The following is a 57,671-nucleotide window of genomic DNA, read 5'->3' as shown; positions in this document are numbered from 1 at the left end:
CATCCAGGTGCTTGCCGAACTGACGGGCCATGGCCAGATCGAGAAAGCCGTCGGCCCGCTTGTGGCTGCGCAGGAACTGGTAATAGGCGAGCAGCTTCACCAGGGACTCCTCATCGGGCAGCACGGTGGCGGGCGCCTGTTCGCGCAGCAATTCGCTCGCCCCCTGCAACGCGGCCCGATCCACCACCTCCGCCTGCCGATAGAGATAGCCGCAGCCGGTGGCGAGCCACTCCAGGGAGCAGTTGGCGGCCATGGCGATCTGGTTTGCCTTGGCAAAGCCGGGCTCGGCACCCTTGAGGTATTTGCGGATCAGCGCCTCGCCCAGGCCCACCTTGCGGGCGAAGGCGCTCACGCTCATCTCCCCCATCAATATCCGCAACCGCGTGGCAAACCCAGCGTCCATATGCCCTCCATCAGAACCAAAGTACGAATTGCACGGGGCGCCAATATTGCCTTAGCCGGGAGCAGGGGCCAAGATAGGCCCAGCATTTATTCCAAGGAGTGAGTTATGACCGTATCCCGCCTGCCTCTGCACCCCCAGGGTCCGGAGTTCTCCCGCCTCATCATGGGTTACTGGCGCCTGATGGAGTGGCAGCTCAGCCCGACGGCCCTGCTGGATCTCATCAAGTACCACCTGGACCTTGGCGTCACCACCATAGACCACGCCGACATCTATGGCGGCTATCAGTGCGAGGAGGCCTTCGGCCGAGCCCTGCGCCTGGAGCCCGCCCTGCGCAGCCGCATGGAACTGGTCAGCAAGTGCGGCATCGCCCTGACCGCCAAGCCCGAGCACGCCCTCAATCACTACAACACCAGCAAGGGGCACATCATCGCCAGCGCCGAGGCCTCCTTGCAAAAGCTCGGCACCGATCACCTGGATCTGCTGCTGATCCACCGCCCGGATCCCCTGATGGATGCCGACGAGGTGGCCGAAGCCTTCATCGCCCTCCGCCAGGCAGGCAAGATCAGGCATGCCGGCGTCTCCAACTTCACCGCGCGCCAATTCGAGCTGTTGCAGTCGCGCCTGCCCTTCCCCCTGGTCACCAACCAGCTGGAGATCTCTCCCCTCAATCAGGATCTCACCCTGGATGGCACCCTGGATCAGTGCCAGCAGCTGCGTATCAGGCCCATGGCCTGGTCTTGCCTCGGCGGTGGCAGCCTGTTCCATGATGCCCGCCACGAGGGGCTTCGCCATGAGCTGGCGCGGATCCGTGAAGAGGTGGGGGCCCAGACCCTGGAGCAGGTGGTCTACGCCTGGGTCATGATGCTGCCGAGCCAGCCGCTGCCCATCATAGGCTCGGGCAAGCGCGAGCGGATCGCCAGCGCCGTCGCCTCCGAGCAGGTGCAGCTCAATCGCCAGCAGTGGTTTCGCATCCGCAAGGCGGCCCTGGGCTACGACGTGCCCTGAGTCCGGCCCAATGGGCCCGCTGGCACAAACAGAAACGGCATGGGAGAACCCATGCCGTTTTGCGTTAGCGAGGCCCCTTAACGATGACGCTGGGGGCGACCACGGGGTGCATCTGTCTTGGGCTTGGCCTGATTGACCGTGATGGTGCGGCCACCAATCTCGGTGCCGTGCAGCTCGGCGATCGCCCTCTCGGCGTCGCCATTGACCGGCATTTCAATAAAACCGAATCCCTTGGACTGACCTGTGTCGCGGTCGATGATGATATCGACCTTGTCCACCTGTCCAAACTGGCTGAATACGGTTGTCAGTTCGTCGGCCGTCATCCGGTACGACAGATTACCTACGTAAATCTTCATGCCATCCACTCTCGAGTCAGGGTGCCTTCACTATGCAATCACCGGCGCCGCAGCAAGGGCACAACCACCACGCCGGATTGACCCGGGCATCATGCCAGGGGCCTCCTCGCCTCACAGCCCAAGCCATTGATCTCTTGGACAAGTCAGGCGACAAGTTCAATGCGAATAACTGGCAGTATCTGAGCTTGCCCCCGGCTTGTCTAGAAATTAATCAGCTCGTGGTGGTACCAATTGCGTCAGCAATGCCCCCAGGGCGCGCCGACTGTGCCAGGCCCGTTTAAAGCCGAAGCGGTAGACGCCCGGGCTCACTTCATGGACGGGTTCCTCCCCCAGCCCCAGCAGCTCGACCACCTGAGTCAGCTCATCCTGGCCCAGGGCGAGGTCCAGGCTGAACTCGAGCCACTCTCCGTTGTGGCCGACCCGCCGCTCGCGGCCCACCTCCACCAGGGCGGACCGAGGCAGCGCCCTGACGCTGTCCTGCTGGCCGTTGACGAGATAGAGATGGTCACTGTCCCAGGCGAGCTCCGCCATGCGCCAGGGCTGCCAGTGGCGTGGCACCAGCATCATCAGCAGCACTATGCCGCCAAAAATGACGCCGACCCAGGGCAGGAGCCCCATCTGGGGATACCCTTGCCAGAGCGACGCCCCGACCGCCACCAGACTCAGCACCAGCAGAGTGCCCATGGCGACATAGAAGCGCCCGGCCGGCGGTTGCAGCCAGTAGACTCCCTCTTTGCCGACCAGCTCACTCGCTTTCATCATCCTCTTCCCCTGTTCAGATACCATTGAGGGGCGCATTGTGGCAACAAGGCGGCGCCGGGCGCAAGGGCAAGCCAGGTGCTGGTCTCGCCCCCCGCTCTGTTGCTATGCTGGTGGCGCTCAAAAGACACCCTTTATCCCTGTTCGAGGCACATCATGCTTATCGCCACCCTGCTCTTGCTCGGCGCCACCGCGCAACCCGAGGCCATCGGCGGTTACGCCGGCGGCTGCCTGAAGAATGGCATGGCCCTGCCCCTGAGCGGCCCTGGCTATCAGGTGATCCGCAGCAAGCGACTGCGCTACTACGGTCACCCCGACCTCATCGACTATCTCAAGGGGTTGGCAAGCCGCACCCGGATGGCCGGGCTGCCGGATCTCTACATCGCCGATCTCGCCATGAGCCGTGGCGGCCCCTTCCGCTCGGGACACCGCAGCCACCAGACCGGGCTCGACGCCGACATCTGGTTTCGCATGGCCAACCAGCCCATCCAGCGCTGGGAGCAGGATGCCCCCAAGGAGTGGGCCCTCATCGACGAGCCCAGCTATCGGGTGCTGCCGGGGCGATTCGGCCCCCAGCAGCTGACCCTGCTGCGCCTCGCCGCCCAGCCGGCGGAGGTGACCCGCATCTTCATCAACCCTGCCCTCAAGGCGGAGGTGTGCAAACGCAGCCCGGACGAGCCCTGGGTCGGCAAGCTCAGGCCCTGGGTCGGCCACTTCAGCCACTTCCATGTGCGGCTGCGCTGCCCGGCCGGCAGCCCTGACTGTCAGCCCCAGGCCCCCATACCACCGGGCAATGGCTGCGGCGCCGAACTCGCCTCCTGGCTCAAGGACAAGCCGCAGTTGCCCAGGGTCTCCGTCACCTATCGCAACCTGCCCCCGCTGCCTCGCCGTTGTGAGGGCTGAGCACAAGGGGTATGGTGTGCGGGCAAATATTGAAAATTCACTGGAGAACAACGAGATGGCAACGAGTATCTGGCGCCCCTTCACCCGGACCTGCCTGCTGGCTTCCCTGCTGCTGACCCTGACCGGCTGCGGCATGAACACGATCCCTACCCTGGACGAGCAGGTCAAGGCGAGCTGGGGCCAGGTGGAGAACCAGTATCAGCGCCGCGCCGATCTGGTCCCCAACCTGGTTGCCACCGTCAAGGGCTATGCCAGCCACGAGCAGGAGACCCTCAAGGCGGTCACCGATGCCAGGGCCCGAGTCGGCAGCCTGCAGGTGAGCGATCCCGCCCAGCTCAAGCAGTTCGAGGCGGCCCAGAACCAGCTCAGCAGCGCCCTCTCCCGCCTCATGGTGGTGGTGGAACGCTACCCGGATCTGAAAGCGGATCAGCAGTTTCTCACCCTGCAGGCCCAGCTAGAGGGCACGGAGAACCGCATTTCGGTGGCTCGCCGTGACTACATAGAGGCGGTGCGCCAGTTCAATACCGAGCTGCGCACCTTCCCAGGGGTCATCTGGGCCAAGCTGCTCTACTCGGATCTCGAGCCCAAGCCGAGCTTCAGCGCCAAACCCGGTGCCGACGAGGCGCCCAAGGTCGAATTTTGATGCCTCTACTCATTCGGCCCTGGCTGTTGCTGCTGGGGCTGCTCTGCTCCTTTTCCCTGCTGGCCGCCCCCCAGTTTCCGGCCCTGAGCGGGCGCGTGGTCGATGAGGCGCACCTGCTGAGCCCGGAGCAGGCCAGTCGTCTCACCCGCACGCTCGCGACCTTCGAACAAGGGAGCGGCGTCCAGCTGGTGGTCGTCTCCCTCACCAGCCTGGAGGGAGAGACCATAGAGGAGTACGGCTACCAGCTCGGCCGTCACTGGGGCATTGGCCAGCAGGGCAAGAACAATGGCGTGCTGCTGATCATCTCCCCCGAGGATCGCAAGGTGCGCATCGAGGTGGGCTACGGCCTGGAGGGGGTGCTGCCCGACGCCATCGCCGCCAACATCATCCAGACCCGGATCCTGCCCGAATTTCGTCGGGGTGACATGGCCGCCGGTATTCTGGGCGGCAGCCAGGCCATCATGCAGGCCCTGGCCGGCGAGTATCAGGCCAAGGCTCCTCCCAAGAAGGACAAGGTCAACGGCCTGCTCATCTTCATCATCATGGTGATTGCCATGATAGTGCTGCACAACCTGCGCGGTGGCGGAGGGGGCGGTGGCGGCCGGGGCCGCAGAGGCGCCATCTATACCGCCGGCGGATTCGGTGCCGGACGCTCGGGTGGCGGTTTTGGCGGCGGCAGCTTCGGCGGCGGTGGTGGCAGCTTCGGTGGCGGCGGCGCCTCCGGTGGCTGGTGATCCCGATACCTATTGAGATAAAGAGATGATATCAAAACAGTTTTTCCACACTCTCCAGGCCAGGGTCAAGCAGGCCGAGCAGGCCACTGACGCCGAACTGGTGACGGTACTGGCCCCGGCCAGCGACAGCTATCGCTACATCCCCACCCTGTGGGCGGCCCTGCTCGCCATGCTCACCCCCCTGCTGGTGTTCGAGCTGGGCTTCTGGCTCGGCTGGTACGAGATCCTGCTGACCCAGTGGGCGGTCTGGCTCGCCCTGACCCTGCTGTTTCACTGGACCCCCATCAAGATGCTGCTCATACCCAAAAAGGTGCGTCGCCACCGGGCGGCCCTGATGGCACGGCTGCAGTTTGTCGAGCAGGGACTGCACCGCACCCACGACCGGCTGGGGGTGCTGATCTTCGTCTCGGTGGCGGAGCACTATGTGGAGATCCTGGTCGATGACGGGGTCGCCCGGCACATAGAGAACGCCCAGTGGCAGGCGATCATCGACGACTTCACCGCCCGGATCCGCAAGGGTGAGGTGGAGCCCGGCTTCATCGAGTGCGTGACCCGCACCGGCGCCATCCTGGCCGATGCCTTCCCCCCCACCCATGACAAGAACGAGTTGCCCGACAGCCTGATCATGCTGGACACGCCATGAGGCGATAAAAGCGCCAGAGTCGGCACAAAAGCTGCGCAAACGGAAAAAGATATGAAAAACAAGGGGAAAAAAGGTTGACCCGTCACCGGCTTTCCCCTAAATTACGCCCCGTTCCAGCGCAACAGCGCAGTGAACACAGTGTTGGCTGAACACGTTAAATAACAGACCAAAATTTGGTGAGGTGTCCGAATGGCTGCCCACCGACGAAGTCGGCAAGATGCGCGCGCAGCGTGCTCCGAAAGCCACTTCAAGAAGTAAAAATTTGGTGAGGTGTCCGAGTGGCTGAAGGAGCACGCCTGGAAAGTGTGTATACGGCAACGTATCGAGGGTTCGAATCCCTCCCTCACCGCCAAATATAACCCGTTGAATTTCAACGGGTTTTTTCATTTCTAGACTTACGTGATTTTTTTCCTGGATCAACTGGGTGGAACAATCATGTATCTGAGTAAAAATGCCTCCGGCACCTACTACACTCGTCTCCCGCTGCCTAAGTCATTACGTGACCGTGGCTTGCCCTTCGCTATCCGTACTTCCCTTTGCACCAAAGATAGGCAGCTCGCTGTAGATCGAAACCTGGCTGTGGCAGCTCGCACTCGCGCACTGATCGCGGCTACCCCTGCCGATACGGCTCCCCGCAGTTTCTATCGCTGGATCCGCGCCGATCTAGACGCGTTCAAGGCAGCGGGGTTCATCCTGCCGCCTCAAACACCTTCCACACCTCGTGAACCTTCTGTTGATGGCTCAGCTTGCCCCAGCAGTGGGATCACGCTCACCCACGCACTGGCGAGATTCATCGAGACTAAAACCAGTGAGGGGATCCAGCATAAGTCGGTGGGCCAGCTCCAACTTCGGATCAACGCCTTCGTCACCTGGGCCAAAGGGGTCAAAGTCGATGAGGTGACGCCCGCGCTAGCACAGGAGTATCGCAACGGCTTGCTGCGTAAGGCCGACATCAGTTTCAAAACCAAGACCGATTATTTGGCTGCCCTGAAACAGTTCTTCCGTTGGTGCGTGGCACTGGACTATTGCAGTCGTAACCCATTCGATGGGCTGACGGCAGGTAAAAAGCCGAACAAACGGGCGGATGAGGAACGAGTGCGTTGGTATCGCCCTCAACTGGCTCAGCTGTTTGCCAGCCTGCGCAGCAAACAATCCCAGAAAGGTAAAAAGTTGAAAATCCAGGACTGGTGGGTACCGCTCTTGTGCCTGTACGCAGGGCTGCGTCCCTCTGAGGCCTGTCAACTCAAAACTCAGAACATCAAACAGGTTGAGGGGATTTGGTGTTTGATGGTCGATGCGGGAGAGGCGGATCAGCAGCTCAAAACCGTCAATGCGTACCGTACCGTGCCACTGCACAGTGCGTTGATCGGACATCAATTCCTGGACTATGTGGAGAGTCGTCGCAGTCAAGGGAAGGTATTTTTGTTCGATGACCAACCATCAGGCAAAGACGACGACTGGGCGCATAACATCACCTGTCGCTTCCAACGCCACCTCAATGAGGCTGGCATCGTAGGTCAGGGCCGTCCCACGCTTTACGGGCTGCGGCATACCTTCATCGATGAGTTACAGCAGGCGGATGTCGCTGAGCATGTTGTAGCCGAACTTGCGGGACACAGTAAAAACGGCCTGACGTTTGGCCGCTATGGCAAACGTGTGAACATTAGGCTGCTGAATGAGAAAATCCAATCCCTTCCTACCGACCTGATACCCCACCACCTGCTGTCAGGGGGAAAATCACCGTAAAGATGACGCATATTTTTTGGGTAACAGGGCTGTCTCCCCCCCATGAAAAAACCAATATGAGAGCATTTCTCGGCGGTTTAATGGGGCGGGTATGGCCCTATCTTCATGATTTATAATGATTTTAAGCACATTGGAAAATATTTAAAAAACCTAATAAAAACATGTTGACATTTCTTTTTCTTTGTGTGTTATTTTCATTGACGAGTGGTCCTCAATCGTTGTAGTATGCTGATAAAGCTGCTAACAAGGACATAACAACGACAGTAAACACGAAGGATCGAAACGAAATGAATATGGCGTAGAACACACCGACACGTTTATCTCGTTCAAACAAGGGTTATCACCCCTTCAGATTTAAAAAATACCGCCAATATCACAGCTATCTTCGATACGCTGAACGGGTTGTTATTACCCAAATTCGGGTGAAGTGAATAACACATGGTATTTGCTTGATGCAATGTTGAGTAAAAATCTGACGGGAACATTTGATTATATCGATTAAATGACATCAGCTATCGCTAATGTATACTTGGCATTTGACAAATTAACAGGATTTTGAGGTGAAACTTATCTGTTTATAGCGTCACAGAGTAATTTATATCGCTGTTTTTAGGTGCACTATTACCCTCTCGGTATCGATGCGTGAGCATCACGTTTTGCTATTGCTGTTTTTGTAATTGAAGGAGTATTTATAACTGTAATGAGGGTAATTATGAACAAACAAACCAATAAAAGGACCGTTCAAAAACAAAAAACTAAACACAACACTGTGCGTTCAGTCATTGTTGATGAGCATTCACTGGCGTCAGCCATTCGTCAGCACCTGGAAATCAAAAAATACCAGTATGCGCAGACAACCTATGACATTTCGAAGCGTAAAGCAGAACAGTTGATAAAATGGATTGGTGATAAACCGCTGACGTCATATCGTGCGAGTGACATTGAACTGCTCGTAGTGAAATTTTGCAACAAAAAATATAAAGGAAATACCATTAACCAATATTTGGATATATTGAGACAAGTGTTTGCCCGAGCTGTCAGCGATGGTGTTATTCATACCAGTCCAATGGATGGCATTAAAAAATGCAAATTTGAGGTGGACGAACCCGATCCATTTTATCAATACGAAATTAAGGCATTTCTTGCCCTGAAAAGCACCCATTTGCTGGAGGTGTCACTCATCCAACTCGGTATCTCTACGGGTCTGCGCATCAGTGAGTTAATGGCGGTCAGTGCGGAGGCGGTCAATCTCGACAAGAAGACCTTATTGGTTGACCTTGCGTTGGTTGATGGGCAGTACAAAACGCCCAAAACCAGGGGATCTATTCGCACGATAGAGCTGTCAGAACAGGCTGTTGGATCTCTCAAAACCTTGATGAGGCTAGCGGAGCATCGTAAGGCTAAGAAGATTACGGTCACGAGGTCGGACAATCGCACTCAGATGAGTGAACAACGCACCCTGCTGGCTTACTACAGCGCCAAAAGGCGCAGTTATGCCTCGGTTGATGAGTTCCGTGAGCGGTTTTTCAGGCCGTTCTGTCAGGCTGCTGGGGTGCGTTATCGGGGGCCATCTCAATTTCGGCACACCTATGCAAGCCAACTGCTCTCGGCGGGGATCAGCATCGAGTGGATAGCCCGTCAGATGGGGCACACCGGTACAGAAATGGTGGTACGCCATTATGGCAAGTGGTTGATGGAGGACGCCCCTGATTATAGGGGTAGGGCTGACACGGTATTTAATGCCTGTATGGCTGGTCAGCAGGCTCAAGTTACTGTGCCGAGCTGTAATCAAAAAACTGAAGATAAAAACACAGAAAGCGAATTCGATGTCGACGCATTACTGGCAACTCCTGCTGTCATGCAGAGATTGATGAGTGTTTTAATGCAGCGAATTTCTGTGGCGCAGTAAATCACTGTCTACATCACGCATTCAGCATTAATTTAAAACTAAATCGCACCTTTAATAAAGGGATCCACGTCGTGGGTGGGGAAATCCTGCCCACTATCTAAAGAAGGCGTTATTCAAGCGCTCTGGGAGATGACCGAATGGCTACACAGGCAACGGAAAAGGAATATGAAAGACTGGCAAAAAATCATTATGAAATCCTAAAGGAAAAGGGCCTTAATATCACAGCAAAAAACATTGCGGATGAATTGTTGGCTCGCGCTTCAGAATGCAGTCCTGGCTATTGGCGAAAACTGCGCTGTGCACTGGTATATCATCAACAATTGTTGAATTTTCCCGACGCGGCCGAGCGAATTCAGGCCCTGAGTAGGCCAGATATACCGGTTAAGGCAAAACAAAAAAGAGTTAAAAAGGTCGATAATGATGATCTCGTTGCACTGATTCAGTATTTTAAGGCGCGTAATGACAGCGCTATGTTGGCGGCCATATTGTTGTTTATGCGCGCGGGGATAAGACCTGCTGAACTAGCCACCATAACTGCGCAGGGTAATCGGCTCACCGTTATCGGAGCCAAAAAAAGCCATGATGGCAAACGTGGTGCAGATAGGGTCTTACAGTTTGACACGCTTTCGCCAGAGAAATTGCAACTCATGGTGACCGAGGCAAAGAAAGCAAAAATTGGCTCATTGCAGGACAAGCTGCGTGCGGCGGGCAAAAACCTCTGGCCGGCGCGAAAATCGCTGCCGACCTTTTACAGCTGGCGCCATCAGATGGGCTCTGAGCTCAAAGCGTCTGGGCTCGACCGGCAGCGCATTGCCTACATCATGGGTCATCAGGCAACGTCTTCTGTGGACAAATACGGCAATCGTAAATCCGCTAATGGTAACGTGTTACCCACTTGCCCAGCGGATGCTGACCTGAGCCATATCAGGACAACGCACGCCGAGCTTTCTGTGGATAACAAAACTTATCGCCAGGAAGCTACACCCACAACAGTGGCTGAGCCTTCGCCGAGCGCAGATTCAACTGCCCCTACAACGCCGAGAGGCATGGCGGCATTCATCAATCGGCATCGCGATGCCGATGACGATTTATCCCGATAAGGGAGCGGCTACAGGGGGACTGCCTTGCTGCTATCACAGCATGGCAAATCCCCCTGGGGCGCAACCGTAAGAACGCCTTCGTCGCAACCGTAAGAACGCAGAGCCAACACAGTGTAAGAACGCGGGGTAAAACATTCTTACGAACGTAAGAATGTGGGTGTGGTGAGAGTAGCGAACCCGGAACCCCCGTAGGTTGCGCAGCGACCGGAGTGGGGTGGAGAACCCATTTTTATGGAGGGTATGAAGCGATTAATATGGCATGACAAAGGAGCCGAATATAGGGGTCAAGGTGGAGTCTGACGAGGCACGAGGAGGAACTACCTTGATGCCTATATATCGGTGACGGTCATCCATATTGATGGCGAAATACCAGACATAAAAAATGTTTAGATGATTATTTGTTATTACACAAAACGCAGCCATAACATCGCTTGGTGCTGATCAATCGAGGGCGTTTACATCACAACCAGTATCTAACCAGCAGAATTTATGACAGCCGAAAAGGCACCATATTGTTTAACAACATAGAGGAAATAGATGAAAATTCTAAACGAAATTTTGGCAATCATTTCAGAACACCCGCGCACCGGATCTAGCAGGGTGCTGGCTGCTGCGTTGGCATCGGCATGTAACACTCAATACACAGTGTCATTGCTCGATGTGTCTGTGAGGCTCGATGAAAGTGGCAGGCGGCTGGTTGAGCGCCTTGCTCGGATCACTCTGGAAGCCGATTATTCGAACGATGCACAGGATCGGGCGCTCCAACGCCTTCGGGCGCTCGGGCTCATTTGCTGATCGAGGACAGACGACCAATGCCACCATTGTTGGTGGCATTTTTATACCTGATTATCCATGCCCTTCATACTGATAGCGCAATATCAGACATAAAAACACTGTATCTGCAACAACACGGGGTAGTTAATTATACATATACGCATGATTAGCTTATGCATATATGTAAACGATGAGACATATCAACATAGTACTAAGTCACCACAATAATATAGGTATGTTTATGAATAATGAAAAACATTATAATTTCAGTCCTGCTGCTGGATTAATTTCCAGCCAGCAACGCCCTAATTGGGTGGTGGATAATCTGATTGAAAAAGGCGAACAGTGGATTATTAATGGCTCGCCCAAAACGGGTAAATCGTTGCTTGCAACGCAGTTGGGCTTGGCTGTAGCCAGCGGTAGTGTATTTTTAAATTGGGAAATTAAAAGGCCAGCTCTCGTATTGTATATGGATTTTGAGGTCAATGACAGATTGTTTTGGCAGCGGTACTACACCATGTCGGCACAGACCAACTTGGGAGATGCAAAAAACATTAAAACATTCTTGCGGTGCGGCGATTATAAATCGACTGATGTATTAGATCCTATGGCATCACAGGCAATAATAGATATTGTCAACGACATTCAACCGGATTTGATCATCTGGGATGTCCTCGCTCGGATGCATAATGCAGAGGAAAACAACAATGGCGAAATGGGTCAGGTGATGCGAGCCATTCGAAAAATCAGCGGCTCAGCTGCACACATCATCGTTCATCACGCAAGAAAGGCTTCGCCTAATGCAGGTGGGGTTAAGGCTGGCGTAATGAGCATGCGGGGAGCTTCTTCGATTCATGGTGAGGCCGATGGTGTCATCTCACTGGGGACGCGAGAGGGTCAGGGCGCTCGCTACAACCTGACGTTCAGTGCGAGGGCTGTTGAAACACCTGACGAAATACTCCTTAATCGTATTGGGCTGACATTAGTCAGTGCCATCGGGGAGGAGCGCGACAGGCTGATGGATGGGCTGCTGGAGGCACTGGAAGGCCAGGAGGCGATTTCTGCCACCACATTGACCGAGAGGTTTTGCCAGTATTTCTCTGTAAAAGAACGGCAGGCAAAAAATTACATAAAAAAATGTGTCGATAATGGTTGGGTGACAAGGGTGGCGACATCTGAACGGACTGAATATGTATTAACAGATGGCATTGCTATCACACATTTAGCAGATTCATCCACATCCGCCAATTAATTGGATGCAATGGTGCAATGAACTACATATATATAAGTATTGCATGTGATATATTGCACCCCCTTAACAATCCCCCGGCTCGATGAGGATAAATCTACTCTTATCCTCATCGGTTGACATCTCGAAAATAAGTAGGTATGAAAGCATCAAGTATTAATTTTAAAAAAATCTAACCCCCCCGTTTGTTTTCAAATAAAAAAGGAATTTTTTCATGAAAACAAAAAAACGGTTTTATTATTTTACTGGCTGGGATTGAACTTCACGCTGCCTCTTTTTCAGTGCACTCTCCTCCTTATCGCCATTTGTAAAAATGCGTCTCATCGGAAGCCGTCTTTACTTTCATAAATTCCACATAGAACTGCGTTCTATGTGAATATATGATCCAGAGTTTAGCAATGCAGGCCGGTCAATAAGAACTCATCTCAGTGTATTAACGGTCAACTCTGAGCTCGTTAGGAGAGACCCGTCGGCCAAGTGGTACGGGTGCATTCAAGATACGAGAAAATTGTACTTATAAGCACCCCAGTTTTTCGGGGGGGGGGATTGCCGGTCAATAACTGTGCAACAAACACCCAAAATGAGCAAAAAAAAACCAAGAGCAAAATTTGTACAATTATTTTTTCAATAAAAAACTCCTTTAAAATCAATGGCATGATCCATTTTTTTGGCTTGACAGAGGCAATCTCTCGGTTTACCGTGGGCACATCTCTTAGATACCCAATGGCGACTCATGATGGATCAACTATGCGATAGGATTTTGAAATGGCGGGAGAAATTTAAAAATTTCAATATCTCTATTTATACTAATTTTTCGTGGGGCTGGTGATCGGGTTCTGCTCCCGAGTATTCAAATAGGATGATTGTTATATCATCACAACAGCAACCGTTTGCCAATTTCCCCCACTGGACTAATCATGATAATTTTAACTAAAAAGCGGCGTTGTTTCCCAAATCGATGCAGCTTGAATGGAACTAACTGAGGACTTGGTGATCTGATCACCACCATCCTTTTCAAGTCTGTATCATGGGCACGTAGCTTCACTCCATCACCAACTGGCTTAAATACAACAAGTCTTTGATTAATCGTGGTTCACTCACCTTCTGGGTTGATGCCGATCTGGCCATCTGTTGCTCCTGGTGTGAACTGCCTTGTTGCGATAGGGAGAACGTGCAGGCTGCACCGTTTGACGGGACGGGTGGCAGCATTTGAGTCATGTTGTCGCAGCGTACCCAGAGCCAAGGCAAGGCGCAATCGGTGAATGCGTGATGGGCGCAGATAGGGGGCAGGTTAAGGCGGACATGCTGTCTGGGATTGCCACCTCGGCGCAGCAGTGCGCCAGCAGCTGGTCGCCCGTCATGGGGCGCCCGAGCAGATACCCCTGTAGGGTGTCGCAACCGAGCAGGGTCAGCAGGGCGCGCTGTCCCTCGGTTTCTACCCCTTCGGCCACGATGCGCATCTCTAGGGCTTGGCCCAGGGCGATGATGGCATCGATGATGGTGGCATCGCCCCCCTGTGGCGCCAGCGTGGTGACGAAGCCCCTGTCTATCTTGAGCTCGTTGGCGGGAAAGCGCTCGAGGTAGAGCAGGCTGGAGTAGCCGGTGCCGAAGTCGTCGATGGAGATGCCAAGCCCGAGCTCGGCCAGGCGGTTGAGGATGGCCAGGCTCTCCTCGGCGTTCTCCATGGCGGTGGTTTCGGTGATTTCCAGAGTCAGGTGACGGGCCTCCAGCCGATGGCGGGCGAGGGCGGATTCCACCTCTTCCAGCAGGCCGGGGCTGGCCAGCTGTATGGTGGAGAGATTGACGGCCACGCTCCAGTCCGGGTGTCCCGCGTCACGCCAGCGGCTCATCTGGCGGCACGCCTCATCGATGACCCAGTTGCCGATGGGGATGATGAGTCGGCTCTTCTCCGCCAGGGGCAGGAAGCAGGCCGGCGAGATGGCCCCCTGCTGCGGGTGTTGCCAGCGCAGCAGGGCCTCGGCACCGACCACCTCGCCGCTACGGGCAGCGTATTTGGGCTGGTAGTGCAGGGCGAGCTCCCCCCGCTCCAGGGCGTGTTGCAGCTCCTGTTGCAGCAGGAACTGCTGGTGGGCGTTGGCGTTCATGGGGCTGTCAAAGTAGTTGTAGTGGTTGCGCCCCCGCTCCTTGGCGTAGTACATGGCGGCGTCGGCGTTGAGGGTCAGCTCGTGCAGGCTGGTGCCGTCCTGGGGATAGACCGCAATGCCGATGCTGGCGGTGATGTGCAGGCTGTGGTGTTCACACTGATAGGGCTGTGCCAGCGTGGCCAGCAGACGCTCGGCGAAGGCTGTGGTCTGGCCGATGTCCCCCGGCGCCAGGGCCAGCACGAACTCATCCCCCCCGAAGCGCGAGGCGGTATCATTGGGGCCAAGCAGAGCAGTGATCCGCTCCGCCACTTCGACCAGCAGCAGATCCCCGGTGTGGTGGCCGTAGGCATCGTTGATGATCTTGAAGCCGTCGAGATCGAGAAACAGCAGGGAGAAGCTGCGCTGGCTGTGCTGACACTCCTGAATGCGCTGCTCCAGGCGGTCGGCGAACAGCAACCGGTTGGGCAGCCGGGTCAGGCTGTCGTGCAACGCCAGTTTCAGCAGCTCGTTGTGGGCCTGCTGGAGGGAGGTCGAGAGGCGCGCTGCGTGGGCATCCAGCATGGAGAGCACCAGGGCGATGGCGAATACCGCCAGGGTCACGATGATGACCACGGTCGCCAGCCACTGGGTATCGAGCCCGGTGTAGAGGGCACCGCACAGACTCCTCTTCGGAAACTGGGCCGCCGCCATGCCGGTGTAGTGCATGCCAATGATGGCGCTGCCCATGACGAGGGAGGCGCAAGCCTTGCTGAAGAAGGCGTGCGGGCTGCTGTTGCGCAGCCTGAACGCAATCCAGAGGGCGGCCCCCGAGGCGAGCACGGCGATGAGGATGGAGAGGACGAAGAGCCCCCTCTGGTAGTGAATGCCGGGCATTATCTGCATGGCCGCCATGCCGATGTAGTGCATGGTGGCGATCCCGGCACCCATCAGCACGGCCCCGAACAGGATCCGTCCCCAGGGGAGCTGGGGGCGGCTCACCAGCCAGAGGGCGAAGGCCGACGAGCCGATGGCCGCGACCAGGGAGAGACCGGTGAGGGGGAGATCGTAGCCGAGCGCGATGGGCAGGTTGAAGGCGAGCATGCCGATGAAGTGCATGGACCAGATACCGAACCCCATGGCAAAGGCACCCCCCGTGAGCCAGAGGGCGGCGCCCCATCCCTGGCTTTGGCTCACCCGGCTCGTCATGTTCAGCGCCGTGTAGGAGGCGAGCACCGCCAGCAGGATGGAGAAGAACACCAGGTCGTTGCTGTAATAACTGTCGAGCATGGGGTGGGTCGCGGTCACTTGATTCATTCTGGGATGGATAACGGCCTGAGCCATGGCCTGGCTGGAGAGAAAAATCGGGCTGAGGATTGTACACAAGATGTGTCACAAACTGTACAGAGATACGCACCAAAATTAGCCCAGGATCAGAGTAAAAACACTGAATTTACCCCTTGATGGCAATTTCCTCCGCCCCTTGTCCGAAGGCGGGTTCCAAATTTTCCCGCGTGAAAAGCAGGGGTAAAGATGAATGTGAAGTTCCCGCTCAGTGACACTCGCTAGCCCACTGCCAGCTTGGCGACCTCTTTCCACATGAAGGAAGGCATTGGTGTCATCAGGCGTCATTTAATGTTCAAAAATGATACGCGAAGGGCGTTGTTCCCAAATCGATGCAGCGTGAATGGAACTAACTGAGGACGCAGTGATCTGATCACTACCATTCCCTTCAAGTCTGCATCATGGGCGCGTCGCTTCACTCCATCACTAACTGGCCTCAATACAACAAATCTTTGATTAAGCGTGGCTCGCTCACCTTCTGGGTTGATGCCGAGGTCATGAACAACTGGTTCCACCACGACCATCACGGACGACGGTGCCGCAGCCAGCTCTACACCGACCAGACCATCTCAACCTTCCTGATGCTCAAGGGGATTTTTAACCTCACGCTTCGCGCAACTCAGGGGCTACTCGACTCCTTGTTCGAGTTGATGAATGTGCCGCTGTGCGCACCGGACTATAGCTGCGTAAGCAAGCGGGCCCGCACGGTAACGGTGGCCTATCGGCAGCCGGCCAAGGGGCGTATCACCGACCTGGTCATCGACTCGACCGGTCTGAAGGTATTTGGTGAAGGCGAGTGGAAGGTCAGAAAACACGGCGCCGAGAAACGGCGAGTGTGGCGCAAGCTGCATCTGGCGGTGGACCCGGCAACCCACGATATCGTGGCAGCAGAAGTGTCACTGGAGAATGTCCATGATGCCGAGGTGCTGCCAACCTTACTCAATCCACTGCGGCGTAAGCTGGGCCGGGTTTATGCGGATGGCGCCTACGACAGCAAAGCCAGCCATCAGCTTATCTCGTACAAAGGGGCGACAGCCTGTATCCCACCTCGCAAGAACGCTGGCCTATGGGAAAAGGGACATCCAAGAAATGAGGCTGTGCAGGTAATGCGCAAGGAAGGGCTGGCGCACTGGAAGAAGATATCGGGGTATCACCGTCGCTCGCTGGCGGAAACAGCGATGTATCGGTTCAAACAGTTGCTGGCGGGGAAAATCAGTCTGCGAACATACAACGGTCAGGTAGGGGAAGTGATGGCGTATGTTGGAGCAATAAACAAACTGAACAGCCTTGGTCTGCCCGTCAGACAGCCCTGAGTGTAGCGGTCACTTGGGGCTGGGGAAGCTGTGCTCTTACAACTGATTTGGGCAACAGCGCCCTAAAAAGCCTTTCATCGGCCCATTCATCTACCACCTAAACGGCTATATCACCGAGCCCGGATCTGCACTCCCATTTATCGATGAAAGATCCTATAACCAACCCATTTTGCTGGCTAAACATTTCAACCAACTGCGACGTGACAGCGTCGAGGCTGGTTTTAATGCTGGCTCTGGTAGCGCCGACGTTCGACACTGCCTGATCACCCAATTTATCCTGCTGGGTCATCCCGATCTGCCGCATCTCGAGTTTATCCCGCAGCCCCCCCGGGAGCAGTGCTATACGCAGCCAGAGGATGGGCATAGATGCCAGAGGCGACTAAGGGCTCGAACATACACCTATCAGGTCAGCGGCTATATCATCGACTCTAGCTATCCACAGCCATTCACTGAGCTGATTCGATTGGATACCCCCCTGTTATCGGGCAAGGACTTTTTCCAGATGACCCAGCATCTGCGTAACCACCTGCTGGGTGCAATCCCAAGCCATCCTCATATGAACCCCAGCCTGTTAGTGACCGAGTTCAATTTGCTCCACGATCCGGTTTACGACCTCAGCGATGCGTTTCACTCCACTGTCGCACGGTGTTCGGATGGAATGCTGCGGGATAACGGGATTTGTGTCGCGAGCAGTTAGTCTAGGGAAGGTGCGAACAAGTGGATCGCACTTTCACCACGAGCTCTTTGTCCGCATTTGAAATGCCCATCACTCCAAAAACCTAACTTTTTGTCGCAAGTATTCGGCTATTAAGCGCCATTTAGCCTCATTTTCGAGGCTTATCTCGATTTTTGGGCACAGCTATCCCCCCCATGCCCGTATCATCTGGTCCACGCGAAACAGATTTACCAGCGTAAACAACATCGCCAGTTGGTTGTCGTTCTTGCGCAGCCCCTTGAACCGCGCCTTCACAAAGCCAAACTGACGTTTGATGATCCGAAACGGGTGCTCCACTTTGGCGCGGATGCTGGATTTGAGCCTCTCAAAGGCAATCACAGCCTTGTTTTTTCGCGGATGCTTGTTGAGCTCCTTGAGCCTGCCTGGTCGCATCGCAATCGCAATCGCCCATTGGTGCCCTTACATCCGCCAGCTCTTCACGATTTTCCGCACCCCTGATATCGCTGCGTCAGCGAACACAAATGCCTCCTCGCCATGGAGCAGATTTCCCACTTGATTGAGGTCATGCTCATTGGCTGCCGTGGTCTCCAGACTGTGCGTCAGGCTACTCTTGGCATCGACACCGATATGAGCCTTCATGTATGGAGATGGTATTCACCTGACAGTTGTCCACAAAAGGGAGTGGTCATACGGCTTCAAACCGGATAACAAAACGGTACCCCTACCGTGTTATCCGGAGTCACCGTATGACCACCAACGAGAAAGTAGCACGTCGTAAACTCAGCCTGCTAGAGCTCGCCAAAGAGCTCAATAACGTCAGCAAAGCCTGCAAGCTCATCGGCTACAGCCGCCAGCAGTTCTACGAGATTCGCCGTAACTACCAGACCTATGGCGCCGAGGGCTTGCTCGACAAACTCCCCGGCTGTAAAGGCGCTCATCCCAACCGGGTCGCTCCCGAGATTGAGCAAGCCATCCTCGATTGCTCTCTCACCAGACCAACCCATGGCCCGCTGCGGGTCGCGCAAGAACTGGCTCTGCAAGGCATCAACGTCAGTGCGGGCGGTGTGCGTGGCGTGTGGCAACGTCACGACTTGCTCTCCAAGCATGACCGCTTGTTGCGCCTCGAGAAAACCCACAGGGAACAGACGATTGAGCTCAATGACGAGCAGATCCGCCTGCTCGAGCGCTTCAGCCCCGAGTTTCGCGAACGCCAAATTGAGGTTCACTACACCGGGGAACTGGTGGCGGTCGACACCTTCTTCGTCGGCGCACTCAAGGGGGTGGGCAAGGTGTATCTGCAAACCGTACTGGACTGCTACAGCCGCCATGCCTGGGGACGGCTCTACACCAGCAAGCTGCCGGTGACCTCGGTTCATGTGCTCAATGAAACGGTATTGCCGTTCTTCGAAGCCCATGAGGCGCGGGTCTATACCATCCTGTCGGACAACAGGCGCGAGTTCTGTGGGCGCCCTGACCATCATCCCTACGAGCTGTTCCTGCAACTGGAGGGGATTGAGCACCGGACCACCAAGGTACGCAGGCCGCAGAGCAATGGCTTTATCGAGCGGTTGCACCGCACACTGCTGGATGAGCACTTCCGTATCAAGGGGAGGACGACCTGGTATGAGTCGGTAGAACAGATGCAGACAGACCTGGATAGCTACCTGGAACACTACAACACCGAGCGGCCACATCAGGGCAGGATGATGGAGGGTCAGACCCCCTACAGCATGTTCAAAAAGGGTCTGAAATTGATACCGAAGGAAGTGCGCACTAGGGAGGGTGCGAATAAGCACCCTCTACAACGAAACAGAAAAATTTAGTTCATTAAATTCAAATGCTTACAAGGGCGCATTTTTATGTTTGGTGACTTATTCGCACCTTCCCTCGGCATCAGCAAGGGAAGCAAAACCGTTATCACGCCAGCAAAGTAGCGGCAGTTGACGGAATAAAACACCTCGAGCACTTGGGCTGGTCTGGGCGTCATGGCGGGCCTTTTCTTGCTCCATTCGCTGCTGCACCATCGCCTGATGTTTCTTGGGCACACCAGTTAGAATGAAATCCTCAACCTCTTGAGTCATCTCCCCATGGATCAATACAGTTGATCCGCTTTGAGTTGGGCGAATTTCGATCTTGTCCTGTAGCTCTGCCGATACGGGGGTTTGCGGCATCACTGGCAACGGTACACTCATGGACGGCTGGCTGGGGGCGGTTCCACCACTGCCATCGCTTTCATCGTTAAAAAGGCTGTTGTTCCCCGCTGGCTGTGACTGGAGTGCCAAAGCGGCATCCATCGGATCAAAGCCCATGTTATTGACCAGATTATCCTGGATGCTGTGCAGCGCTTCACCAAAGCTGCGTGCAGTGATGTGTGCATAGGCCTGATTGAGTTCGGGGTGCTTGCGAGCTTTGGCATATGGCATCCGCAATACTCGCCCGAGTAACTGCTCTACATCTTTAGCGCTGCGCGACTCTTGCATACTGGAGTCAGCTACGAAGGAATGAGCACGCCCGAGCGTGAAGCCAAGATCCAAGCTCGCAAGGAAGAAGAAGAAATCAGGAAAGAGTTTCGGAGAGTTGCTGTTGTTGCTGTTTATGGTAGCGTTTAATTTTAAGCTTTGGAAAATCAACAAGAAGGCATAGCGAATGATCCCCTCTGGCAAACCAAGCCGACTGTCGCCGAGGCTAATCCCTCTTGTGGTTTTTTTGATCGGCCTGTGCTCCACCGTAGTGCTTTACCAACTCATCGTCGAGTCCGTCTATCAACGACAACAGGTCTACTTCGACTTCCGCGCCCGGGAGGCTGCTGAGCGCATCGAGAACCGCATGGCCACCTACCAGCAGGTCCTGCGGGGCACGGCCGGGTTCTTTGATGTGCATGATGATGTCGGACGTGAAGATTTCCGAAGGTATTCCGATCGCCAGGCTCTGGACCAGTACCTGCCTGGCATCCAAGGCGTGGGCTTCGCCAGGGCCATCCGGCCTGCCGATCTGCAAACCCACATCGATCAGGTCCGCGCCGAAGGCTTTCCCTCTTACACGGTGCAACCAGCAGGCCAACGAGACCTGTATTCCTCGATCGTGTATCTGGAGCCGTTTTCGGGACGCAACCTGCGTGCCTTCGGCTTCGACATGTATTCAGAACCCGTGCGGCGCGAGGCCATGCAGCGCTCGGTAGATACGGGTGCCATCGCGCTTTCGGGGCGTGTGCGTCTCCAGCAGGAAACGGGGGTTCAGGAGCAGTCGGGGTTCCTGATCTACCAGGCGATCTACGCTACTGACCAGCCAGCGGCAACCGTAGCAGAGCGCCGGGAACAACTGCGCGGCTGGGTCTATGCACCGTTTCGCATGACAGACTTCCTGCATGGTCTCCTCGGAGAGCAGGAGCGTGACCTGATCATCGACATCTTCGACGGCGAAGAGATGGTTGAAGCGACACGAACTCACTTTGGCAGTTCAGGGCGTACCGATATCCGTCCAGGGTTTGAATCGGTGCATCGGCTGCGCATGATGGGACAAACCTGGACCGTTCGCGTTCATGGCAGCACGAGCCTTCTGCAACGGGTGGACAGAAGGCTACCGATCGTGATCGCGGTAACCGGTGTCTTGCTCAGTGCCATGCTGGCTGGGCTGATGTTTTTGCTGGTGTCGGGTCGGTCCCGGGCAGAAGCGGCGGCCCGCGCGATGACAGAAGACCTGTCTCTGGAGAGGTCTCGATTGAGCGCCATTCTTGAAGGCACCCGGGTCGGCACCTGGGAGTGGAATGTCCAGAGCGGTGAAACCGTCTTCAATGAGGAATGGGCGAGGATCGTTGGATACAAGCTCCAAGAGCTTGAGCCGATCTCCATCGTCACCTGGGTAAAGCTCACGCATCCGGAAGATCTGCAAAAGTCAGAACAGCTGCTCAAGCAGCACTTTGCGGGGGAGTTACCGTTCTACGAGTGTGAGGCCAGAATGCGCCACAAGGATGGGCACTGGATCTGGGTGCTGGACCGCGGGAAGGTGGGGAAATGGGATCGGGATGGCAAGCCTCTCATCATGTACGGTACCCATCAGGACATCAGCCGGTCCAGACAGGAGCTGGATACCTATCACCATCGAGCGCATCATGACGTATTGACCGATCTACCCAACCGGGTCTTACTCGGTGACCGCATACAGCAGGCGCTTGCATTGGCAGAGCGCGAGAACACGCATCTGGCTGTGCTGTTCATGGATCTGGATGGGTTCAAGTCGGTCAACGACACCCATGGCCACGAAGCGGGGGATGTAGTGCTAAAGACCGTGGCCCGCCGTCTCCTGTGTTGCATCCGTGCCTCCGACACGCTCGCCAGGGTGGGAGGCGATGAGTACGTGGCCTTGCTGCAACACGTCAGCGACGAACAGGAGGCGCTCAAAAAGGCCAGCCTGTTCATCTCGGAGGTCCGCCGACCAATCCCCTTGCCTGCGGGTGGCGAAGCACGAATTTCCATTAGTGTCGGTATCGCGCTCTACCCTCAGCATGGAACGACCATCGAGGTGCTCAGCGAGCATGCCGATCAGGCGATGTATCAGGTCAAGAAAGGCTCCAAGAATGGAGCCTTGGTGCATCAGGATAGCGGCTCGGTGTAGCTCTGCGTTCCCGTAGCGTTTAAACGCACCCTGATCGACAACTCCAGATCTTGTGTTGCCGGCGACAGCGTCCACGCATGAAGTTGGTCCATCACGACCGATCAGGCATTGACCGCCGATTGCTTCGAGCAACTGGCCCCACAGATGACCGCCAAGGGCTGGAAAGGGAAGCCGCAGAATTCGGGAAGAATCGTACGCTAAGCCGACTTGGCTTAAGTGCGTTTCCTGTTCCACTGCTCCCTATTCGGGATTTGGGGAGCAATGGAACCAAAACCCAACGTAGGCCCGCCGCGAACGTCCAGTTGAAGTACGCCCTAACTAGGCGTCAGGCCGGAACCTTGGGCCGCGTCAGGATAGGGCCGATTCCAGCATTTTCTGACGCCTCGCCGGCAACCTCTAAATAACTGATCCCAATAGTGCTACACCTTCGCTGTGCCATAGCCATTCCCCGGGAAAGGAGACACGGTATCCATGAAGTGTTTCACTCGGGCCAGCAGGTTTGCCATCCCTCTGCATTGATGATTGCGCGTGATGGTTTCATGTAACTTGTGCCATAGCCGTTCTATGTGATTAACCCAAGGGCTGTAAACTGGCTGGAACACCAGGCAGAACTTGGGATTCTTCTTCAACCATCGCTCGGTCTGTTTGCTTTTGTGAATGATGTAGTTATCGAGGATCAACGTGATGGTTTTGGCTCGTCGGTAGTGGTGGCGCAGCTTTTCCAGCATGGCAATAAACAGCGATGAGTTTTTCTTGATCCCGCTGACGTAAAGTACCCTTCCGTTGCCTGCGTGGAGAACGCCTGCCAGATAATGCTTGGCATTCTGCCCCGGTGTGACAACCCGCTTTTGCTGCGCTCTGAACATCCAGTCGGCTCCTAATTTGGGATTGAGGTCTATATCGACTTCATCCTCATAAAACACCGGATTATCGGCATCACAGCGGGCCAGCGCGGCGTCGATATTCGCCATTTTTTCCTGATAGGCTGGGTCTTTTATCCGCAAGGTCGGCACGGTGCCTGCGTCAGACAATGCCCATACGAGGTAACCATCGGCGGAGCGTGGAGGCTGCCACATTGAGCCCTGTTAATCGATTGATTTTTATAGCCAATAGTTCAGTACACCAACGGCTGCGCTGATAACCAAAATCTTGCGGAGAAAACTGCATGAGCAGCACCAGTAAGGTGACAATCTTGGCGATAGGTAAGACTGGGGCACGGCCAGCCGGTAAGGCTTCTAGCGCATCTATGCCTTCATCTCGATACCACCGAAGCCAACGACCGATGGTCGAGCGCGCAGCGCCGGTAAGGTGATGAACATCGGTGATCGTGCGTCCTTCATGTAAGAGCAAGATGGCCATCAAGCGACGAGCATGTCCTTTATCACGGGTGGCATGGATGATTTTGTGAATGCGGCGCCGTTGTGGTCGTGGCAGAGGTGGTAGGATAGGCATAAACTCAGTCCTTTGGGTGTGGCTTGTTTTGTTTAGCGACTAATCAGATCGCACAAACTGGACTGAGTTCCCTTCCTCCGGTGATCTACTATTCGGAACAGCTATTTAGAGCTTATCTGACCCCATACAAGACAGATTTTTGTGTTAAGCAGTTTCTCCAAGTGCCTTTGCATCGGTCAGATAGGAGCTACAACGCAGTCAATTGCCACAACCTATGTGGTTGACATTTCATTAATTTTCTATATAAAAGTACGATAAGTCTCATAGCAATTACCTGAGACAATCACGCTGCTTTTATTGCGACAAATCATTGCGTAAGTTATTGAAATTGAAGGTTATATTTGTGCTGTGAAGTACGAGCACGAGGGTTCGAATCCCTCCCTCACCGCCAAATTGAAAGAAACCGACCTCAGGGTCGGTTTTTTTGCATCTGAAGCAGCACGCTGCTCAGATGCCAATGGAGGGAAGGTGAGAACCCTCGTCCGGGTTCGAGCAGAGCAGCTTGCTGCGATGAACGGCCAAGGGCCGCCCCGAAGGAGTGAGCCACGCAGTGGCGAATCATCCCTCCCCCACCGCCAAATTGAAAGAAACCGACCTCTGGGTCGGTTTCTTGCTTTTCGTCATGCAGGCCCCTCCCTGCCACCCTCCCCCTTGTCTCTCACCCCTTGCCCGATCTCTTTCAGAGGACGCTGACCAGCGATCCCGCGCCTCCTGGGCCGGAGAGCCTTCCCCACTGCCAACGCCGCGCTCGGCCTCATTGGGCAGGCAGGGTCATAGTTCCTGTTTTGCGAATAAAAAAAACCGGCCACATGGGCCGGTTTTCGCATGATGGGGTTGCCTGCATCAGCCGAGGCGAACCCGTGCGTTTCTGAACATGCGCATCCAGGCGCCGTCCTCGCCCCAGTTGTCCGGGTGCCAGGAGTTGGCCACGGTGCGGAACACCCGCTCCGGGTGCGGCATCATGATGGTGGCGCGGCCGTCCCTGGTGGTCACGGCCGTGATGCCGTCCGGGGAACCGTTCGGGTTGGCCGGGTAGCCTTCGGTCACCTGACCCCGGTTGTCCACGAAACGCAGCCCTACCAGACCGCTGGCTTGCAGCGCGGCAAGGTGCGCGGCGTCCTGCACTTCCACCCGTCCTTCCCCGTGGGAGACGGCGATGGGCATCACAGAGCCCGCCATGCCGGCGAAGAAAGCGGACGGAGAGTCCTGCACCTGCACCAGGCTGAAGCGCGCCTCGAAGCGCTCGGAGCGGTTGCGCACGAAGCGCGGCCAGAGATCGGCCCCCGGGATGAGGTCGCGCAGGTTGGACATCATCTGACAGCCATTGCACACCCCCAGGGAGAGGGTATCGCCACGTTCGAAGAAGCGCTGGAACTGCTCGCGGGCGTTGTCGTTGAACAGGATGGACTTGGCCCAGCCCTCCCCTGCCCCCAGCACGTCGCCGTAGGAGAAGCCGCCACAGGCCACCAGGGTCTGGAACTGGCCAAGCTCGATGCGGCCGCTGAGGATGTCGCTCATGTGCACGTCCACCGCGGTAAAGCCGGCACGGTCAAACGCCGCCGCCATCTCGACGTGGGAGTTGACCCCCTGCTCGCGCAGCACCGCCAGACGGGGGGAAACCCCTCGGGCGATATAGGGCGCGGCCACATCCTCGGACGGGTTGTAGCTCAGGCTGGCGTGCAGGCCCGGGTCGGTGGCGTCCTGACGGGCGGCATGTTCCTGATCCGCGCACTCAGGGTTGTCCCGCAGGCGCTGCATCTGCCAGCTGGTCTCGCCCCAGAGGGTACGCAAGGCGGTGCGGCTGGCGCGATAGACCTCCTGGCCGACCCGCTTCATCACCAGATCATCGCCGTCGTTGACGGTACCTATCACATGGGCGCAAGCCGCCAGGCCATGGCCCGCCAGCAGGGTCATCACGGCTTCCTTGTCCTCGCGGCGCACCTGGATGACGGCCCCCAGCTCCTCGTTGAACAGGGCCGGCAGCAGCTCGCCACCGACGCGGTCGAGCTGGATGTCGAGGCCGCAGTGGCCGGCGAAGGCCATCTCGGCCAGGGTCACGAACAGGCCGCCATCGGAGCGGTCGTGGTAGGCGATCAGCTTGCTGTCCGCCACCAGGGCCTGAATGGCGTTGAAGAAGCCCTTGAGCTGGGTCGGGTTGTCCAGATCCGGCGCGCTGTCACCGAGCTGGCGATAGACCTGGGCCAGGGCGGAGGCGCCCAGGCGCTGCTTGCCGTTGCCAAGGTCGATGAGGATAAGGTCGGTCTCACCCAGATCGGTGCGAAGCACAGGGGTGACGGTATTGCGCACATCCTCGACCCGGGCGAAGGCGGTGATGAGCAGGGAGAGCGGCGAGGTGACGCTGCGCTCCTCGCCATCTTGCTGCCAGCGGGTCTTCATGGACATGGAGTCCTTGCCCACCGGGATGGTGAGGCCGAGCTCGGGGCAGAGCTCCTCCCCCACCGCCTTCACGGCGTCGTAGAGGCCGGCATCTTCCCCCGGGTGACCGGCGGCGGACATCCAGTTGGCGGAGAGCTTGACCCGCTTGAGCGACCCGATATGGGCCGGTGCCAGGTTGGTCAGGGCCTCGGCCACCGCCATGCGGGCAGAGGCGGCGTGGGAGAGCAGGGCCACCGGGGTGCGCTCCCCCATGGACATGGCTTCGCCGTGATAGCTGTCGTAGGTGGCGGCGGTGACGGCGCAATCGGCCACCGGGATCTGCCAGGGACCGACCATCTGGTCGCGGTTGACCAGACCGGTCACGGTGCGATCGCCGATGGTGATGAGGAAGGATTTCTCCGCCACGGTCGGCAGGCGCAGCACCCGCTCGGCCGCGTCATTCAGGGTGATGCCGTCCAGTTGCAGCGCCTTGCCCTGGGCGGGCAGGCTCTGCACGTCCCGGTGCATCTTGGGCGCCTTGCCGAGCAGCACGTCGAGCGGCAGATCGATGGGCTGGTTGTCAAAATGGGCATCTGAGAGGGTGAGGTGTTTCTCTTCGGTGGCGGTGCCGATGACGGCATAAGGGGCGCGCTCGCGCTCGCACAGGGCCTGGAACAGCGCCAGCTTCTCCTGGGGCACCGCCAGCACGTAACGCTCCTGGGATTCGTTGCACCAGATCTCCAGCGGGCTCATGCCCGGCTCGTCGCTGGCGATGGCGCGCAAGTCGAAGCGACCACCGCGCTCGCCGTCGTTGACCAATTCGGGCATGGCATTGGAGAGACCACCGGCACCCACGTCGTGGATGAAGGCGATGGGGTTGTCATCGCCCAGCTGCCAGCAGCGATCGATCACCTCCTGGCAACGGCGCTCCATCTCGGGGTTGTCCCGCTGTACCGAGGCGAAATCGAGGTCTTCGGCAGACTGGCCGGAGGCCATGCTGGACGCCGCGCCGCCCCCCAGGCCGATGTTCATGGCCGGGCCGCCCAGCACGATCAGGGCCGCGCCGACCGGGATCTCGCCTTTTTGCACGTGTTCGCTGCGGATGTTGCCAAGGCCGCCCGCCAGCATGATGGGCTTGTGATAGCCGCGCACCTCGACGCCGTTGTGGCTCGGCACCTTCTCTTCGAAGGTACGGAAATAGCCGAGCAGGGCCGGACGGCCGAATTCGTTGTTGAACGCCGCGCCGCCGAGCGGGCCTTCCTGCATGATGTCAAAGGCGCTGACGATGCGGCTCGGCTTGCCGAAATCCTGCTCCCAGGGCTGTTCGAAGCCGGGGATGCGCAGGTTGGAGACGGAGAAGCCCACCAGACCCGCCTTGGGTTTGGCGCCACGACCGGTCGCACCCTCGTCGCGAATTTCGCCGCCGGAGCCGGTGGCCGCCCCCGGGAAGGGGGAGATGGCGGTCGGGTGGTTGTGGGTCTCCACCTTCATCAGGATGTCGACCCGCTCCTGGTGATACTGGTACTCCCCCTTGCTGCTCGGGAAGAAGCGGCCAGCCTCGCTGCCCTCCATCACGGCGGCGTTGTCTTTATAGGCGGACAGGACATGGTCCGGGGTCTGTTCGAAGGTGTTCTTGATCATCTTGAACAGGGACTTGGACTGGGGTTGCCCGTCTATGGTCCAGTCGGCGTTGAAGATCTTGTGACGGCAGTGCTCGGAGTTCGCCTGGGCGAACATGTAGAGCTCGATGTCGTTGGGGTTGCGACCAAGGCGGGTGAAGTTCTCCACCAGGTAGTCGATTTCGTCATCGGCCAGGGCCAGACCCAGGGCCACGTTGGCCTCGGCCAGGGCGGCGCGGCCACCGCCGAGCACGTCCACCTGGGTGAAGGGGCGCGGTTCATGGTGAGCAAACAGAGCGCTCGCCTGCTCGGGAGCCGAGAAGACGGTCTCCATCATGCGATCGTGCAGCAGGGCGGCCACTTCCGCGCGCTGGTCGGCGGTCAGCTCGCCTTCCACATAGTAGGCAAGGCCGCGCTCTAGCCGCTTGACCTGGGTCAGGCCGCAGTTGTGGGCGATGTCGCTTGCTTTGGAAGACCAGGGGGAGATGGTGCCGGGACGGGGGGTAACGAGGAAGAGCTGGCCGCTGGGGGCGTGTTCCTGGATGGTCGGGCCGTAGCGCAGCAACCGTTCCAGTGTCGTTCGCTCGCCATCGGAGAGCGGCGCAGTCAATTCGGCAAAATGCACGTATTCGGCGTAGATACTGCTTATCTCGAGTCCTCTGTGCGCGAAGCTTTGCAGCAACTTGTTGATACGAAACTCAGACAGTGCAGGCGCACCTCGCAAGATTTCCATATGACCTTTCTCACCAAGTTTTAATGTGTGGGGGGATTTGAGACGCGCGTATTATAGGGATCCCGCCCCTGCCGGACAAACGTTTTTATCCTCGCCATCGATGTGACTCGCCTCCGACTCTCTGGTATAAAGAGGCCTGTTTCCCGACGATCGTCGATATTTTCAACAAGGGTATTCACCTACTTGCGCCCCATTGTTCGACTGCTGCTCGCCGTGACCATGACCCTGGCCCTCGCCAGTTGTGACTTTCACACCCCCTCCAGCCAGCTGGAACAGATCCGCCAACGGGGCGAGATCCGGGTCGGCACCCTGTACGGTCCCACCTCCTATTACCAGCGGGACGACACGGCCCTGGGCTACGATTACGAGCTGGCCCAGTCCTTCGCCGACTGGCTCGGGGTCAAGCTGACCATAGTGCCGGTCAACACCAGCGCCGAGCTGGTGGGCCTGCTGGAGCGGGGCAAGCTGGATCTCGCCGCCGCCGCCATCGTCGTCACCCCGGAGCGCCGCGCCCTGTTTCGTTTCGGCCCCGGCTTCTATCAGGTCTCCCCCAAGCTGGTCTATCGCAACGGTACCCGCCGTCCCCGCAGCCTGGCGGACATCGACGGCCAGCTGGTGGTGGCCCAGGGCTCCACCGGGGATGACCTGCTCAAGGCCTATGGCAAGCAGCACCCGACCCTGAGCTGGCGCGCGGACGCCAGGATGGACACGGAGGACTTGCTCAAGGCCGTGGCCAAGGGCGAGATCGACTACACCATAGTGCAGGACACAGTGCTGGCCCGCACCCAGCGCTACTACCCGGAGCTGGCCGAGGCGCTCACCCTCTCCGACAACCAGACGGTGGCCTGGGCCATGAACCGGCTGCCCGATGACAGCCTCTATGCCAGCGTCATCGACTTCTTCGGCCAGCGCTTCATGGATGGCGCCATCGCCAAGCTCGACGAGAAGTACTTCGGCCATGTGCAGAACTTCGACTTCGTCGATACTCGCACCTTCCTGCGCCGGGCCAAGGAGCGCCTGCCCAGGTACCAGTCCCTGTTCAAGCAGCACGCCCTGGACATCGACTGGCGCCTGCTGGCCGCCATCAGCTATCAGGAGTCCCACTGGGACCCCAATGCCCGCTCCTACACAGGGGTACGCGGCATGATGATGCTGACGGAGAACACCGCCAAGGCCATGGGGGTGAAGGACAGGACCCATCCGGAGGAGAGCATCGAGGGGGGCGCCCGCTACCTCAAGCTGATGATGGACAAGGTGCCGGACTCTGTCCCTGAGGATGAGAAAGTGTGGTTCGCCCTCACCGCCTACAACATCGGCTATGGCCACATGATGGATGCCCGCCGCCTCACCAAGCTGCTTGGCAAGGATCCCGACAGCTGGGGGGACGTCAAGGAGGTGCTGCCGCTGCTGCAGCAATCCAGATGGCACAGCAAGGTGCGCTACGGCTACGCCCGGGGCGGCGAGGCCCGCAACTATGTCAACAATGTGCGCCAGTATTACCAGAGCCTGCTCTGGCTCGACAACGAGCAGCAGAAGGCGCGCCGCCTCGAGGCCCTGGACGAGGATGACAGCGAACCGGTGAGCCAGGCGGCCCCCAGCCCCATCGCGGAGGCCGTGAGCCGGATCACGGGTGCCGAACAAGGCTGATATTCGCCCCTGTCTTAGCGCCAGCCGCCCTGCTATGATGCCGACACAGCGGATCCTGTCCGACACTGCGCCATTGCCCGGCAGCCGGGCCCGCCATGGTCAATGGCAGTGTCAGCAGTGCCCCACCTTGAGTACCCATATGCAACATGAGGATCCCCCGGCTCGAGCGAGCAAGGGGGCAGGAGACCAAGATGCAAAAACGTAGAAGAATACGTCTGGTCAAGGCGACAAGGAGCGGCTGGAGCCCCAGACGCAAACTCAAGCTCAACGACACCAAACGCAAGATCTGGCGCCGCAACCGTTCCTATATCCTGCTCATCGCAGAGTAAGAAGGCAGTGCCAGTCGCAACAAAGGCGCCATCGGGCGCCTTTGTTGTTTTCACCGTCGCCTGGGGGCTATCACCACCAGCCGAGCAGATTGCGTCCCACCAGGGCGCCCCACACCAGCAGATTAAGCGCCAGGGCGATGAAGACGGCCGCCGAGCCCAGATCCTTGGCTCGCCCGGACAGCTCGTGGTGTTCGGATCCGATGCGATCCACCACCGCCTCCACCGCCGAGTTGAGGATCTCGACGATCACCACCAGCCAGCTCACCGCAATCAGCAGCAGGATCTGATCCAGGGAGTCGCCAATCCAGAAGGCGAGCGGCATCAACAGCAGGATCAGGATCAGCTCTTGCCGAAAGGCGGCCTCGTTGAGCCAGGCGGATCTCAGACCCTTGATGCTGTAACCGGTTGCCTTGATGATGCGGGTCAGGCCGGTCGCGCCAGGTTTTGCCACAAAAACTACCTCGGGTAGGGATAAAACGGGCTCACATCCTAGCAGAGCCAGCCAAGGTTTCAATCGACAGGATTTTGCTTTATTTTATCCCTTTGCTTTTTTTCGCCGCCTGTGGCCATGCCACCCACTCGAGACTTGAGTTTCTTATGTCCATTCACACCGATGAATTGCGCACCCGTCGCCTGGAGTCCCTCATCACCCCAAGCGAACTCGCCAGCGCCTTCCCCATTACCGACACGATCGCCCAGAACCTGCTCGATGCCCGCCGCGAAGTGGAAGCCATACTGACCGGTGACGATCAGCGCCTGCTGGTCATCATTGGCCCCTGCTCCATCCACGATCCGGTCGCCGCCCTCGACTACGCCACCCGCCTCAATGTCCTGCGCGAGCAGTACAAGGAGAGCCTGTGCATCGTCATGCGCACCTATTTCGAGAAGCCGCGCACCATCGTCGGCTGGAAGGGGCTCATCAATGATCCCCGCCTCGACGGCAGCTTCGACGTCAACCAGGGTCTGCAGCTGGCCCGCAAGCTGCTGGCGGACATCAATGCCCTGGGCATGCCCACCGCCACCGAGTTCCTCGATATGGTGACCGGTCAGTATATCAGCGACCTCATCACCTGGGGCGCCATCGGCGCGCGCACCACCGAATCCCAGGTCCACCGCGAGATGGCCTCCGCCCTCTCCTGCCCGGTCGGCTTCAAGAACGGCACGGACGGCAACACCCGCATCGCCATCGATGCGGTGCGCGCCGCCCGCCACAGCCACATCTTCTATTCCCCGGACAAGGACGGCAAGATGACCATCTACCGCACCGCCGGCAACCCCTTCGGTCACGTGATCCTGCGCGGCGGTCACAGGCCCAACTACGACACCGCCAGCATCGACGAGGCGTGCGAAGCCCTCGCCCAGGTGGGCCTGCCCGAGCGGCTGGTGGTGGACTTCAGCCATGGCAACAGCATGAAGGATCACCGTCGTCAGCTGCTGGTGGCCCAGGACATCTGCGATCAGCTGCGCCGCGGCCGCACCGGCATCGCCGGCATCATGGCCGAGAGCTTCCTGGTGGAAGGCCGCCAGGAGGTGGAGAACGGCTGCGCCGCCACCTTCGGCCAGAGCATCACGGATGCCTGCCTGTCCTGGGAAGACACAGAGACCCTGCTGGCCATGCTGGCCGACGCCGTCACGGCGCGCCTGCACAAGCTGGGCTGAACAGCCAATAAGCAAAGGGGCCAGTATGTTCGATACTGGCCCCTTTTTCTTGGGCGGCCGATTACGCTGCGCCCCGCTCCTACAAACTGGGCATAAACCAGGTACGGCCGCCCGCCTCGATCCGCGTCGTCTTGATCTGGAACACCCGCTCGAGCAGCGCCTCGTCGATGCTGTCGACGCCCCCCTCGCACACCAGCTTGCCCCCTTGCAGACAGAGCATGCGATCCGCCCAGTCGATGGCCAGATTGATGTCGTGGATGGCCATCACCACCAGCAGCCCCTGACGGCTGACCGACTTGAGCAGCCGCAGCAGCGCCAGCTGATGGTGCAGATCCAGCCCGGCCAAAGGTTCATCCAGCAGCAGCAGACGCCCCGCCGGATTGAGGCCGGGCCACACCTGGAGCAGGGTACGGGCGATCAGCACCCGCTGCTGCTCCCCGCCGGAGAGGCGACTGAAATCCCGGGCCAGCAGCGCATCGAGCTCCAGGGCCTGACAGAGAGTCGCCATGGCGGCCCTGGCCGCCGGACTCCCGGGGTCGCGCCCCCCCAGCCCCAGGGCCAGCACGGCGAAGACGGGGGTATGAAACAGATGGGGCTGACGCTGGGGCAGCATGGCGCGGCGCGCCGCCAACGCCTCTAGGCTCAGGGTGGCGATCTCCTCTTCCTCCAGCAGCACCTGGCCGCGGGCGGGCAGCAGGCCGGCCAGGGAGGCGAGCAGGGTCGATTTGCCGCTGCCGTTCGGGCCCAGCAGCGCCACCAGCTGGCCCCCAGACCAGCTCAGGTCGAGGGGTGCCAGGCGCTGGGCCAGGCTCAGATCACGGGCGCAGAGCCGCGCCTTGTCATCAATGGGGCTGGTCATGGGATTGCCTGAGCAGGAGATAGATAAACAGGGGAGCCCCCACCGAGGCGGTCACCACCCCGATGGGCAACTCTCCCGCCGCCAGCAGGGTGCGGGCGCAAAGATCCGCCCCCAGCAGCAGGGCGCCGCCCCCCAGGGCCGAGGCGGGCAGCAAGAAGCGCTGATCGCTCACCCCGCACAGGCGCAGCAGATGGGGCACCACCAGACCGACGAAGCCGATGACACCGCACAGGGCCACCGCCAGCCCGGTGAGCAGGCAGACCGCCAGCACCAGCCGCACCCGCAGCCGCTGCACGTCCAGCCCCATCAATCTGGCCTGGGACTCCCCCAGCAGCAGCTGTTGCAGCCCCCGTCCCTGGCGGATGAGCCAGAGCAGGGTCAGGGGCATGATCAGCCACCACCAGCCAAATTGCTGACTGCCATAGGCCAGACTGCCCATCATCCAGAACATGAATTCGCGCACCGAGCCGTCGTCGGCGAAATACATCAGCCAGGTCATGGCCGCATTGGTGAGGATGCCGATGGCCACCCCCAGCAGCAGCAGACGGGCGCTGCCCAGATGGGCGCGGCGGGCGGCCAGCAGCAGCAAGAGAGTCACCAGCAGGGCACCGGCGAAGGCGGCCAGGGAGAGGGCCCAACCCGGCAGCGCCATGTCGGCTCCCCTGGCCAGGGCCATGGCCACCATGGCGGCCAATCCGGCTCCGCTTGAGACGCCGAGCAGGCCGGGCTCGGCCACCGGGTTGTGCAGCATGATCTGCAACACGGCGCCGCCGCAGGCCAGAGCCGCCCCCGCCAGCAGGGCGAGCAGGGCCCGGGGCAGGCGCAGCTCCAGCAGGATCTGCTGCTCCAGGGGGCCAAGGGGCTGCCAGGGCAGCACCATGAAGGCGCCGACACTCAAGGAGAGCAGCAGCAGAAGCAGGGTCAGGCAGAGCAGGCCGAGCAGCAGGCGGCGCTGCAGGCGGCGCTGGCGGGCGATCAGTGTGGTGAACAAGGCATGTCCCGAGCAAAGACCCTTGGGTCGAGATGAGAAGGGGCCAATGATAGCAAGGGAGGGGGTCATATGGTCAAGGCGCCGGGTCAGGAGAGGGGGCCGTGCCCGGCGGCCGGGCTCAGGGGCTGGCGGGGCGGTAGTGCGCCGCCAGCCGCTCCACCTCGCCGCTGCTCACCAGCTCGGCCAGGGCCTGCTCCAGTCGCGCCTTGTGCGCCTGGCCCGGTGACTGCTTGCTCATGCCAAGGTAGAGGGTGACCGCCTGATCCGGGCGATAGTGGGTCTTGATAAGACCGGCCGGATTGGCGCGGCTCAGGGCATAATCGACCTGGCAGTCCGTGCCTATCATCAGCGGCAGATAGCCCCGCGCCATCATGCCCAGCAGCTGCCCCTCGGTGGCCACCCCATGCTTGTCGAGCCTGGCGTCCTCATCGAAGGGGGAGAAATAGACGGACTTGAACACATACCCCACCTCATGGGGCAGCAGGTCCTGATAGCGGCGGATCTGGCTGGCGAGCAGGGGTTCGCCATAGAAGGCGGGGCGACACTGGTAGTAGGCCGGTTGCAGATAGTCGATATAGGCGGCGCGATCCCCGGTGCGCGCGAGCCCTATCATGAGATCGACCTGACCGCTCTGCATCCGGTGCAGCGCCCGTCCCCAGGGGTAGCGCTGCACGACAAGACGGATGCCGGTGCGCGCCTGCAAGGCGGCCAGGATATCCATATCCAGCCCGGTAAAACGGCCATCGGCCTGCAAGATGCGAAATGGCGGCCAGACATCGGTGGCCACCGTCAGGCGGATATCCTGCCCCTCTCCCCCCCTCGCCAGACAGCTCCACAACAGGACGATGGACAGCCAGCTCCACTTGAACATTCCCTGTTTTCCTCCTGGTCTCGGTCGGCTAAAAATACCTTGAAGAAGGGGTTCTGGATACGGTTTGACTGAGATATAACAGCAGCCTTCGACCAAGGAGCCGCTCATGACACCCTTTTTCCCCTCACCCGGATCCCTTTCCCCTTGCCACGAGGCGTCGCTGATGACACGCGCTTTCACTGACCCCAATCCCTTTCCCCTTGCCACAAGGAGTCGCGGATGACTCGCGCTTTCACTAACCCGGATCCCTTTCCCCTTGCCACAAGGAGTCAAGCATGAACCCCATTTTCGTCAGCGTGGGCCTGCTGGTGTGCAGCAACGTCTTCATGACCTTCGCCTGGTATGCCCACCTCAAGGAGATGAACCACAAGCCCTGGATCATCGCCGCCCTGGTGAGCTGGGGTATCGCCCTGTTCGAGTACCTGTTGCAGGTGCCCGCCAACCGCATCGGCCACACCGTCATGACGGTGGCACAGCTCAAGATAGTGCAGGAGGTGATCACCCTCACCGTCTTCGTCCCCTTCGCCGTCTTCTACCTCAAAGAGGAGCTGAAGTGGGACTACCTCTGGGCGGCCCTGTGCATCATGGGGGCGGTGTTTTTTGTGTTTCGCGAGAAACTGGTCGGCGGATAAGGGGTACACTCTTCTCCATTCCCTGTTCACCATAAAACGAGGCCCATCATGGAGCTGCAAGCGATGCTGACCATACTGGCGAGCCAGGATGGCTCCGACCTCTATCTTTCCACCGGCGCCCCCCCTTGCGCCAAGTTTCAGGGGGCGCTGCGCACCCTCACCGACACCCCCCTCGCGCCGGGGGAAGTGGCCACCATCGCCGCCGACATCATGGACGAGGAGCAGCGCCAGCAGTTCGACAAGGAGCTGGAGATGAACCTCGCCATCTCCCTGCCCCAGATTGGCCGCTTTCGGGTCAACATCTTCAAGCAGCGCAACGAGGTCTCCCTGGTGGCGCGCAATATCAAGACAGAGATCCCCCGCTTCGAGGACTTGAAGCTTCCCCCCGTGCTGCTCGACACCATCATGGAAAAACGCGGTCTGGTGCTGTTCGTCGGCGGCACCGGCTCTGGCAAGTCCACCTCGCTCGCGGCCCTCATCGACCATCGCAACCGCAACAGCGGCGGCCACATCATCACCATCGAGGATCCGGTGGAGTTCGTCCATCGCCACCAGAAGAGCATCATCAACCAGCGGGAAGTGGGGGTGGACACCCGCAGCTTCCATGCCGCCCTGAAAAATACCCTGCGCCAGGCGCCGGACGTCATCCTCATCGGTGAAATCCGCGACCGGGAGACCATGGAGCATGCCCTGGCCTTCGCCGAGACGGGTCACCTGGCCATCTCCACCCTGCACGCCAACAACGCCAACCAGGCGCTGGATCGTATCATCAACTTCTTCCCCGAGGAGCGCAGGCCCCAGCTGCTCAACGACCTGGGCAACAACCTCAAGGCTTTCGTCTCCCAGCGGCTGGTGAAGACCACGGACGGCGGGCGCCGGGCGGCGGTGGAGGTGATGCTCGGCACCCACACCATTCGCGACCTCATCAAGCGCGGCGAGTTTGGCGGCCTCAAGGAGGTGATGGAGAAGTCCCGGGCCCTTGGCATGATCACCTTCGACGAAGCCCTGTTCGATCTGGTGGTGGAAGGGGTGATCGAGGATGAAGAGGCGGTGAAAAACGCCGATTCCCAGACCAACCTGCGCCTCAAGATAAAACTCTGGCGCGACAAGGGTCAGATTGCCGCCAGCAGCGATGCCAGCGGCTGGAGCCTGGAACCCACCAGGGACCAGGGGGGGGATCCCTTCTAGGCGTCCCGGCTCATCACGGCAAAAAAAGGGAACCCGAGGGTTCCCTGTTTGTTGCCGTTCAGCCGCGCTGCACCAGCCCTATCCGGCCGGGTTCGCACCACTCGAACATCACCTCCTGGCTCTTGCCGCAGCAACCGCCGCCGCACACCTGGCTCTCCCGCTTGGCGACCCGGCCCTTGCGCATCCAGACCCCCAGCATGGCCTCGACGGCGTCCTCCGAGGTGTGGAAGTGGCGGGCCAGATCCCGCCGGCTCACCCTGCCTCGCTCGGCCAGATAGGCCCCCAGCTCCCGCAATATCATGGTGCTATCTCCTCTTGATATACCTTCGCCACCGTCACAGGGCCACCACCTTGCGAGCGGCGATGTCGCCACGGCGACGGCCGACCCACCACAGCAGCGCCAGGGAGAGGCCATAGCTCGCCACCCAGAGCAGGCTCTGCTCGGGATGGTCGGCGAAGGTGGCCAGCTGGTAGAAGAGGGTGGCACACAGGAAGGCCATGTAGTTGCACCAGGCGGCGGTCAGCAAGGCCCACTGGCGACCGGTTTCCCGCACCAGGGCGCCCATGGCGGCGGCGCAGGGCATGTAGAGCAGCACGAACAGCAGGTAGGCGAAGGCGCCGGCGGCCCCGTCGAAGTGGCTCTGCATGTTGCCGTAGGTTGACACGTCCACCTCCTGGGCGGCGGCGGCGGTTTGTCTGTCATCCAGCTCGCCGACCTGGATCCCCATGGGATCGGCGGGATCTATGGCGGCCAGATTGGCGGCCACGGCGTCGATGGCCTCATGGAAGCTGGTCACCAGGGAGAAGGTGCCCTCCTCTTCCTCCTCCGCCCCGCCTGCGTAGAGGCTGTTGAGGGTGCCGACCACCGCCTCCTTGGCGAAGATGCCGGTCACGATGCCGACCGTGGCCTGCCAGTTGTCGTCGCGCACCCCGATGGGATGCAGCACAGGGGTCACCGCCTGGCTCAGCTTGCTCAGCACGGAGCTCTCCTGATCCTGATGGCCGAAGCTGCCGTCGGTGCCGAGGGAATTGAGCACGCTCAGCACGGCCACCACCAGCACTATGGTCTTGCCCGCGCCAAGGACGAAGGACTTGAGCTTCTGCCAGGTCTTGATCCCGACATCGATAGGGCGCGGCCATTCATAGTCCGGCATCTCCATCACCATGGCATCGCTCTTGCCCGGCAGCAGGGTGCTGCGCAGCAACAGGCCGGTGAGCACCGCCACCAGGATGCCGATGAGGTAGAGGCCAAACACCAGGTTCTGGCCGGAAGCCGGGAAAAACGCCACCGCAAACAGGGCGTAGACCGGCAGGCGGGCACCGCACGACATGAAAGGCGCCATGGCCGAGGTCATCAGCCGTTCGCGCTCGGAATTGAGGGTACGGGTCGCCATCACAGAGGGCACTGTGCAGCCAAAGCCCATCAGCATGGGCACGAACGCCTTGCCCGGCAGGCCGAGGCGGCGCATCAGGGCATCCACCACGAAGGCGGCGCGGGCCAGATAGCCCGAACTCTCCAGCACGGCGAGGAACAGATAGAGGCAACCTATCACCGGGATGAAGGTGGCCACGGTCTGCAGGCCCACCCCGAAGCCGTCCGCCACAATGGCGCCGAGCCAGTCCGGCGCCTGGATCAGGCCCAGCACATGGTGCACCCCATCGACGAACAGGGCCCCCCCCATGATGTCGAAGAAGTCGATGAAGGCGCTGCCCACATTGATGGCGAACAGGAACATCAGGTACATCACCAGCAGGAAGAAGGGGATGCCAATCCAGCGGTTGAGCAGCGCCCTGTCCAGCCACTCGCTCTGAGCCAGGGTGAGCTTGCCCTTGTGCTGGCGCACCTGGCTCCCCCAGTGATGGATGTAGCCGTAGCGAACATCGGCCAGTTGCAGGTCGACATCCTGGGTCTGATGCGCACGGGCGACCAGGTTGGCGGCGGCCGCCCCTTGACCCGGCAGCAGGGTCTCCTGCATCGCCTCATCCTCTTCCAGCAGGCGCAGGGCTCGGCCGCGGGTGCTGAGGTGATGGGGGGCGAGCAGGGTCTCGAGCTCCGCCAGATCCTGCTCGAGGGGTTGACCATAATCGAGCAGCAAGGCCGCCTGGGTCTGCCCTGTCAAGGCGGGGATCTGGCGCTTGAAGGCGGCCACCTGCTGGCGATTGTGGGCACAGAGGGCCACAACCGGGCAACCCAGTGCCTCGGCCAGCAGGGCTTCGTCTATCACTTCCCGCCGCTTTTGCAAGATATCCATCTTGTTGAGCACCACCACCATGGGCAGTCCCAGCTCTCGCAGTTGCAGGGTCAGATAGAGGGATCGCTCCAGATTGGCGGCATCGATGACATTGAGCACCAGATCCGGCTGCTGGCCCAGGGCAAAGCGGCTGGCGATCTGCTCGTCCAGGCTGCCATCCTCACCGGCCAGGCTATAGATGCCGGGCAAGTCCATCAGCTTGCACTCATGATCGCCCGCCCGAAACGCGCCCATCTTCTTGTCGACCGTGACTCCGCTCCAGTTGCCCACCTGCTGGCGGGCCCCGGTGAGGGCGTTGAACAGCGAGGTCTTGCCGCTGTTGGGGTTGCCGACGGTAACCAGGGAGTAGTTCATACCGGTTTCACCTCTGTGTGCCCTTGGGCCGGGCGATGGTGTTGTGACAAGGCCTTCATGCCGGCTCCACTTCTATCTGCCGGGCGAGACTCTTTTGCATGGAGAGGCAGATCCCCTGGCACTGGATCTGGAGCGGATCCCCGAGGGGGGCGGCCCGCAGATAGAGGATCTCGGCCTGGGGCAACAGGCCCATCACCATCAGCTTGCGTCGCAAGCTGCGCTCAAGCTGGTTCATGTTTGTGATGCGAGCACTCTGCCCCGGCGACAACTGCGTGAGTACCATGACGGGCTCCTGAGGTTAAACAAGAATAATTCGCTTTTAGTGGGAGGATTATAAGCTGTGCCCCCAACATTAATTTGCGTAAAATCAAACTCCCCTCAGCTAATCCACAAAGAAAGACCATGACTCCAGACAACAACAGCCGCCTGGTTTACAGCACGGATGGCGGCCTCATCAAGGAACAGGCCAGTCCCCAGAGCGCCTCCCCCTTCCCCGCCGACGGTGTGGTGCGCATTCGCCGCGAGACCAAGGGGCGCAAGGGCGCCGGCGTCATCAGCATCCATGGCGTCCCCGCCGATCAGCAGAAGTCCATCGCCACCCTGCTCAAGAAAAAATGCGGCACCGGCGGCGGCCTCAAGGAGGGGGTGATCGAAATTCAGGGTGACAAACGGGACCTGATCCGCAGCGAGCTGGAGAAGGCGGGCTTCACCGTCAAGCAGGTCGGCGGCTAGCCAACCCACCCTTGCGCCTTGAAATGCCAGGGGAAGTTACCTAGAATGCCCGCTCCCATCGAGGGGGAGTAGTCTCTGACGGGCTAAAAAGCCCGCAGACCCTGATCAACATACTTGGTGCCAACTCACCATGGTCAGGGTGATCCGCAAGAGCAATGCCGGATTTGACAAGACCTTTGACGGGCCAGTGCCAATACCGGGGACGGATGGCGCAGGCTTGTCTTTGGTTTATAACAATTCCGTCCCCCGGTAATCTTTATGGAAGCCCTGTTAACCTCCACCCTGAGCGTGGCCATCGCCGAGATCGGCGACAAGACCCAGCTGCTCGCACTCCTGCTTATCTGTCGTTTTCGTGCCCCCTGGCCCATCATCGCCGGCATGCTGGCCGCCACCCTGCTCAACCACGCGGCCGCCGCCTGGATTGGCGAGCTGGTCAGCCGCTGGCTCGATCCCAGGCTGATGACCTATCTGGTGGCGGGAGCCTTCATCGCCATGGCGGTGTGGATCCTGGTGCCTGACAAGCTGGACGACGAAGAGAGTTCGCTGGACAAATACGGCCCCTTCTTGGCCACCTTCGTGCTCTTCTTCATCGCCGAAATAGGCGACAAGACCCAGATAGCGACCGTGCTGCTGGCCGCCAAGTACGACTCCCTCACCCAGGTGATCGCCGGCACCACCCTCGGCATGATGCTGGCCAACGTGCCCGTGGTGCTGCTGGGCAAGCTCGGTGCCGACAAGCTGCCCCTCAAGGGGATCCGCATCGGCTGCGCCATCCTGTTCGCCGCCCTTGGCATCAGCACCCTGCTCATCACCCCCTGACCCCATCACGGCTCTGTCTCCCAGGCCCCCTCCCCGCGAGGGGGCCTGCTCTTATCTGGCGCAGCCCGGCGCCCCGGCGAGCCGCTTGCCCCATTCATACCTCATATCGCCGCCAACCGGCCCGGTAGCGCAGCCCGTTGCCATTGCCTTGTCACCACCGCCCTATGCCATAATGCGGCAAACTGCCCGGAGCCCGCCCATGCACCATCACGCCCGCCGCCCTCTGCTCGACTGGATCAAGCAAGGCCGACTCGCCCCCGACCGGCTCGCCGATGCCCTGCGTCTGGCCGAGCTGCCCCCCGCCCCCGACCGCTGGCAGCAGATGTTCGATCGCCTGCTGCTGCTGCTCGGCTGCCTCTGCCTCGGGGCCGGCATCATCTTCTTCGTCGCCTTCAACTGGCAGGGGCTGGGGCGCCTGCCGCGCCTCGGCCTGGTCGAACTGCCCCTGCTGGCCATGCTGCTGGTGCTGTGGCGCGCCCCCTTGAGCGAGGGGGCCCGCCAGGGGCTGCTGCTCTTGTGCGCCCTCAACCTCGGCGCCCTGCTCGCCCTGGTGGGCCAGACCTATCAGACCGGGGCCGATCCCTGGCAGCTGTTCGCGCTCTGGGCCCTGCTGCTGCTGCCCTGGGCCCTCCTGGGCCAGAGCCCCCTGCTCTGGACCCTGAGCTGGCTGCTGGGCCAGCTCGCCCTGGTGCTCTACTGGCGCCTTGGCATGTTCAACCTCTTCTTCTCCTTCAACGAGGAGGGACTGGCCTGGTGCCTCGCCCTGCTCAACGCCCTGCTCTGGCTGGTGCTGTGGCGCCTGCCGGGGCGCTACCGGCTGATGCCCGCCTACCTGCCTGCCCTGACGGCCGGGCTCGGGGTCACCCTGCTGGTCCTGCTCAGCCTGTTCGATGCCGCCTCCCCCTGGGCCTGGCCCGCCTGGCTGCTCTGGCTTGGCGCCGCCTATGGCTGCTGGCACCACCGCTTTATCACAGGGCTCGCCATGACCTGTCTGAGCGTCATCGCCGTGCTGCTGGCGGCGCTCGGCAAGTGGATGGAGCCCGACGTGAACGGTTTTCTGCTGCTCTGCATCATCGCCATCGCCCTGTCGGTGGCGGCCAGCCGCTGGCTGCAACACCAGCGCCGGGAGGCCCGCCATGACGCCTGATACCCCTCACCACCACGCCGGAAGCCCCCATGTCCTCACCCGCTGAACTCTGGCAAATCCTGCGCTCGGCCTCCCTGGTCGAGGGGGAGATGCCCCAAAGCCAGGAGCCCCACTGGGCCACCCGTTTCATGCTGGGAGTGGTCGGTTGGCTCGCCGCCCTCTTCCTGCTGTTCTTCCTGTTTCTGAGCTTTGGGGATCTGGCCCGCAGCCCGGATCAGGCCCTGGCCATGGGCACGGCCCTGCTCGCCGTCGCCCTGGTGCTCAATCGCCGCGCCCGCAGGAGCAATCTGTGGGATCAGTTCGTGCTGGCCCTGACCCTGGCGGCCGACGCCTGGCTCATCGCCGGGCTGGTGGATCGGATGGATCTGCACTCCTTCGCCGCCTGGGCCGGGCTGTGCGCCCTGGCCTTCGCCATCGCCTTCCTGTTCGAGCACTGGCTGATCCGGCTGTTTCACGCCCTGGCCGCGGCCCTGCTGCTGACCCTGGCCCTCGCCTGCCTCGGCTGGCAGGCCCTGGCCGTGCCTCTGGTGATGGGGCTGCTCGCCGGCTGCTGGCTCTGGGCCGAACACAGCCCGCACCAGTATGATCGCTACGAGGCCATGGCCTTTGGTCTGGCGCTCTCCCTGCTGCTGCTCGGCCACCTGCATCAACCTCTGCTCGGCGAGGCGAGCCTGCTCGAGGAGCTGGGTCAGCCGCGCCTGCCCCACTGGCTCAACCCCTTGCTGTGCGCGGCCGTGCTGCTGGCCCTGCTGTACCACCTGCGCCTGCCCTGGCGCCAGGGGATCCTTGCCCTGCCCCTGGTGCTGCTGGCGGCCCTGATCCCCGGCATGGGGGCCGGCGCCCTGGTGCTCCTGCTCGGCTTCTATGGGGGGAGCCTGGGCATGATGGCCCTGGCCGCCCTGCTGCTGCTCGGCTTTGGCTCCCTCTATTACTACGATCTGGCGCTACCGCTGATGACCAAGTCCTGGCTGCTGCTGGGCTCAGGCGCCCTGCTGCTGTTGATCCGCGCCCTCTTGCTGCGCGTAAGGAGCGTCTCATGAGATCCCTTGCCATCCTGCTCTGCGGCCTCGCCATCCTGCTGGGGGTCAATGTCGGCGTCTGGCGTGTCGAACAGGCCATCGAGACGGGGGAGCCCATGCTGCTGCGTCTGGTCCCGGTCGATCCCCGCTCCCTGATGCAGGGGGACTATATGCGGCTCAACTATGAACTGGCGCGGCACTGGGCCCAGGCCCATCCCGCCCCTGCCCGGGGGCGGCACACCCTGGTGGTCCGCCTCGACCAGCAGGGGGTGGCCCACTGGCAAGGGGAGCGGGATGACGCCAGGCTGGCGCCGGACGAGCGGCGGCTCATCCTCACCCGGGAAGAGGGGCAGTTGAGGATTGGGCCGGATGCCTACTTCTTCGAGGAGGGTCAGGGAGATCGCTTCAGCGCCGCCGCCTATGGCGAGTTTCGCCTGCAACAGGATGGCGACGTGCTGCTGGTGGGGCTGCGGGACGCAGACCTGCGCCCCCTCGGTCCGATCCGGGGTCGCTGGTAGGGCTCGAGCGGATGCACGGGGCCTGGGTCACTGGCGAAATCCCGCGCCTTGACAACACTCAAGGCTGACCGCAACGAGAGGAGAAGGCAGATGAGATCATGGATTGTCACCCTGAGCCTGCTGTTGACCATCATCATGCCAGCCGCCCAGGCCAACCCGGCCCTGGCGCAATTGCACTATCTGAGCGAGGAGTATCGCCCCTTCAACTACAGCGATGAGGCGGGCCAGCCCACCGGGCTCGCGGTCGAGCTGCTGCAACAGGTGTGGCAGCAGACCCAGACGCCCCCGCAGCCCGTCAGCATACTGCCCTGGGCCCGGGGCTACTACCTGCTGACCCAAAAGCCCAACGTGGTGCTGTTTGCCACCGCCCGCACCGAGGCGCGGGATCCCCTGTTCAAATGGGCCTGCCCCATCGGTTATGCCGAAATCGTGCTGCTGGGTCTGGCCAGCCGCAAGCTGAGCCTGCGACGGCTGGAAGAGGCCCAGCAATACACCATAGGGGCGGTGCGGGCCGACGTGGGGGAGCAGCTGCTGCTCAATCACGGCTTCGACGAGGGGAAGATCATGACCGCCAACCGCCTCGCCCAGACCCTCAAGATGCTGAGCTCGGGGCGGGTCGATCTGGTCTCCACCAACAAGACCACCTTCATGAGCCTGATTGCCGCACAGCAGCTCGATCCTGCCGACTACCAAGTGGCCTGGACCCTGAGCTCGGAGCAGTTCTGCTTCGCCTTCAGCCAGGGGGTCGATGACGGCACCGTCAAGGCGTTCCAGGACGGCCTGACCCGGGTGCTGGCCAGCAGCGAATACCAGCAGATCCAGCGCAAGTACCTCCCCGCCCCCTGATCCCCCGGGCAAGGACCGCTACCCGGCCCTTGCCCGCCGCCGCACGCCTCCCCCTGACGAACCCGACGCTCGGCACAGGGGCATGGCAGGGCCAGCCCCCTTCCTCCTGCTCGCGCCAGGGCCATCGAGGTGCGCTGGCGCACGAAACCCACTTTATTTCACGCCCCCGGCCAATCAAGGGATGACGCGGACCGTCATGGGTCCGTAAGATGGCCAAGGGTGCCTGTTGGCACTCCTGGCAGAGAGTCAGCAGCGCACTGTGGTAGCGACAGCCAGGGGCGGTAGCGTCCCTGGCGGATGCCCCCCATACCCAACACCTATTTCACCTGGTCAGGATCAAGATGCACAACCTTGTCAAAGCCATGGCGGGCATGGCTCTCTGTGCCCTGCTGAGCGGCTGCGGCGGCGACAAGACCACGGGCCAGGCCTGCCTTGGGGCCAACAACGACACGCTGGTGGAGAAAATGCCGGATCAGTGCAAGGCAGGGGATGCCATTGCCACCAAGCATCCGGCCTACTTCTGCGATTTCAATTACGCCGTCGCCTACAACGACTACAACTCGGCGTTCTGCATCTATGCCGGCGCCCTCAAGGCAGAAAGGATCAAGGGCAAATCATGAGCGGCGCCGGCCCCGGCGCCCGAGCAGGCTCGGCAGACTGCGGGTCGCCGCCCGGCAGCGGCCAGGGAAACGGACCGACCCGGCTATTTGACCCGCATCAGGCGATGGCTGGCGTCTCCCAACTCCAGCTGGATGACCTGGGAGCGGCCCATGGCCTCGACCCGGGCCAGCATCTCGGCGCTGTAGCCCTTGCGATGCATCCACTGCATGGGCTGCTCGAAGCTGCCTTCGTTGACGATAAAGGTATCCGTGTAGGTGTCGTTCACTATGCTGACCACCCAGATCCGCTGCTGAAACTCGCACAGGGCACCCACCCTGGCCGCGAGCCAGCGCCCTGCCTGCCCTGCTCTGTGTACTATCCGCTTGCTGTGACTGCTGACCAACCGGTTTGCCATGGAGACGCCTGATGTGATGGGGAAAGGCTGGCATCCTAGCATCCCGGGGGATGGGGCACCAAACGGCGGGAGAGTTCCCCTCCCCCTTCGGGCGAGACGTTGGAAGCAATAGGCACGTAGGGTGCAATAAGCGCAGCGCATTGCACCACGGCAACCATTCCCCCTCCCCTTGCGGGAGAGGGTTAGGGTGAGGGGTCGCCAACAGCGTTGGCATGGCTTCGCCAATAGGGTGCAATAAGCGCAGCGCATTGCACCGCGGCAACAATACTCTCTCCCCTTGTGGGTGAAGCGCATGGCGAAATCCTCAAAGCCTGTTTCCGCAATCAAACCCACGTCGAATAGAGGTGCTACGGTACTCTCCAAACTGTTCAATATTGGCCAAATGAAATTTCGTTTAACCAAGGAATCCAAATTTATTAAAATAGATATATTGCAATAATTTTTTAAGAAAAATTATTAGCAATCCTAATCTCCATCTACAGGAGCATTAATAGTGCATCTTTTTAAAAGAAGAACCGTTAGAGATGTTGTGAACTCCGTTTTAGAACCGAGATCATATATAGGCTCTAAGTCGATCGCAAAAAAACAACATTTCAATGACTTCATGTTAAATTCTAGCGATGAGGATTTTAACAAAGCTATTTCTTTTATTCTTGACGATAAAGAGATACAGAATTCAATAAATCAATATAATACAGAAATAGAGGAACTCTTTAATAAGCCTGTGTTCAATGGCAGAAATATGTCTATCTCTAGACTAATACTCTTTTATAAAACAATCTTATTAAAAAATATAACAACAATATCTCAAATAAAAAAACACCAAAGTGATATTGATAATTTATTAATGCAGGGTAAGTATGAAGCTGTAGAGGATATAATAGATTCCATAGAGAATAGATTCGGTTTTTCCGTATGGTCAATAAATGTTAGAATTATTATATACTTGGCAAAAAATGATTATTCAAATCTCCAATCATTTTTTGATGACATAAAAAATAAAACCTCAGAACCTCTATTCACTGATATTTTACGGGTAACTGGGTGGAAGTCTCAAGCGGTTGACGCCGATATAATCATTGAAACAATGGTTAGAAGATCAACTAGAGAGTTTATTGAAGGTAATGCCTTAGACATTGCAGCCATCTATTCTCTGTTTTGTGCACCTTATCCCTTATATGATGATGTAGATTTTTCTCATGCACTAATTTTTCTGCAAACATTAAACGTTATAGATCTTTATCTATCCATTATAAAAATAACAACTTATTGTATAGCTCATAATGATTTCAATAATATTCCCAAGTCTGACCTTATAGATTTATTCGAAGCATTAAACAATGAAATTTACTGTCACAAACATAGCAACATCATTTCAACATTAAAAAGCACACCTCTAGCACCATTAATAGTTAATGTAGACAAACAAATAAATCACTATACTCAAGGTGAGTATGAGTTTGTAATTAACGACCTTGAAAAAAACTTACTAGAAACAAAAAATATCGTAACCAAAATAAATATATATGCTAAATCATATGTACATCTTAAAAGAAGACCCAGTAACCTACCAAGTTTACTTACCGAAATAATTAATAACCTGATTTCAATATACTCCTTGGAGAATACAAACCAACTAGTGAGTCAGCAAGTGAACTTGGCAATAAAATTTTCATCTATAGAATTATCAGAACACCTTTTAATTAGCATTTTAAAAGCAGCTCCAAATTATTTTTCAGATGAATGCAAACACAAGATAATAACCAACTCTAGGTTTTTTGATTGCTCACTCACTCCATTATCTTATAATTTAGAAAAACCACCTGCACTATACTCTAGTAATTCATCAGAAGCGCAACCAAGTCACTTGAAATTAAAACATAAAGCTATAGATGCACTTTACAATAAAACCAATGAGGCAGAATCATTAATAGATGAATATTATTTCACCTCACCGATAAAAAAAGATGCTATAGAACTGAAAACGGAACTATATATTTCAACGGGAAATATTACAGACCTTATTTCTTTTTCTGCAGAGGAGTTAATATCAAACCCCAACTCAAACATTTGTATTCCTCTTGATAAAATCGTGCAACAAATTTATGAAGACTGTATTTATAGCATAGACTCCGTTATTTGTTGTTACTATTACAATAAACTATCAAAGGTAGATAACAGTTCAATATTAAATGAGGTTTTTGAAGAATATATAATTTCTCTTGGGATCACGCGACCAAGTGAAATGATATCCTCCGAACTCGATAACAAGCATCTATTTTTATTAAATGAAATATCCAAAGTCGAAGTTATGGATTATCTTGGTTGTTTTGATGATGATAATGAATTAAAGATTGAACGAATAAATCTATTAAACCGTTTGGTAAGCTATGGGTATCTTGAGCAACGTCAGATTGATACCGAGTGTAAAAATTTACTTGATGATATATTAATCGAAAATCAAGCAGCTAAATTCAATAATGCAAAGATATTTGTTGACACTAAATATATCTATGAAAAAAGAAAGGAGGATGTTAAGTCACTCCTACTTCAATATAGAGAAAAAGAAACAAGTATACCACCGATAAAGAACTTAACGATGGAGTCAAAAACAATACTCAAGGGTGATAAGAATGAGATCATGCTTAGACTAATAAAGATCCTTCTTGTTGATTTTATGAATAATAAAGAAGTTGGCCTCGACAAAAATCTTAGCTCGGAAATAAGGCATGGTTTTTTCGGGAATCTAATGTGTTCCAAACCTCAAAATAGAAACTTACTCACAGAGTTAAATGAAGATGGCCGATATAGCTCTAACGAATACTGGATGGATTACTATCGGTTTATTAATTCAAGCATATTAGAAAATATTGACAATATATTAATAGGGTTTAGTAATGATTTTAATGCGTTAATAGAAGGCGCAGAAAAGTGGATGAATGTATCCCTTGATGAGGATGAAAATGAAAGATTGTTCTATTTCATTTTTTCCATGGAGGATATCAATAGATTGAAAATCGTTATGGATAACACGTTAGATCCAATTGGCGTTACACAATTTATCTTTCAATTATTCCATGAAAAACTCCAAACTTGCTTGAATAATGTACGACAAAAACTAAATACTGATTTTGCAGAAAGCATTGATGCATTATTCTCAAAACTACTTGAAGAAATTAATATCCATAAACAAGGGACAGGACTAATAGATCTATTAAATCAAATTAGATTGGCGAACACAGAAGTAAAAGAAGATATACATACTATCTGTGAATGGTTTTCGTTTAAAAAATCTATTGATTTTGAGTCATTTGAATTACAGCAGTCGGTTAAACTAGCAGAGCGATGCTTTAAGCAAATAAATAACTGTAATATCGATATCAATATAAATTACGATTCCAATTTTACTGTTGATGGAACGCACCTTTATGCCATAGTATTTACTATGATTAATTGTTTTAATAATGCATTTAAATACTCATCTAGCAGCGAGCCAATTGATGTAAATATACACTCGCTCGGCGAGTATAATTTTTGCATTAGAATATCTAACTCTATTGACAATAAGCTAGATAGAGATGCCATTAAAAATAAGTTAACTAACTTAAGTGGTAAACTATCAACTATGAACGACAGTTCATTATTAACAAATGAAGGTGGCTCCGGGCTTTATAAGTCACTGCACAGTCTAAAGATGGTCTCGAACTGCTACACTTTAGAACCCAGTATAATTGATGACATCTTTACAGTGGAGATTACCTATGACCATGGAAATACTTGTAGTAGAAGATAATCCATTTAAAAGAAACCGCATCGTAGAAGTAATAAATAATGCTTTTCCTTTTTGTATAGTGCAAGAATCCCACTCATTTACTTCCGCTTGGAAGTGTATATCACATAAGACTTTTTCGTTGATAGTCCTAGATATGAGTCTTCCAACATTTGATAAAACAGATACCGAGTCAGGTGGTGTTTTTAGAGTTTTTGGAGGGAAAGAACTAGCCAGAAAAATGATTAAAAGAGGGATTGAGTCCAAATTAATCTTCATTACTCAATACAAAAACTTCAGTGACAATGTCAATTCATGTTCATTTGAAAGTTTGAAAACAAACCTTTTAATTGAATATGAAAAAAACTGCCTGGGTTTTATTCTCTATAGCAATAACCAAAGTGAATGGCGTGAAGAGTTAGTAACCTCTATTAGAGAGCATTTAGAGTGAAAGTACTTATAGTCGATGATAATGATAATAGAAGTAAAGAAATTAAATCTCTACTTATTTCGAATTCAACTATCAACCAAGACAATATATATATATGCAAGAATACCCAATCAGCTAAGGAGTTAATGCGTAATATAAGATTTGATTTACTACTTCTTGATGTAGTGCTACCTAAGCGAAGCGAAGCTCCAGATGCTAAATATGGACTAGCACTTCTGGGTGATATCAAGAGGAGACCAAATATAAAAAAACCTAACAAGATAATTGGAATCACCGCACATTATGATGACATATCCTCCTTTAGAAGTTCATTTGATAAACACTGTGAGATAGTTATAGAGGCATCCAGAAGAAATAAGGACTGGAAACGAAACATAATTGAGGCTGCAGATTTTGAGTTAGCAAAAAAAATCGACAGTCTAACAACAGAAAAGAAAATAACATGCCTGACAGTTCATGGGATTAGAACTAGAGGTGTATGGCAGCAGAAGCTCCAGAAAGAGATTGAATCTAAAGTAGACACTGTTAAGTTCGAGTCGTACAAGTATGGCTATTTCACGATCATCTCATTTTGCATCCCATTTGTCAGACATATACAAATATCTAGATTTAAAAAAACACTAGAGCAAACGCTACTTAGAGAAGAAAAAGAAGGTCGGACTCTTTACATTTTTTGCCACAGTTTTGGTACATACATTGTAGTAAAATCAATATCAAAAATAATAAGTGAACAAAAAAAACTTAATGTAGATAGGATTATTCTAGCTGGCAGTGTATTGCCATCGACATATGATTTCTCAAAAATACTAAGCTCATCCAACATTAATATAATCAATGAGTGTGGAAACCAAGATAATGTTCTATTACTATCTGAAGCCTTAGTCCCTAATACCGGCATGGCTGGCAGGGTTGGGTTTTATGGAATTAACAACGATAGATTTGTAAACAGATTTTTTAAAGGAGGTCATAGTCATTATTTTGATGAAAAAACTAGATTTATTGAAAAAAACTGGATCACCTTGTTTACTGATCAGAATGACATCCCAGTTATTGATCAAAGAAACGATCCATCCATTATCTCAAGAACTCTTGAAAAGATCGCATCTTTTTTAGGGAAAACAAAGGAGTTGCTATATATAGCATTATTAATTTACTTTTTAAAAAACATAATCACCCATATTAATTAGTGAGTTGGCTTCACCAGTATTTAAATTAGTTCATGCAATCGCTCTTAAAATAGATTGAAAAAAATAGTTACTTACCATTGCAAAACAAGGCGACTTAATACAAGTAGTAATTATTTAATGTCTATTTTTAATATCACACTATTAGAATCAACATTCTATTTAGCTAGCCATTTAGATGACTAGACGAAATTGATAATTAGGGCGAAAGCTAACACCATGACGGGCACGGTATTGGTTCCCCCTGCAAACCGCCGAGTCGAGTTCAACGGGTCAGGAGCGCCATCATGGATGATGGCGCAGCCGCAGTCGGCACAGGGATGTGCCGTCTGCGGCGCTCCGTCCGACCCGTTGGACGAGACGAGGGAACCCGCGAAGCGGGCGGTTTGCCGGGGGAGAAGACTTTTGGTGACTTTGGGTCTTTCAAAAGTCACTCGCCAAGCCGCGTAGCGGCGGCGAAATCCCTTCGAGGGCAAGGCCCTCGCGTCCTGCATGGCGAAGCCATGCCATTAAGGAGAGAGGGAAGGTGCCAGCCCTCAGACAGGCCACAAAAAAACCGCAGCTCAGGGCTGCGGTTTTTTATTGGCTCAACCGGTTGGCGCGAGCTGCGCCACCGGCCTCAGGCACGGCGCCAGCTGGTCTTGCCGGCGCTGTCTTCCAGCACTATGCCCATCTCGGTAAGACGGTTGCGCGCGGCATCCGCGGCGGCCCAGTTCTTGTCGGCACGGGCCTGGTTGCGCTGGGCGATCAGTTGCTCGATTTCGGCCACCTCGTCGTCCGCCTCATTGCCCTTGAGGAAGGCGTCCGGATCCTGTTGCAGGATACCGAGCACGGCGCCCAGTTCCCGCAGGCGGGCACCCAGGCCTGCGGCCACGCTCATGTCTTCGGCCTTCTGGCGGTTGATCTCGCGCACCAGATCGAACAGGGCGGAGTAGGCTTCCGGGGTGTTGAAGTCGTCGTCCATGGCATCCTTGAAGCGAGCCACCTGCTCCTCGCCACCGGCGGCGGCCGCCAGCGGCAGATCGCGCAATGCGGTGTACATGCGCTCCAGGGCGGCGCGGGCTTGTTTGAGGTTATCTTCCGAGTAGTTGAGCTGGCTGCGGTAGTGGCCGGACATCAGGAAGTAGCGCACGGTTTCGGCGTCGTAATGGGCCAAGACGTCTCGGATGGTGAAGAAGTTGCCGAGGGATTTGGACATCTTCTCTTTATCCACCATCACCATGCCGCTGTGCATCCAGGTGTTGACGTAGTCGCCACCGTGGGCGCAGCAGGACTGGGCTATTTCGTTCTCGTGGTGGGGGAACTGCAGATCCGAGCCGCCGCCGTGGATGTCGAAGTGGTTGCCAAGGTGCTTGGCGTTCATGGCGGAGCACTCGATGTGCCAGCCGGGGCGACCCGGGCCCCAGGGGCTGTCCCAGGTCGGCTCGCCCGGCTTGGACATCTTCCACAGCACGAAGTCCAGGGGGTTGCGCTTGGCATCCACCACCCCGACCCGGGCGCCGGCTTGCAGCTGCTCCAGATCCTGGCCCGAGAGCCTGCCGTAGTCGGCGTAGGAGTCGACGATGAACATGACGTCACCGTTGTCCGCCACGTAGGCGTGCTCCCGGGCGATCAGCTCTTCCACCATCTCGATGATTTCATGGATGTGCTGGGTGGCGCGGGGCTCGACGTCCGGGCGTACCATGCCGAGGGCGTCGAAGTCCTGGTGCATGTCGCCGATGAGGCGCTCGGTCAGATCGTCGCAAGTCACGTGAGTTTCGGCGGCGCGCTTGATGATCTTGTCATCCACGTCGGTGACGTTGCGCACATAGTTGAGCTCATAGCCGCTGTAGCGCAGGTAACGGGCCACCACGTCGAAGGCGACGAAGGTGCGGCCGTGGCCGATGTGACAGTGATCATAGATGGTGACGCCACACACATACATGCCCACCTTGCCCGGGTGGATGGGTTTGAATTCTTCTTTTTGACGAGTGAGTGTGTTGTATATCTTCAGCATCGATGAACCACTGCCTGTGAGTGAAATGGCCTGACATTCTAACCGCATCCCCGCCAGAAAACGAGCCGGTTAAGCCCCTCGCCCGGCCCCTGTCATCAGGTGGGGGTCAGGTTCGCGGTTTGCCTCCTGCGGCGCGTTTATCGCACCGATTGGCAAGCTGCCCTGACGCCATCGGGTCATGGCGCACTTTTTCGCCAATGGGCCCGGCGCGTCGGCAAAGTCGGTCTATCTCGCCCCGCGGCTTTGCCCGGCGGCGCCGATACGCTAGAATTGCCGCCATTGCCCGTATCACAGCCGCCATCGCGCGCTCGGGCTCGCTCCGGCACATGCCCCAGGTTTCACCCAAGAGAATGAAAGGACATATCATGGTCACTCTGCACACCAATCACGGCGACATCACCCTTACCCTGAATGCCGAAAAAGCGCCGCAAACCGTGGCCAACTTCCTGCAATACTGTCGTGACGGCCACTACGATGGCACCATCTTCCACCGCGTCATCGACGGCTTCATGATCCAGGGCGGCGGCTATGCCCCGGGCTTCGAAGAGAAAGAGACCCGCGCCCCCATCCAGAACGAAGCGGCCAACGGCCTCTCCAACAAGGTGGGCACCATCGCCATGGCCCGCACCATGGAGCCGCACTCCGCCAGCGCCCAGTTCTTCATCAACGTCAGCAACAACGACTTCCTCGACTTCAAATCCGCCACCACCCAGGGCTTTGGCTACTGCGTGTTCGGTGAAGTGACCGCCGGCATGGACGTGGTCAACAAGATCAAGGGCGTCAAGACCGGCAATTCAGGCCGCATGCACCAGGACGTACCGGTAGAAGACGTGGTGATCAGCAAGGTGACCCTTGCCGACTGAGGCGAGTCCCCTGACCGATGAACTGACTGCGGCCCCGGCCGCAGTTTTTCCATCTGGCCATGATTGGCGCCGTCTGGACTATCTGGCCCAGGGCAACGGGCGGCAACGCTCGGCCCATGCCCTGCTGACGACGGCGCCCCTGTGGCAGCAGTTGCAGGGGCTGTGCCTGGACGTAGCGCTGGTGAGCACGGTCGCCATCGGCCTGGATCGGCCCGGCAGCGACCTCGATATCCTCTGCCAGCACCCGGATCCCGCCCGCCTCGCCGCTCTTCTCGGCACACAAGGCTGGGCAACCCGGGCTAGGGGGGACGGCGTCTGGCTGATGGAACGCACCCTGACGGGCCCGGACCATCAGTGCTGGCCGGTGGAGCTGTACGTCACTCCCGCGCCCCTTGAGACCCTCAACGGCTGGCGCCATCTCACTCTGATGGCCGCTCTGCTGGCGCACCTTGGCGATGACTTTTACCAGGCGGTGCGCCGTCTTCGCCTCCTGCAAGGACTCAAGGGGGAAGCGGCCATCTGCCAGTTGCTGGCCCTGCCGGGGGACCCCTATCAGGCGTTGCTGGCCCTGGAGGGGACGGATTTCGCTCTGCTCCCTTGGCCGCCCCGTTCCGCTTCATCCCTTGACCCCATTTCTGCCAACGACAGGGCCCCATGAGCACCCTTTTTATCAGCGACATTCACCTCAGTGAGGCCCGTCCCGACATGACGGCCGCCCTGCTCCACTTCCTGCAACAAGAGGCCCCCGGGGCCGATGCCCTCTATGTGCTCGGCGATCTGTTCGAGTTCTGGATTGGGGACGACGACCCCAATCCCCTGCACCAGGAGGTGGCCGATGCCTTCCTGGCCCTCAGCAGGCGGGGCGTGCCCCTCTATTTCATCCACGGCAACCGCGACTTCCTGCTCGGCCAGGACTTTGCCAGGCGCGCCGGCATGACCCTGCTGCCCGACCCCTGCATCATCGATCTCTACGGCACCCGCACCCTGCTCAGCCATGGCGATCTGCTCTGCACCCGGGATCTGGGTTATCAGAAGTTTCGCCGCATCACCCAGCTCGGGTGGCTGCGCTGGATCTTCCTGCACCTGCCCCTGGCCCGGCGCCGCAAGATAGCCGGCAAGCTGCGCGGCCAGAGCCAGCAGCAGAACGCCTACAAGGCCCAGGCCATCATGGACGTGACCCCGCAGGCGGTGGACGAGATGCTGCGCCAGCACGGCTGCCGCCTGATGATCCACGGCCACACCCACAGGCCCGCCATCCACGATGTCACCCTGGATGGGCGAGCGGCGCGCCGCATCGTGCTGGGGGACTGGTTCGAGCAGGGCTCCATCCTGATCTGCACCCCGGGCGGTCAGCGCCTCGAGCAGCGCTCACTGCCCAGCGCGCCCCAGCCCATGGACTAGGCTCTCTAGGGGGATGAGTCCGACGATTTCTGGCTCACGCCCCCCTGACGGCCCTGTGCCAGGGTGGCATTCGGGCCTATAGTCTGACGTCCAATCATTGATGAGGGTTTCTCCATGGGTTTCTTCTCCTGGATAGTGCTGGGTCTGATCGTGGGCATACTGGCGAAGTGGATCATGCCGGGCAAGGATGGCGGCGGTTTCATCATGACGGTGGTGCTGGGGGTGGTCGGCGCCATGGTGGGGGGCTATCTCAGCACCCTGCTGGGCATGGGCACAGTGACCGGCTTCAATCTCTCCAGCCTGATCATCGCCGTGGCCGGCGCCCTGCTGGTGCTGTTTGTCTACAAGAAGATGCGCAGTTGAGCGCGCTTCCCTGACCGACACGAGGGCGCCGCTGGCGCCCTCGCTCTTTCTTGCGCTCTGTTTCATCCCGGGCTTGCATCATTTCTAGATGAGGCGTCTAATAAGCCCCATGCAAACCAGTGACTCTCTTCCCCGTCGTCCCCGTGGCCGCCCCGCCCAGCACGGACAATCCTATGCCGATACCCGGGATCTGCTGATCCGCCGCGGCATGGAGCTGCTCACCGAGCAGGGCATCGCCGCCACTTCCATCGAGCGGGTGCTGCAATCGACCCGGATCCCCAAGGGCTCCTTCTATCACTATTTCGCCAACAAGCATGACTTTACCCTGGCGGTCATGGATGCCTATCACCACTACTTTTGCCGCAAGCTGACGCGCCATCTGGGGGATACCAACCTGCCTCCCCTGGCGCGCCTGGGCGCCTTCGTCGAGAGCGCCTGCCGGGGCATGACCCGCTATGGGTTCCAGCGCGGCTGCCTGGTGGGCAACCTGGGTCAGGAGGTGGTACAGCTGACCCCGGCGCTGCGCCTTCGCCTCGAGCAGATCCTCTGCGATTGGGAAGCCCTGCTAGTCCTGTGTCTGGAAGAGGCGGTGGCGGCAGGGGAGCTGCCCCCGAGCAGCGACTGCCCCGCCCTCGCCCATCAGTTCTGGATCGGCTGGGAGGGGGCCGTGCTGCGGGCAAGGTTGGTGGGCAGTACCGAGCCCATGCTCTCTTTTCTTAACTTTTTCATGATGTTAGCCAGGTAATTTTTTTACGCTTATTAATAATCAACCAGTCCAATTATTGGAGGAGACAAGATGTTCAAGGGTATCCTGATCGAAAAAGACGAGACCGGTTATCGCGCCGCGTACCAGAGCATCCCGGAGGAGATATTGCCGGAGGGGGATGTGACCGTGGCGGTGGAGTGGTCATCCCTCAACTACAAGGACGGTCTGGCCCTCACCGGCGCCGCCCCCGTGGTGCGCCGCTTCCCCCTGATCCCCGGCATCGACTTTGCCGGCACTGTGCTGGACAGTCAGCACCCCGACTGGCGCCCCGGCGACAAGGTGGTGCTCAACGGCTGGGGCGTGGGTGAGACCCACAGCGGCGGGCTGGCCGAGCGAGCAAGGATCAAGGGGGACTGGCTGGTCCCCCTGCCCGAGCGCTTCAGCGCCCGGGACGCCATGGCCATCGGCACCGCCGGTTACACCGCCATGCTCTGCGTGATGGCCCTGGAAAAACACGGCCTGATCCCCGGGGACGGCGACATACTGGTGACCGGCGCCAACGGCGGCGTCGGCAGCGTGGCGATCGCCCTCCTGGCCAAGCTGGGCTACCGGGTCGTGGCCGCCACCGGGCGCCTGAACGAGGCCGACTATCTCAGCTCCCTCGGCGCCGCCGAGGTGATCGATCGCGCCGAGCTGGCAGAGCCGGGCCGTCCCCTGGGCAAGGAGCGCTGGGCCGGGGTCATCGACACCGTCGGCAGCCACACCCTGGCCAATGCCTGCGCCACCACCCGCTACGGCGGCGCCGTGGCCGCCTGCGGTCTGGCGGGGGGCATGGACTTCCCCTCCACCGTCATGCCCTTCATCCTGCGCGGCGTCGCCCTCTATGGCATCGACAGCGTGATGGCACCGCGCCCGCTGCGCCAGCAGGCCTGGCGCCGACTGGCCGAGGATCTCGATCTGAGCCGCCTTGGCCTCATCACCCGGGAAGTGCCCCTCCCAGACGTCGTGGCCCTGGGGGATGCCTTCCTGGCAGGCCAGGTACGCGGCCGGATCCTGGTCAACATCCAGGGAGAAGGCTGACGTCCCCTGAGCCAATGAGCCTCCCATCCCGAGGCGATCCCTCTGCGGCCATCCCCAGGCCGCCAGCTTCGCAAGGCCCCGATGGGGCCTTTGTTCCCTCTATGCCCCACCATTCCGGCCACGCCTTCGGGTCGAACTCGGCGAGCCACTGGCCGGCGGTCTGCCCCCCTACTGCCACTTTCGCCAGAATATGGTGATGCGATGCAGCCATCACCTGCTCTGTTGACAGTATTGGGTGAGACAGAAGCATGCACGAGGAGGGGGGCTTGGACTAAACTCAGCCTTGCCTCGTCCAGTTCGACCGACTTGTTCAGCCAGGCCGCTGGACAGGGCAGAAGCAGTAGAGGACATGGCAATGAGCATATGGAAAGTTTGCCTGATCACGGCCCAGCTGTTGCTGGTCGCCTGTGCGTCACCCGAGGGCTCTGGCCCTCCCCCCACCGGGGATGGTGGCAGCAACCAAGGCGGTAGCAGCAGCGGCGGCGGGAGTAGCTACTTTACCCATTAGTCCCGTGAAATTGAGGGGGCGCCCGCTGTCAGCCGGCGCCCCC

50 protein-coding genes, 1 tRNA gene, 1 other RNA gene and 2 pseudogenes (1 of these 54 running past the window's edge) are annotated in these 57,671 nt (G+C 57.8%); 37 read left to right on the top strand and 17 right to left on the bottom strand.

What is annotated here, in order from left to right; all coding sequences use genetic code 11:
- Positions 1–403, bottom strand: the 5' portion of a protein-coding gene (locus tag BN1119_RS04690; RefSeq protein WP_041994677.1) for a helix-turn-helix domain-containing protein. 8 nt of this gene lie to the left of the window's left edge; only the first 403 of its 411 coding nucleotides appear in the window; it begins with the start codon at positions 401–403; the stop codon falls past the left edge of the window.
- A gap of 105 nt (positions 404–508) precedes the next feature.
- On the opposite strand from BN1119_RS04690, the gene BN1119_RS04685 reads away from it, so the two are divergent.
- Positions 509–1,408, top strand: coding sequence for an aldo/keto reductase (locus tag BN1119_RS04685; RefSeq protein WP_041994674.1), 900 nt, complete (start codon positions 509–511; stop codon positions 1,406–1,408).
- Between the two features lie 77 nt (positions 1,409–1,485).
- Here the strand turns inward: BN1119_RS04685 and BN1119_RS04680 are convergent, their stop codons facing one another.
- On the bottom strand, positions 1,486–1,764 hold the full coding sequence (locus BN1119_RS04680; protein WP_167335456.1) for an RNA recognition motif domain-containing protein: 279 nt from the start codon (positions 1,762–1,764) through the stop codon (positions 1,486–1,488).
- Positions 1,765–1,971: 207 nt separating this feature from the next.
- Entirely contained in the window at positions 1,972–2,523 is a 552-nt protein-coding gene (locus BN1119_RS04675) for a hypothetical protein (RefSeq protein WP_041994717.1), read from the bottom strand.
- 156 nt (positions 2,524–2,679) lie between these two features.
- Between BN1119_RS04675 and mepA the strand changes: the two genes are divergently transcribed.
- The 10 genes from mepA (at position 2,680) to BN1119_RS04625 (ending at position 12,227) form a co-directional block, all read left to right on the top strand.
- On the top strand, positions 2,680–3,426 hold the full coding sequence (gene mepA / locus BN1119_RS04670; RefSeq protein WP_084205287.1) for a penicillin-insensitive murein endopeptidase: 747 nt from the start codon (positions 2,680–2,682) through the stop codon (positions 3,424–3,426).
- 55 nt (positions 3,427–3,481) lie between these two features.
- Positions 3,482–4,069, top strand: coding sequence for a LemA family protein (locus BN1119_RS04665; protein ID WP_041994669.1), 588 nt, complete (start codon positions 3,482–3,484; stop codon positions 4,067–4,069).
- On the top strand, positions 4,069–4,803 hold the full coding sequence (locus BN1119_RS04660) for a TPM domain-containing protein (RefSeq protein WP_041994665.1): 735 nt from the start codon (positions 4,069–4,071) through the stop codon (positions 4,801–4,803). The genes BN1119_RS04665 and BN1119_RS04660 overlap by 1 nt, the downstream gene beginning before the upstream one ends.
- Before the next feature lie 25 nt (positions 4,804–4,828).
- Positions 4,829–5,446 carry a TPM domain-containing protein gene (locus tag BN1119_RS04655; RefSeq protein ID WP_041994662.1) on the top strand — a complete coding sequence of 206 codons (618 nt, stop codon included), beginning with the start codon at positions 4,829–4,831 and terminating at the stop codon, positions 5,444–5,446.
- Between the two features lie 264 nt (positions 5,447–5,710).
- A tRNA-Ser gene (locus tag BN1119_RS04650) sits at positions 5,711–5,798 on the top strand.
- Between the two features lie 83 nt (positions 5,799–5,881).
- Positions 5,882–7,192, top strand: coding sequence for a tyrosine-type recombinase/integrase (locus BN1119_RS04645; RefSeq protein WP_244463678.1), 1,311 nt, complete (start codon positions 5,882–5,884; stop codon positions 7,190–7,192).
- 712 nt (positions 7,193–7,904) lie between these two features.
- Positions 7,905–9,101 (top strand): tyrosine-type recombinase/integrase, encoded by a 1,197-nt coding sequence (locus BN1119_RS04640; RefSeq protein ID WP_041994659.1) that lies wholly within the window; start codon positions 7,905–7,907, stop codon positions 9,099–9,101.
- Between the two features lie 137 nt (positions 9,102–9,238).
- Positions 9,239–10,201, top strand: coding sequence for a site-specific integrase (locus tag BN1119_RS04635; protein WP_041994656.1), 963 nt, complete (start codon positions 9,239–9,241; stop codon positions 10,199–10,201).
- 537 nt (positions 10,202–10,738) lie between these two features.
- Entirely contained in the window at positions 10,739–10,996 is a 258-nt protein-coding gene (locus tag BN1119_RS20640) for a hypothetical protein (protein WP_016351021.1), read from the top strand.
- 220 nt (positions 10,997–11,216) lie between these two features.
- Entirely contained in the window at positions 11,217–12,227 is a 1,011-nt protein-coding gene (locus BN1119_RS04625) for an AAA family ATPase (RefSeq protein WP_041994706.1), read from the top strand.
- A 1,211-nt stretch (positions 12,228–13,438) separates the two neighbouring features.
- Here BN1119_RS04625 and BN1119_RS04620 read toward each other — a convergent pair.
- Entirely contained in the window at positions 13,439–15,622 is a 2,184-nt protein-coding gene (locus tag BN1119_RS04620; protein ID WP_244463677.1) for a putative bifunctional diguanylate cyclase/phosphodiesterase, read from the bottom strand.
- 428 nt (positions 15,623–16,050) lie between these two features.
- Here BN1119_RS04620 and BN1119_RS04615 point away from each other — a divergent pair, with 428 nt between their 5' ends.
- Together BN1119_RS04615 and BN1119_RS20365 are read left to right on the top strand one after the other, a co-directional pair.
- Positions 16,051–16,962, top strand: coding sequence for an IS5 family transposase (locus BN1119_RS04615; protein WP_041994650.1), 912 nt, complete (start codon positions 16,051–16,053; stop codon positions 16,960–16,962).
- Between the two features lie 169 nt (positions 16,963–17,131).
- The gene (locus BN1119_RS20365; RefSeq protein ID WP_157438620.1) at positions 17,132–17,659 is read left to right on the top strand and encodes a hypothetical protein; all 528 of its coding nucleotides are present in this window, start codon (positions 17,132–17,134) and stop codon (positions 17,657–17,659) included.
- 162 nt (positions 17,660–17,821) lie between these two features.
- On the opposite strand, the pseudogene BN1119_RS19780 reads toward BN1119_RS20365, so the two are convergent.
- Positions 17,822–18,277: pseudogene (locus BN1119_RS19780) on the bottom strand (transposase).
- A gap of 107 nt (positions 18,278–18,384) precedes the next feature.
- On the opposite strand from BN1119_RS19780, the gene BN1119_RS04600 reads away from it, so the two are divergent.
- On the top strand, positions 18,385–19,461 hold the full coding sequence (locus BN1119_RS04600; protein WP_041994644.1) for an IS481-like element ISAs19 family transposase: 1,077 nt from the start codon (positions 18,385–18,387) through the stop codon (positions 19,459–19,461).
- Positions 19,462–19,509: 48 nt separating this feature from the next.
- Here the strand turns inward: BN1119_RS04600 and BN1119_RS04595 are convergent, their stop codons facing one another.
- Complete coding sequence (locus tag BN1119_RS04595; RefSeq protein ID WP_209434886.1) at positions 19,510–20,364, bottom strand: hypothetical protein; 855 nt, start codon at positions 20,362–20,364, stop codon at positions 19,510–19,512.
- On the opposite strand from BN1119_RS04595, the gene BN1119_RS04590 reads away from it, so the two are divergent.
- Positions 20,345–22,249: a CHASE domain-containing protein gene (locus BN1119_RS04590; RefSeq protein WP_167335455.1), complete on the top strand. Its 1,905-nt coding sequence runs from the start codon at positions 20,345–20,347 to the stop codon at positions 22,247–22,249. The two genes, BN1119_RS04595 and BN1119_RS04590, sit on opposite strands and share 20 nt — an antisense overlap.
- A 419-nt stretch (positions 22,250–22,668) precedes the next feature.
- On the opposite strand, the pseudogene BN1119_RS04585 reads toward BN1119_RS04590, so the two are convergent.
- Positions 22,669–23,701, bottom strand: a pseudogene (locus BN1119_RS04585) (IS630-like element ISAhy2 family transposase).
- Positions 23,702–24,149: 448 nt separating this feature from the next.
- Between BN1119_RS04585 and BN1119_RS19775 the strand changes: the two are divergent.
- Positions 24,150–24,279, top strand: a non-coding RNA gene (locus BN1119_RS19775) — RtT sRNA.
- Positions 24,280–24,544: 265 nt separating this feature from the next.
- Here the strand turns inward: BN1119_RS19775 and purL are convergent.
- The gene (gene purL, locus BN1119_RS04580; protein ID WP_041994634.1) at positions 24,545–28,429 is read right to left on the bottom strand and encodes a phosphoribosylformylglycinamidine synthase; all 3,885 of its coding nucleotides are present in this window, start codon (positions 28,427–28,429) and stop codon (positions 24,545–24,547) included.
- 183 nt (positions 28,430–28,612) lie between these two features.
- On the opposite strand from purL, the gene mltF reads away from it, so the two are divergent.
- Together mltF and BN1119_RS04570 are read left to right on the top strand one after the other, a co-directional pair.
- Positions 28,613–30,076, top strand: a complete 1,464-nt coding sequence (gene mltF / locus BN1119_RS04575) for a membrane-bound lytic murein transglycosylase MltF (protein WP_041994631.1) — start codon at positions 28,613–28,615, stop codon at positions 30,074–30,076.
- A 191-nt stretch (positions 30,077–30,267) separates the two neighbouring features.
- Complete coding sequence (locus BN1119_RS04570; protein WP_157438619.1) at positions 30,268–30,405, top strand: hypothetical protein; 138 nt, start codon at positions 30,268–30,270, stop codon at positions 30,403–30,405.
- A gap of 70 nt (positions 30,406–30,475) precedes the next feature.
- On the opposite strand, the gene BN1119_RS04565 is transcribed toward BN1119_RS04570, so the two are convergent.
- Positions 30,476–30,856, bottom strand: a complete 381-nt coding sequence (locus tag BN1119_RS04565; protein WP_041994625.1) for a diacylglycerol kinase — start codon at positions 30,854–30,856, stop codon at positions 30,476–30,478.
- A gap of 146 nt (positions 30,857–31,002) precedes the next feature.
- On the opposite strand from BN1119_RS04565, the gene BN1119_RS04560 reads away from it, so the two are divergent.
- Positions 31,003–32,064: a 3-deoxy-7-phosphoheptulonate synthase gene (locus BN1119_RS04560; protein WP_041994623.1), complete on the top strand. Its 1,062-nt coding sequence runs from the start codon at positions 31,003–31,005 to the stop codon at positions 32,062–32,064.
- Between the two features lie 79 nt (positions 32,065–32,143).
- On the opposite strand, the gene BN1119_RS04555 is transcribed toward BN1119_RS04560, so the two are convergent.
- From BN1119_RS04555 to BN1119_RS04545, 3 genes are all read right to left on the bottom strand, one after another.
- Positions 32,144–32,923, bottom strand: coding sequence for an ATP-binding cassette domain-containing protein (locus BN1119_RS04555; RefSeq protein ID WP_041994620.1), 780 nt, complete (start codon positions 32,921–32,923; stop codon positions 32,144–32,146).
- A complete protein-coding gene (btuC, locus tag BN1119_RS04550; RefSeq protein ID WP_041994617.1) occupies positions 32,907–33,914 on the bottom strand; it encodes a vitamin B12 ABC transporter permease BtuC in 1,008 nt (335 codons plus the stop codon). Before btuC ends, BN1119_RS04555 begins: the two co-directional genes overlap by 17 nt.
- A gap of 118 nt (positions 33,915–34,032) precedes the next feature.
- Positions 34,033–34,785: a substrate-binding periplasmic protein gene (locus BN1119_RS04545; protein ID WP_041994614.1), complete on the bottom strand. Its 753-nt coding sequence runs from the start codon at positions 34,783–34,785 to the stop codon at positions 34,033–34,035.
- 275 nt (positions 34,786–35,060) lie between these two features.
- Here BN1119_RS04545 and BN1119_RS04540 point away from each other — a divergent pair, with 275 nt between their 5' ends.
- Both BN1119_RS04540 and tapW read left to right on the top strand, forming a co-directional pair.
- Entirely contained in the window at positions 35,061–35,417 is a 357-nt protein-coding gene (locus BN1119_RS04540; RefSeq protein ID WP_041994611.1) for a DMT family protein, read from the top strand.
- A 48-nt stretch (positions 35,418–35,465) separates the two neighbouring features.
- The gene (gene tapW / locus BN1119_RS04535; protein ID WP_041994608.1) at positions 35,466–36,605 is read left to right on the top strand and encodes a type IVa pilus ATPase TapW; all 1,140 of its coding nucleotides are present in this window, start codon (positions 35,466–35,468) and stop codon (positions 36,603–36,605) included.
- A gap of 58 nt (positions 36,606–36,663) precedes the next feature.
- Here tapW and BN1119_RS04530 read toward each other — a convergent pair whose 3' ends face one another.
- From BN1119_RS04530 to BN1119_RS04520, 3 genes are read right to left on the bottom strand one after another with little or no spacing between them, the layout of a single operon-like run.
- Entirely contained in the window at positions 36,664–36,906 is a 243-nt protein-coding gene (locus tag BN1119_RS04530) for a FeoC-like transcriptional regulator (protein ID WP_041994605.1), read from the bottom strand.
- 34 nt (positions 36,907–36,940) lie between these two features.
- Positions 36,941–39,211 (bottom strand): Fe(2+) transporter permease subunit FeoB, encoded by a 2,271-nt coding sequence (gene feoB / locus BN1119_RS04525; protein WP_041994602.1) that lies wholly within the window; start codon positions 39,209–39,211, stop codon positions 36,941–36,943.
- Positions 39,212–39,266: 55 nt separating this feature from the next.
- On the bottom strand, positions 39,267–39,494 hold the full coding sequence (locus BN1119_RS04520) for a FeoA family protein (RefSeq protein ID WP_041994599.1): 228 nt from the start codon (positions 39,492–39,494) through the stop codon (positions 39,267–39,269).
- Between the two features lie 119 nt (positions 39,495–39,613).
- On the opposite strand from BN1119_RS04520, the gene BN1119_RS04515 reads away from it, so the two are divergent.
- The 7 genes from BN1119_RS04515 to BN1119_RS04485 all read left to right on the top strand — a co-directional run bounded on the left by BN1119_RS04515 (position 39,614) and on the right by BN1119_RS04485 (position 44,912).
- Positions 39,614–39,943 carry a translation initiation factor gene (locus BN1119_RS04515; RefSeq protein WP_041994596.1) on the top strand — a complete coding sequence of 110 codons (330 nt, stop codon included), beginning with the start codon at positions 39,614–39,616 and terminating at the stop codon, positions 39,941–39,943.
- Between the two features lie 258 nt (positions 39,944–40,201).
- Positions 40,202–40,762 carry a TMEM165/GDT1 family protein gene (locus BN1119_RS04510; RefSeq protein ID WP_041994593.1) on the top strand — a complete coding sequence of 187 codons (561 nt, stop codon included), beginning with the start codon at positions 40,202–40,204 and terminating at the stop codon, positions 40,760–40,762.
- 199 nt (positions 40,763–40,961) lie between these two features.
- Positions 40,962–41,909: a DUF2157 domain-containing protein gene (locus BN1119_RS04505; protein ID WP_041994591.1), complete on the top strand. Its 948-nt coding sequence runs from the start codon at positions 40,962–40,964 to the stop codon at positions 41,907–41,909.
- 29 nt (positions 41,910–41,938) lie between these two features.
- On the top strand, positions 41,939–42,949 hold the full coding sequence (locus BN1119_RS04500; RefSeq protein WP_041994588.1) for a DUF4401 domain-containing protein: 1,011 nt from the start codon (positions 41,939–41,941) through the stop codon (positions 42,947–42,949).
- On the top strand, positions 42,946–43,446 hold the full coding sequence (locus BN1119_RS04495; RefSeq protein WP_041994586.1) for a GDYXXLXY domain-containing protein: 501 nt from the start codon (positions 42,946–42,948) through the stop codon (positions 43,444–43,446). The genes BN1119_RS04500 and BN1119_RS04495 overlap by 4 nt, the downstream gene beginning before the upstream one ends.
- A 90-nt stretch (positions 43,447–43,536) precedes the next feature.
- On the top strand, positions 43,537–44,292 hold the full coding sequence (locus BN1119_RS04490) for a substrate-binding periplasmic protein (protein ID WP_041994583.1): 756 nt from the start codon (positions 43,537–43,539) through the stop codon (positions 44,290–44,292).
- 341 nt (positions 44,293–44,633) lie between these two features.
- Positions 44,634–44,912 (top strand): hypothetical protein, encoded by a 279-nt coding sequence (locus BN1119_RS04485; RefSeq protein WP_041994580.1) that lies wholly within the window; start codon positions 44,634–44,636, stop codon positions 44,910–44,912.
- An 83-nt stretch (positions 44,913–44,995) separates the two neighbouring features.
- Here the strand turns inward: BN1119_RS04485 and BN1119_RS04480 are convergent, their stop codons facing one another.
- A complete protein-coding gene (locus tag BN1119_RS04480; protein WP_041994578.1) occupies positions 44,996–45,307 on the bottom strand; it encodes a hypothetical protein in 312 nt (103 codons plus the stop codon).
- A gap of 604 nt (positions 45,308–45,911) precedes the next feature.
- On the opposite strand from BN1119_RS04480, the gene BN1119_RS20360 reads away from it, so the two are divergent.
- The 3 genes from BN1119_RS20360 to BN1119_RS04465 are packed head-to-tail and all read left to right on the top strand — an operon-like array spanning position 45,912 to position 50,714.
- Positions 45,912–49,100 (top strand): hypothetical protein, encoded by a 3,189-nt coding sequence (locus BN1119_RS20360; protein WP_157438618.1) that lies wholly within the window; start codon positions 45,912–45,914, stop codon positions 49,098–49,100.
- Positions 49,069–49,527, top strand: coding sequence for a response regulator (locus tag BN1119_RS04470; protein WP_041994573.1), 459 nt, complete (start codon positions 49,069–49,071; stop codon positions 49,525–49,527). The genes BN1119_RS20360 and BN1119_RS04470 overlap by 32 nt, the downstream gene beginning before the upstream one ends.
- On the top strand, positions 49,524–50,714 hold the full coding sequence (locus BN1119_RS04465; RefSeq protein ID WP_041994570.1) for an alpha/beta hydrolase: 1,191 nt from the start codon (positions 49,524–49,526) through the stop codon (positions 50,712–50,714). Before BN1119_RS04470 ends, BN1119_RS04465 begins: the two co-directional genes overlap by 4 nt.
- Positions 50,715–51,330: 616 nt before the next feature.
- Here the strand turns inward: BN1119_RS04465 and cysS are convergent.
- On the bottom strand, positions 51,331–52,707 hold the full coding sequence (gene cysS, locus BN1119_RS04460) for a cysteine--tRNA ligase (protein ID WP_041994568.1): 1,377 nt from the start codon (positions 52,705–52,707) through the stop codon (positions 51,331–51,333).
- Positions 52,708–53,072: 365 nt separating this feature from the next.
- Here cysS and BN1119_RS04455 point away from each other — a divergent pair, with 365 nt between their 5' ends.
- From BN1119_RS04455 to acuI, 6 genes are all read left to right on the top strand, one after another.
- Positions 53,073–53,570 carry a peptidylprolyl isomerase gene (locus BN1119_RS04455; protein WP_041994564.1) on the top strand — a complete coding sequence of 166 codons (498 nt, stop codon included), beginning with the start codon at positions 53,073–53,075 and terminating at the stop codon, positions 53,568–53,570.
- The gene (locus BN1119_RS04450) at positions 53,560–54,228 is read left to right on the top strand and encodes a DUF4269 domain-containing protein (RefSeq protein WP_041994561.1); all 669 of its coding nucleotides are present in this window, start codon (positions 53,560–53,562) and stop codon (positions 54,226–54,228) included. Before BN1119_RS04455 ends, BN1119_RS04450 begins: the two co-directional genes overlap by 11 nt.
- The gene (lpxH, locus tag BN1119_RS04445; protein WP_041994558.1) at positions 54,225–54,971 is read left to right on the top strand and encodes a UDP-2,3-diacylglucosamine diphosphatase; all 747 of its coding nucleotides are present in this window, start codon (positions 54,225–54,227) and stop codon (positions 54,969–54,971) included. Before BN1119_RS04450 ends, lpxH begins: the two co-directional genes overlap by 4 nt.
- Positions 54,972–55,085: 114 nt before the next feature.
- On the top strand, positions 55,086–55,334 hold the full coding sequence (locus tag BN1119_RS04440; protein ID WP_041994555.1) for a GlsB/YeaQ/YmgE family stress response membrane protein: 249 nt from the start codon (positions 55,086–55,088) through the stop codon (positions 55,332–55,334).
- A gap of 109 nt (positions 55,335–55,443) precedes the next feature.
- Positions 55,444–56,079 (top strand): acrylate utilization transcriptional regulator AcuR, encoded by a 636-nt coding sequence (gene acuR, locus BN1119_RS04435; RefSeq protein WP_041994552.1) that lies wholly within the window; start codon positions 55,444–55,446, stop codon positions 56,077–56,079.
- A gap of 51 nt (positions 56,080–56,130) precedes the next feature.
- Positions 56,131–57,120, top strand: coding sequence for an acrylyl-CoA reductase (NADPH) (acuI, locus tag BN1119_RS04430; RefSeq protein WP_041994550.1), 990 nt, complete (start codon positions 56,131–56,133; stop codon positions 57,118–57,120).
- Positions 57,121–57,671 lie beyond the last annotated feature (551 nt).

Origin of the sequence: Aeromonas bivalvium (assembly GCF_000819765.1) — a bacterium.
GTDB lineage: Bacteria > Pseudomonadota > Gammaproteobacteria > Enterobacterales > Aeromonadaceae > Aeromonas > Aeromonas bivalvium.
This window is presented reverse-complemented; position numbering and strand designations above follow the sequence as displayed.

Bases quoted from the DNA above. Each gene is read 5' to 3' on its own strand.
- feoB (WP_041994602.1), bottom strand. From the start codon at position 39,211: ATGAACTACTCCCTGGTTACCGTCGGCAACCCCAACAGCGGCAAGACC.
- BN1119_RS04485 (WP_041994580.1), top strand. From the start codon at position 44,634: ATGCACAACCTTGTCAAAGCCATGGCGGGCATGGCTCTCTGTGCCCTG.
- purL (WP_041994634.1), bottom strand. From the start codon at position 28,429: ATGGAAATCTTGCGAGGTGCGCCTGCACTGTCTGAGTTTCGTATCAAC.
- BN1119_RS04495 (WP_041994586.1), top strand. From the start codon at position 42,946: ATGAGATCCCTTGCCATCCTGCTCTGCGGCCTCGCCATCCTGCTGGGG.
- BN1119_RS04625 (WP_041994706.1), top strand. From the start codon at position 11,217: ATGAATAATGAAAAACATTATAATTTCAGTCCTGCTGCTGGATTAATT.
- mepA (WP_084205287.1), top strand. From the start codon at position 2,680: ATGCTTATCGCCACCCTGCTCTTGCTCGGCGCCACCGCGCAACCCGAG.
- BN1119_RS04540 (WP_041994611.1), top strand. From the start codon at position 35,061: ATGAACCCCATTTTCGTCAGCGTGGGCCTGCTGGTGTGCAGCAACGTC.
- BN1119_RS20360 (WP_157438618.1), top strand. From the start codon at position 45,912: ATGTTAAATTCTAGCGATGAGGATTTTAACAAAGCTATTTCTTTTATT.
- BN1119_RS04545 (WP_041994614.1), bottom strand. From the start codon at position 34,785: ATGTTCAAGTGGAGCTGGCTGTCCATCGTCCTGTTGTGGAGCTGTCTG.
- BN1119_RS20640 (WP_016351021.1), top strand. From the start codon at position 10,739: ATGAAAATTCTAAACGAAATTTTGGCAATCATTTCAGAACACCCGCGC.
- BN1119_RS04520 (WP_041994599.1), bottom strand. From the start codon at position 39,494: ATGGTACTCACGCAGTTGTCGCCGGGGCAGAGTGCTCGCATCACAAAC.
- BN1119_RS04570 (WP_157438619.1), top strand. From the start codon at position 30,268: ATGCAAAAACGTAGAAGAATACGTCTGGTCAAGGCGACAAGGAGCGGC.
- BN1119_RS04480 (WP_041994578.1), bottom strand. From the start codon at position 45,307: ATGGCAAACCGGTTGGTCAGCAGTCACAGCAAGCGGATAGTACACAGA.
- BN1119_RS04515 (WP_041994596.1), top strand. From the start codon at position 39,614: ATGACTCCAGACAACAACAGCCGCCTGGTTTACAGCACGGATGGCGGC.
- BN1119_RS04655 (WP_041994662.1), top strand. From the start codon at position 4,829: ATGATATCAAAACAGTTTTTCCACACTCTCCAGGCCAGGGTCAAGCAG.
- BN1119_RS04675 (WP_041994717.1), bottom strand. From the start codon at position 2,523: ATGAAAGCGAGTGAGCTGGTCGGCAAAGAGGGAGTCTACTGGCTGCAA.
- BN1119_RS04620 (WP_244463677.1), bottom strand. From the start codon at position 15,622: ATGAATCAAGTGACCGCGACCCACCCCATGCTCGACAGTTATTACAGC.
- BN1119_RS04510 (WP_041994593.1), top strand. From the start codon at position 40,202: ATGGAAGCCCTGTTAACCTCCACCCTGAGCGTGGCCATCGCCGAGATC.
- BN1119_RS04640 (WP_041994659.1), top strand. From the start codon at position 7,905: ATGAACAAACAAACCAATAAAAGGACCGTTCAAAAACAAAAAACTAAA.
- BN1119_RS04555 (WP_041994620.1), bottom strand. From the start codon at position 32,923: ATGACCAGCCCCATTGATGACAAGGCGCGGCTCTGCGCCCGTGATCTG.
- BN1119_RS04645 (WP_244463678.1), top strand. From the start codon at position 5,882: ATGTATCTGAGTAAAAATGCCTCCGGCACCTACTACACTCGTCTCCCG.
- BN1119_RS04560 (WP_041994623.1), top strand. From the start codon at position 31,003: ATGTCCATTCACACCGATGAATTGCGCACCCGTCGCCTGGAGTCCCTC.
- BN1119_RS04470 (WP_041994573.1), top strand. From the start codon at position 49,069: ATGACCATGGAAATACTTGTAGTAGAAGATAATCCATTTAAAAGAAAC.
- acuI (WP_041994550.1), top strand. From the start codon at position 56,131: ATGTTCAAGGGTATCCTGATCGAAAAAGACGAGACCGGTTATCGCGCC.
- BN1119_RS04685 (WP_041994674.1), top strand. From the start codon at position 509: ATGACCGTATCCCGCCTGCCTCTGCACCCCCAGGGTCCGGAGTTCTCC.
- BN1119_RS04660 (WP_041994665.1), top strand. From the start codon at position 4,069: ATGCCTCTACTCATTCGGCCCTGGCTGTTGCTGCTGGGGCTGCTCTGC.
- lpxH (WP_041994558.1), top strand. From the start codon at position 54,225: ATGAGCACCCTTTTTATCAGCGACATTCACCTCAGTGAGGCCCGTCCC.
- BN1119_RS04680 (WP_167335456.1), bottom strand. From the start codon at position 1,764: ATGAAGATTTACGTAGGTAATCTGTCGTACCGGATGACGGCCGACGAA.
- BN1119_RS04530 (WP_041994605.1), bottom strand. From the start codon at position 36,906: ATGATATTGCGGGAGCTGGGGGCCTATCTGGCCGAGCGAGGCAGGGTG.
- BN1119_RS04455 (WP_041994564.1), top strand. From the start codon at position 53,073: ATGGTCACTCTGCACACCAATCACGGCGACATCACCCTTACCCTGAAT.
- cysS (WP_041994568.1), bottom strand. From the start codon at position 52,707: ATGCTGAAGATATACAACACACTCACTCGTCAAAAAGAAGAATTCAAA.
- BN1119_RS04490 (WP_041994583.1), top strand. From the start codon at position 43,537: ATGAGATCATGGATTGTCACCCTGAGCCTGCTGTTGACCATCATCATG.
- BN1119_RS04505 (WP_041994591.1), top strand. From the start codon at position 40,962: ATGCACCATCACGCCCGCCGCCCTCTGCTCGACTGGATCAAGCAAGGC.
- BN1119_RS04615 (WP_041994650.1), top strand. From the start codon at position 16,051: ATGGGCGCGTCGCTTCACTCCATCACTAACTGGCCTCAATACAACAAA.
- BN1119_RS04600 (WP_041994644.1), top strand. From the start codon at position 18,385: ATGACCACCAACGAGAAAGTAGCACGTCGTAAACTCAGCCTGCTAGAG.
- BN1119_RS04500 (WP_041994588.1), top strand. From the start codon at position 41,939: ATGTCCTCACCCGCTGAACTCTGGCAAATCCTGCGCTCGGCCTCCCTG.
- BN1119_RS04440 (WP_041994555.1), top strand. From the start codon at position 55,086: ATGGGTTTCTTCTCCTGGATAGTGCTGGGTCTGATCGTGGGCATACTG.
- BN1119_RS04635 (WP_041994656.1), top strand. From the start codon at position 9,239: ATGGCTACACAGGCAACGGAAAAGGAATATGAAAGACTGGCAAAAAAT.
- acuR (WP_041994552.1), top strand. From the start codon at position 55,444: ATGCAAACCAGTGACTCTCTTCCCCGTCGTCCCCGTGGCCGCCCCGCC.
- tapW (WP_041994608.1), top strand. From the start codon at position 35,466: ATGGAGCTGCAAGCGATGCTGACCATACTGGCGAGCCAGGATGGCTCC.
- BN1119_RS04665 (WP_041994669.1), top strand. From the start codon at position 3,482: ATGGCAACGAGTATCTGGCGCCCCTTCACCCGGACCTGCCTGCTGGCT.